This is a genomic window from Marinobacter sp., assembly GCF_048259445.1.
Lineage (GTDB): Bacteria > Pseudomonadota > Gammaproteobacteria > Pseudomonadales > Oleiphilaceae > Marinobacter.
The window spans coordinates 55,576-112,943 of record NZ_JBLXHQ010000014.1; the positions used below are offsets into that span (position 1 = coordinate 55,576).

Below are 57,368 nucleotides of genomic sequence, written 5' to 3' on the forward strand. Positions count from 1 at the left end.
CGAGTCTTCGGGCATCGCGTGGTAGATCGACCCGTTCCGGTAGGCAATATCTGATGCCGCGGTAAACAGAGTGTCAAAGGCATTACCACCAATGATCCCGCCCACCGCAAGCGTGAGTGCTCCACGGCGAACCGCAGCAACCGAAGTTACCAGCTCGGGAATCGAAGTGCTGATAGCCGTGAGCAGCACGCCGACTACTGTCTGAGTCAGATTCGTTTTGGTGGCAATCACTGTGGCGGCAGGTTCCAGCATCCAGCCAGCGATACCGAGCACGGTCATCAACACGAGGAACTCGACCCACAGGCGAGACATGGGAGGCATAGCCGTCACGTCATCGGGTTTGTCTTCACGGGTTTCCCGGGTGACAGATGGCAGCCACATGGGTGCTTCTGATGCCGCACGCACCAGATAAATGCCGTAGAAATAGACTGCGAGCAGCACCGGCGTTACAGGATGGACGCCTCCGACGGTCACGTCTGGCAAGTAGGGTGCGAACAGAATCAATGCCAACAGGCAGATCAGCAACCCATTCTGCATCATGTTTGGTACCGACGCCGCGGCATGTTCCAGGTTGGCCCGGCGATAAACCATGTCTGCAACCGCCAGGAAAAACGTCTGCACGGCAATGCCTCCCAGCGCGTTGCTGATCGCCAGTTCGGCATGGCCGTTCCATGCAGCGGTGACCGAGAGAACCGAGCCGCCCAAGGACGTTGACGCGCCCAACAGCACCGCACCTGCGGCCGCCTCGCCAATTCCGGTGCGGTCAGCCAGTTGATCGACCACCCGGGTGATGCGAGTTCCTGTAACTGCGATGATGGCCGCACACGTCAGAAATACTAAACCACCTTGTTCCAGGGTCCAGTTTTCTATCGGTGGGATTGACACGTTGAACGAGCTCCTTGCCAGGTGGGGATGAGCAGATGTTGCCCTCAGGGGGATAAAATGATCACAGTCCTGGTCGGTTTCGTCATCCGGTTAATTCTTTCTGCCCGGTCGGGTCTTCCATGGGCACGCCTGCTGCAACTTCTCCGCTCAGGATCATGCGAGCCGCAGCAATGGCCGCATCGCGATAGGGCATCAGTACAATGTCTGCCCTTGCGCGCGTGAGGGCGGCAGCGGTTTGCTCACTATGTGCTGCAACGGCGACCTTGCCATGATAACCAAAGTCCTGCACCGACTTGAGCAGCGCACGGCGCGGGTCGTCATGGGTCAGCCCGGTTTCATGTTCGGGCACGGCCAGCACCAGCCACTGGGCTGCACTCAGCGGCAGATGGGCAAGAAACTCCGGGTCCGTTGCATCGCCGAAAATGACATCGTATCCATCCATTCGGGCATGGCGAACCGCCGTGGGGCTGAAGTCTACGCCAAGCACTCTCAGTCCGGCCTCCCGAAGAACGCCTGCAATACCAAGGCCGTAGCGCCCGAGCCCGAACAGGATCACATCGTGTCCCTGTGAGTTTGATGGCGCATCTTCGCGCGGCGTCGTAGCCATGCGTCGGTCAAGGATTCTAAGAAGCGGCTCGACCCGGTCATATATCTGGTGTGAATAAGTGATCATGTAGGTTGAGGCTGCAATAGTGAGAAGGCCTACAAGTGTCACGAGGCCGAGCGCCTGGTCATTGACATGGCCGATGGTCACGCCCATTGCCATGAAAATGAGAGAAAACTCGCTAATCTGTGCCACCGTGAGGCCCGCAAGAAAGCCCGTGCGCTTGCGGTAACCCATTGTGACCATGATGATCAGCACAATCAGCGGATTCCCGATCAGCACGAAAAGCGACAGGAAAATGGCTGGCCAAACGCTGGCGCCCAGAACCGACAGATCCAGAGAAGCCCCTAGCGCAATGAAGAAAAAGAGCAGCAAGAAGTCTCGTAGCGAGGTGAGGCGCGCGGCAATTGCCTCGCGGTAAGCGGTGGAAGCCAGCGAAACACCCGCGAGAAGCCCGCCAAGTTCTTTTCCGAAGCCGAGATAATGGCCAATCGCCGCCAGCAGGGCTGCCCAGGCGATGGCAAAGGACACAAGAAGCTCTGGTGCCTGAGACAGCCGGTCGACCAGCGGGTTGGCGGCATAACGGATGAACAGCGCCACGGCGAAAAGCATGGCGAGCCCATAACCGAGAACGACCAGAACATCGGTCAGCGCTGCATCCTCACCAGCTCCAACGCCGATGGCAGACAACACGATCATCGCAACCACGACAACCACATCCTGCACAATCAGGAAGCCAAGCGCGATACGGCCATGGAGTGAGTCGATCTCGCGTTTGTCAGACAACAGCTTGACGATGATGATGGTCGACGAAAACGTCAGTGCAACGGCCACATAAATGGCCGTCAACGGATCGAGGCCAAGCATGAGGCTGATGAAGAAGCCGAAGACTGTGGTGAAAATCACCTGTCCCAATCCCGTGATCAGTGCCACGGGGCCCAGTGTGCGTACCAGGTTGAAGTCGAGCTTTAGACCGACCAGAAACAACAGAACCGCGATGCCAAGTTCGGCCAGGAGGTCTATCTGTTCGTCCGAACGAGCGATATCCAGCACAGAAGGGCCGGCGACTATACCTACCGCAATGAAGCTCACGATCAATGGCTGGCGCAGAAGGAGTCCGACGAAGCCGACGCCAGCGGCCAGCACCAGCAGCGCTGCGAACTCGTAAAACATGTAGCCCTGAAGCGCTTCGGTCACGATGCATTCCTTTTATTTTCGGCCTTGGAAGGTTGCCCCGAAGTGCCGGGGTTATGCGTCCTGTGGCGCAGAACACGCTTTTCTATTTCAAGAATCACAAGCAGTGCTGGCCCGATCGCAACGACAGCCAGTCCCTGGGTGATGCTCAGGGGACGGGTATCGAAGAAGGCCTCCATGAAGGGTGCGTAAGTAAAAAGGAACTGCAGCGCGGTGACCGCAGTAATGGCGATAAGCACAGGCTGCGTTCCGAGTGCTGCCTTGAGCGACAGCGAGGTGGTATTGAGGAAGCGCACGGAAAACAGATAGAAGATCTCCATCACTACCAGGGTGTTGACGGCGATTGTACGTGCCTCTTCGATACTTGCACCTTGCTGTTGCGCCCAGACGAACATCCCGAAGATGCCTGAACACAGGAGAATCGACACGAATGCCACGCGCCATATGACGAAGCGCGACAGAATGCCCGCTGAGGCAGGGCGGGGCGGCCGCTGCATGATGCCGGGTTCCGGCCCTTCGAAGGCCAGGGCCATGGCCAGAACGACCGAGCTGACCATGTTAACCCAGAGGATCTGCACCGGCGTGATGGGCAGCGTCAGGCCCAGAAGAAGCGCTGCAATGAGAGCCATCGCTTCACCGCCATTGACAGGCAGGAGAAAGATAACGGCTTTTCGCAGGTTGTCATAAACAGTTCGGCCGGCTCGAACGGCAGCCGCAATGGTGGCAAAATTATCGTCAGCCAACACAATCTCGGCCGCTTCCTTGGCGGCTTCGGTCCCGGTTTTGCCCATCGCGATGCCAATATCAGCACGTTTCAGCGATGGTGCATCGTTCACCCCGTCGCCGGTCATCGCCACGACGAGCCCTCCGGCCTGCAACGCCTCGACCAGGCGCAGCTTGTGCTCAGGGCTGGTGCGCGCAAACACGTCGATGCGCGCGGCGCTCTCTTGCAGTTCTGTGGCACTCAGTCCGTCAATCTCGGCACCTTCCAGAACTTCCTCGGTATTCTCGAGCCCCAGTTGTCGAGCAATTGCCAGGGCGGTGCCTCCATGGTCGCCGGTAATCATCTTGACCCGGATGCCCGCAGTCTGGCACTCGGCCACGGCGGTAATGGCTTCTTCACGCGGTGGATCTATCAGGCCGACGAGCCCCAGAATGGTCAGTCCATTTTCTACTTCATTGAAGGAGAGTGTCTGAGCCCCTTCCGGTGCGTGCTTTGTGGCGATGGCCAAAACTCGTTGGCCTTCAGCCGCAATCTCCGAGGCCGCATGCCGCCAGTACTCGACATTTAACGGTGTGGCTCCGTCTTCGTCCTCATGCTGACTGGTGCACATGGCCAGGATACGCTCGGGAGCCCCCTTCACATGGATTGTTGCCTGGCCGTTGTGATCATGATGCAGTGTCGCCATGAAGCGGTGTTGGGCGTCGAAGGGTATTGCGTCCGTTTGCGGATTGGCAGGGCGGACATCGCCTGTTACCAGGCCGGTTTTGCAGGCAAAGGCGACCAGGGCGCCCTCCATTGGGTCACCTTGAACGGTCCAGCCTGCTTCCGTTTGCTTCAGTTCTGCCTCGTTGCAAAGCATGGCGCCAAGGGCAAGATCGCTCAGGAGCGGATGGGTGCCAGACTCGACCTCCTGAGTGCCTAGCATAATGGAACCGTCGGGCGTATATCCTGTGCCAGTCACAGAAAAGCGCTGCCTGGCGGTGGCGACCCTGGTCACTGTCATTTCGTTGCGGGTTAGCGTGCCTGTCTTGTCCGTACAGATGACCGAAACGGAGCCCAAAGCCTCGATGGCGGGGAGTCGACGCACGATCGCGTTGCGCCGTGCCATAGCCTGCACGCCGATGGCGAGTGTTACGGTGAGAATCGCTGGCAGTCCCTCGGGGATCGCCGCAACTGACAGACCAACCACGGCGACAAAGACTTCAGCAAAGCCCATGCCGGCCACGCCATATCCGAAGGCGAGGATCATCGCAGCCAGCACGAGGATGACGCCGGTAATGCGGCGGGCGAAGACCTCCATCTGCTGGAGGAGAGGTGTGGTTGTTGTCTCGACGCTGGTCAGCAGTCCGCTGATTCGCCCGATTTCGGTCGAGGCTCCTGTTGCTACAATAATGCCACGCCCGGTGCCGGCGGCGACCAGGGTACCGCTGTAGGCCATTGAGCGTCGGTCGCCAATGGACGCGTCTGCGGCGACAGGATCTGTCGCCTTGTCGACCGGAACGGATTCACCGGTCAGAACCGCTTCCTGAATACGCAAGCCCTTGGCGGCAATCAATCGAAGGTCGGCGGGCACCTTGTCACCGGCGTCCAGAAGCACGATGTCGCCCGGCACCAGTTCCTCGGCAGGGACCGTGGCCCGGCGCCCGTCACGCAGAACTTCTGCCTCTGGAGCCAGCATGTCGCGGATTGCCGACAAAGCCTGCTCGGCACGGCCTTCCTGTACGAAGCCGATCACTGAGTTGACCAGCACGACCGCCAGTATTACACCGGTATCGACCAGATGCCCAAGTGCGGCTGTTACCGCTGCGGCGGCCAGCAGTACATAGATCAGGACATTGCGGAATTGTCTGAGGAAACGGCGTAGCGGGCCGTCGGGCTGAACTTCGGGTAGCCGGTTCGGGCCGGTGCTGTTGAGCCTTTCTGTTGCGTCTGTGGTGCTCAGGCCATCAAGGCCTGAGCCCACATTCCTGAAAACTTCGTCCTCCCCAAGTGCAAACCACTTGGGGGTAGATGGATCCTTGACGGGGCGACTGGTCATTGGGCCTCTCCTTAGATCAACACAGCCCCATCATACACGCCGATATAGCGCAAAAATATTTGAAGTTTATGTCAGGATGCCCCGATTTTTACTCCTCGTCTTCAGGGTTGATATAGCTCAAGATCCGAAGAGGTTGTAGATAAAAACCGCGCCCACAGCCACCGGTGTAATGTAACGCACCGTGACGTACCAGAGGCGGAACATGGGCTGTGACAGTTCCAGTTCGTCCTCCATTGCCTTGCGTGACATCACCCAGCCGGCAAACACTGCAACAAGCAGGCCGCCGAGGGGCAACAGGATGTTGGCGGTAAAGAAGTCCAGCAGATCAAAGATGGTTTTGCCTTCGAGCATGCCGATCCAGCCCAGCGGTGCAAAGTCTGACCAGAGGTTCAGGGAAAGAATCGATGCAATGCCCAGAGCCCAGCACACAAAGCCGGCGCCCAATGTACTGATGGTGCGGTTCATGCCTTTTTGCTCTTCCAGCCATTCCACAATCGGTTCCAGCAGGGAAATACCCGAGGTCCATGCGGCAAATATCAGTAACACGAAGAACAGTGTTCCGAACAGGCTGCCCATGGGCATCTGACCGAAAGCCAGTGGCAGGGTCTGAAAGATCAGCCCCGGGCCGGCGCCAGGCTCAAGGCCGTTGGCAAATACAATCGGGAAGATGGCCAGGCCGGCAAGCAGTGCAACACCCGTATCAATGACGCAGACGGCAATAGAGGTTTTGGCAATAGAAATGTTCTTCGGCAGATAAGAGCCGTAGGCCATCATCACTGCCATACCCAGGCTCAGGGTGAAAAACGCATGGCCCAGAGCAACCAGAACGCCTGCGGTGGTGAGTTTGGAAAAGTCGGGCTGGAACAGGAAGGCTGCCGCGCGGCCAAACTCACCGGTCGTCATAGCGTAGCCCACGACGATCAGAAGCAACAGAAAAAGCGCGGGCATCAGAATGCTGACGGCTCGCTCAAGCCCGGAACGAACGCCTTTAGCCACCACGAGCATTACCAGGCCCATAAACAGAGTGTGCCACATCAATAGAGTTGCAGGGTCACCCAGCAGATCAGAAAAAATGGCGCCAATAGCGTCGGCGGACTTGCCAGTCAGTTGCCCGCTTGCTGCTGTGCCAACATAGGACACAGCCCAGCCACCTATTACCGAATAAAACGACAGGATCAGGAAACCGGCGATGACACCGACTGCACCGACCATCCACCAGGCCGGGTTCAATTTGTCGTGCCTGGCGATGGCTTTCAGGCTGTTAACCGGGCTATGCCCGCCGCGGCGGCCAATCAGCACCTCGGCCATCATGATGGGCAGGCCGATTGCCGCGATACACAAAAGGTATACCAGTACAAAGGCACCACCGCCGTTTTCACCGGTGACGTAGGGGAACTTCCAGATATTGCCAAGACCGACCGCAGAGCCTGTGGCCGCAAGAATAAAGGCCAAGCGGGAAGACCAGAGCCCCCGCGTGGCGTTCGAGCCTTCCATAATCCCGGAGTAGGGCGTGTTTGATTCAGACATGACTGTCTCCTGACAGATACTTGTTTTTGTTTGTAAGAGCGGAAGCCGCGAATTGATCACGGCCTCCGAATATCGGATGCCGTTGGTTATCTTGTGCCGGTACGCCGCTCAAGCGCGGGCTCAGCTACGCCGGAGTGTTTCCGAAAGCGCTCTTCGGCGAGAGTGTTAGCAACCGCACCGGTGGGAATACCGCTTTGATCCGAGCGCTTGAAAATTTCTGAAAGCGTTCGGCCAATGCCTTCCACATGGGCCCGCACGACGTCCGGGGAGGCCCCTGTGCGCTCGTAAAACACATCAATGATGCCACCGGCGTTGATGGCGAAGTCCGGAGCATAAAGAATGCCGCGGTCTTTCAGTGCCTGATCGTGGTCCGGGCGTTGCAGAAGATTGTTGGCGGCACCCGCAACGACGGTCGCCTTCAGGCGGGGGATGCTGTCGTCATTCAGCACGGCGCCCATGGCGCAGGGTGCGATCACATCCACCGGCAGGAACAGAATGTCGTCAGCCGATGCGGCATGCGCGCCCAATTCGTCGATCGCACGCTGCATGTTCTCCTGGTGGATGTCGTACACCCAGAGCTCGGCGCCGGCGTCTTTCAGGTGGCGGGCCAGGCGGTAGCCCACGTTACCCACGCCCTGGATAGCAACCTTCAAACCGGTCAGGTCATCGCGGCCTAGCTTGTGTTTTACCGCCGCCTTCAGGCCGACGAACGTACCATAGGCCGTGGTAGGGGATGGGTCGCCGTTGCTGGGCTGGCCATCAAAAGCGGTGCGCTCGACAACACCGGCAACGTGCCTGGTATGCCGCCCCATGACTTTCAGGTCCGGCACGCTGGTGCCGGAATCTTCGGCCGCAATGTACTGGCCGCCAAGCCCTTCCAGGTGCTTGCCCATGGATTCCAGCAAAGCTTCACTTTTGAGCTTTCTTGGATCGCCGATGATGACCGATTTGCCGCCGCCCAGATCCAGGTTGGCAAGCGCGGACTTGTACGTCATGCCTCGTGACAGGCGCAGTACATCGCGCAAGGCTTCCTCATCGCTGGCATAGGCAAACATCCTGCAGCCGCCCAGAGCAGGCCCGCGCGAGGTGTTGTGTATGGCAACAATGGCTTTGAGCCCGGTTTCGGGATCGCAGAAAAAGGATAGATGTTCGTGGTTATCAAATTCGGGATGGCTGAATACGTTCATGCGGATTCCCCCTCTTTCCTGGGTGTGATGGACTCAGACCTGTGGAAATGAAAGGCGATGTTCTTGGCAGACGGGCGTAATTGTGCAATGCACAATACGTCCTGAAGACGTGTTGCTATATACATTTTGAAATCCTCTCCACCTGGCCGGATCGCGGCGGCAGTGGCGGTGTTGTTTTTGTCGTCCGGCTTGTGGCCGGCGTTTTGATTTCAGGTGCCCGAATTTGCCGAAGGGGATTGCCCTTGCGGTGTCGGACTGCCCGTAAGCTAAACGCTGTAAACGGGCAGGTCAATTGTAAATTTGTTTTTACTCGCAGTCGTTCGCGTTTGGGTATTAGTTGCATCTGAAAACTCATTGGTAGATCAATGACTCACGCCTGCGGAAACTACTTATACGCGCGACGGGAAAATTTCCTTAGCTTGCGTAGATGATAAACACCCGATATTCCTACCAGCTCCAGACCGCGAAGGTTCGATCCGAACTTATCCGGATGTTTCCTATTTCCCTCTTTGTGGTGGCGTTCGGCGCTGCATTTGGTCTGGCGGCTGTGCAGGAAGGGCTGGGCCCTCTTGAGTCCATATTGATGAGCACCCTGGTTTTCGCCGGTGCCTCGCAGTTTGCGGCAATAGATATGTGGGGGGCGGAAGTTTCGGTTATTCCCGTTATGGTGGTTGTTTTCGCGATCAACTCCCGGCACCTGCTGATGGGCGCGTCCCTGTTCCCTATGCTGAAAGATGTTTCGCCGGCTAAGCGCTACGGTCTGATGTTGCTTCTTACAGACGCCAACTGGGCGGTTGCCGCACAGGAGTACCAGGGTGGTCGGCGTAACCTTGAGGTGATTCTGGGGGGCGGGCTTGTGCTCTGGCTGGCCTGGATTGTGGGCACCTGGCTGGGTGTCTATTTCGGTGGGCTTCTGCAGAACCCGAAAAGTCTGGGGATGGATATGGTGCTGGGCTGCTTTTTGCTCGCGATGGCACTGGGTGGCAAGAAAAATCCTCGTGTTCTGGTCGCCTGGGCGGTTGCAGCCCTCGCTTCGCTGGCCGCCTGGAAGTGGTTACCCGCTAACACGCACGTGGTGGCCGGGGCTCTTGCGGGCGGACTGGTCGGTCTTTTCTGGCTCGAAAAAAGGCCAGTGGATGGAAGCAGGGAGGAGCCGGCATGACCATTGAAACCACGACAACCGGTGTTCTGGCGCTGATTCTGATCATGACTCTGGTTACCCTGGTAACCCGGTTCGGTGGCGTATTTATCATGTCCTATGTGCGGATAAACCCACGCATTGAAAGCTTTATTAATACCATGGCCAGCTCGGTGCTCATCGCGATCATCGTGCCCATGGCGTTTGGTGGTGATGCGGGCGCGCTTGCGGCTCTCTCGGTCACTGCCGTTGCCATGCTTGTCATCAAGAAGCCACTGCCAGCCATTGCGGCGGGTATCCTTGCAGCTGCGCTTGTTCGGTATCTTGTATAACCCCTCTCAAGTTCGCTTTGTCTCAGCCGATAACTGGCTATAGAGTCAAGGAACTGAGAGGTAAACCCGCGCCATGATCGTGTCCAGTCAAATCTCCTTTCTTCAGGGGAACTCCCGTGAGGAAACGGCATTCAGCCAGAGCCAACTTCGGATTAACCAGCAACCGCTATCCGGCGCAGGTTCGGACGGACAGGTTATTGGTTCGCAGTTAAATGTAACGCGTGATGCGGCCTATCGTTACAGCAGCCAGGAGCGGTTGGGGTACACCAGTTCCAGCGCGGTCAGCGGCGGCGATCGAAAAGCGGTGTTTACGAGCGCGGAGTTGGCCGAGAAGACCACAGAGCTGTTCCTTCGTGGCCAGCAGGCCATCAGCGTAGGTCGTGCCGCTCTGAGTGGTGATTCCGGTATTCAGGCGCAAGGCAGTATCTCCGTTGAGGCAAGCCGCTACATGTTCTATTCCGAGAGCGAAACCCGTTCGTTTGCGTCTACGGGAAGCATCTCGCTGGAGAATGGCGAAACCATTGATTTCACCTTGTCGCTTCGCCAGTCGCAGTCCAGAACTTATGAATACTCAGAAAGCCTGCGCATTGAAGAGCGCCCCATGACCGATCCGCTGGTGATCAATTTCGGCAGCGCTACGGCTCAGCTTACCGACACACTGTTTGAGTTCGATCTCGAAGGAAACGGAGAGACGGCACAATTTGCTACCCTGGGCAGCGGCAGTGGTTACCTGGTTTTTGATCGCAACGGTAACGGCGAGGTGGATGACGGTACTGAACTGTTTGGGCCCAAGAGCGGTTCAGGCTTCAGCGAGTTGGCAAAGTTTGATGATGACGGCAATCAGTGGATTGACGCCAGCGACGAGGTGTTTTCATCGCTTTCGGTCTGGGTTCAGACTGCGGATGGGTCCCAGGCTTTGAAGTCGCTGGACGAGGTTGGGGTGCAGGCGCTTTACGTGGGCAGCACTGAGGATAGCTTTACCCTCACGAATCGCCAGGGCATTCCACTTGGGCAGATTCAGGCTTCAGGTATTTACCTGACCACCGACGGCGAAGTTCGCACACTCGAAGAAATCACGTTGGCCGAGCAAAATACGGCATCGTTATCCTCAGAAGCGCAGAGTGTCGACGGCAATGGCGGCACCAATGATGGAGAGGGCAGCGAAGTCGGAGGGCTTTTGGGTGCCCGGATCGAGGCCATTCGCGGAGCGCTGGAAAAGCTCACTGAAATCCGGGAAAAGCAAAAGGCGTTCATTGAGGAGACCAGGGATTTCGGGAAATCTGAGTCACCCCTGGATGAATACATGAGCATTATCGACCGGCTTCGGATGGAATTGCTGAACAGCCAGGACGAGAAGAGGCAGGCTGCCAGCCGGTACCTGGAGTTTGCCAAGGCCTGATCCTCGCCTTTGGGCCAGGGGGCAGATCTGTTTTTCAGAGCTCGACCAACAGGGTTATGCTATAACTCTCAGGCTTCTCTCTGAATTCAGGTCGCATGGAGGTAGTTGTGTCGCAACTATTGATTCGTTATTCCCGAATTCTTGAAATTGTCGGCGATATTGTCAAAGTACATGTACCTGCCACTGAATCCGGAGTATCGCAGGTCAGCTTTGGGGATTTGGCACTCATTGAAAGCAAGGATGATAGCCAGGACATTCTGCCCCGAACCGCTCAAGTGATTCTGCTTCAGGGCGAAAATGTCTCCTTACAAGTGCTTTCCGGCACCAAAGGCCTTTCTACTCACTCGGTAGTGCGCTTTTTAGGCCGTCCGATGGAAGTGACTTTCTCGCCTAACATTTTAGGTCGTATCTTTTCCGGTACGGGCCAACCAATTGACGGGGGCCCTGCGTTAACAGACGAGCCCAGGATTGAGATTGATGGCCCGACTGTGAACCCTGCACGCCGCATTTTGGCTTCGCGCATGATTCGTACCGATGTGCCGATGATCGATGTTTTTAACTGCTTGGTTGAAAGCCAGAAGATCCCCATTTTCTCTGTTGCCGGTGAGCCATACAACGAATTGCTCGCCCGAATTGGCTCACAGGCCGATGCCGATATTATTGTCTTTGGTGGTATTGGCCTGATCTTCGATGACTATCACTTTTTCCGCCGCACCTTTGAAGAAGCCGGCGCCTCTGCCCGTACCGTAATGTTTGTTCACCAGGGCTCTGACCCAACCGTTGAAGCTCTTCTGGTTCCGGATATGGCGCTGGCTGTGGCCGAACGCTATGCCGTCAACGAAGGCAAACGGGTACTGGTGCTATTAACTGACATGACATCTTATGCCGATGCCCTCAAAGAAGTGGGTATCTCCATGGAGCACGTACCGTCCAACCGGGGCTACATTGGTGATCTGTATTCTCAGCTGGCCCGCCGTTATGAAAAGGCCTGTGACTATAAAGGCGCGGGTTCCGTGACTATTTTGTCGGTGACCACTATGCCGGGCGATGACGTTACCCACCCGGTACCCGATAACACAGGTTACATTACCGAAGGTCAGCTCTATCTGCACAACGGCGTTATCGACCCGTTTGGTTCTCTGTCACGCCTTAAACAGCATGTAATCGGTAAGGTGACCCGGGAAGATCACAGCCAGATTATGAACACTTTGATTCGTTTCTATGCCGCCGCCAAAGATGCAGAGCAAAAGCAGGCGATGTCTTTTGAGCTGAATGAGTTTGACGACCGTGTACTTAAGTTTGGTCGTCTGTTTCAAGAAAATTTTATGGATATCGACGTCGCGATGCCGCTTGAACAAGCACTGGATACCGGCTGGGCGATTATGGCGGAATGCTTCCGCGAGGAAGAGTTGTTGATGAAGCAGAGTTTGATTGACAAGTACTTTTTAAAAGGTAAATCAGGGTCGAGAGAAAGTTCACCAGAAAGCGCCTGACAGGAATCATATCTATCGTGGGTAAGCTGGCACTGAATAAAAGCACCCTCAACAAGGAAGGGCGAAAGGTCAAGGCCTACAGGAGATTTGTCCCGGCACTTGATCTCAAGCGTAAGCAGCTTCTGGCCGAACGTGCGCACTCAAAGCAAGCGCTCGCCGATCTTGATCAGAGTCTTGAGGGCGTGCGTCAGCGCGTTAAAGAGCAGTTGCCTATGCTGTGTAACTATAAAGGTAGCGTCGATCGGCTGGTTGAGATCGACGCTTTCAGTCTCACGCAGGTCAATCTTGTAGGTATTCGCTTGCCTGTGCTGGAAAGTCTGTCGCTAAAAGTTCACCCGTACTCGGCTCTGGCCACCGAGCATTGGCAAGACCCCTTGGTGGTGTTGCTCAAACAGACCGTTGAATTACAGCTCAAACAGCGAGTGTTGAATAAGCGCCTTGAGCTGCTGGAAACAGGCCTGAGAAAGACAACCCAGCGTTTGAACCTGTTTGATAAGGTTTTAATCCCGCAGGCCGAGCAAAATATTCGCAAAATCCGTATCGCCCTCTCCGACAGCGAGCGTGCCGGCGTTGTCATTTCTAAAATTGCCAAGAAAAAGCGGCTGAAGGCAGGCATGACATGAGTATCCTCCGGCTTAAAAAAGCCTCTGTCATCGGGCTGAGTCAAGATAAAGCCGACACCCTGAAGGCTCTTCAGGCCTTGGGTCTATTGCACGTTATCCCCCTTCGGGATGTGAGTAGCCGTCGTGTAAAAGACACCGAAGACACCAGTCCCGAGCTACTGAAGCGCTCCCTGCAGTATCTGTTAAGCAGCCCGCAAAAACGGCGGCAGGTAACCCGCGAGCAGCAACTTGATCTCGGTAAGGTGCTGCATAGCGTCGATCACAACCGTCAGTACCGTATTCGCTTAAGTGAAAAACGCGATTTTCTGGACAAGCGGATCAAGGACCTGGAGCCGTGGGGCGAGTTTACCCTGCCAGATCTGGCAGATTTGAACCAGGAAAGGCTGTGGTTCTATCTTGTGCCTAACTACAAAATGCAGGATGTGGAGCAATCGCATTTGCCGTGGATAGTAGTGCACCGCGATAACCGGCACACCTATATCGTCGCCATTGCGGAGCAAGAGCCTCAGGCGAGCATTATGCCAGTGCAGCGCACCCACACAGGCTATATCCCGTTAAGCCAGTTAAAAGAGCAGCTTGACGATACAATAATCGAGCTGGAAGCGGTCGAGGCAGAGCGGGAAGCCCTGACTCGCTGGATTTTTCTGCTGCAGCAAAGCGTTGCCAGTACAGAAGATAAAGCGCTACTGGATGATATTTCGGAACAAACCCAAAGCTATAACGAGCTGTTTGCACTTCAAGGCTGGGTTCCTGTAAGAGATATCGCCCAACTGGAAGAGTTTGCCGAGCAGAAAAGCCTGGTACTGCTGTTAGATGACCCTGCAGATTCTGAGAATCCTCCCACATTGCTGGAAAACTCCATAGCAGTGGGTGGCGGTCAAGAAGTGGTGACTTTCTTCCAAACGCCTAACTATCGTAGCTGGGACCCGTCCCGGGTGGTATTTTTCTCCTTTGTCAGCTTCTTTGCCATCATCATGTCTGATGTCGGCTACTCACTGTTGTTTGGTGCGATTCTAGCCTGGAACTGGAAACGAATGGCGCGCTCAGAAAGCGGTCGGCGCCTGCGAGCCATGGGCGCAGCACTTACAGGTGCCGGAGTCTTCTGGGGCGTTTTAGTTGGCAGTTACTTTGGTGCCTCTGCGCCCATCTCCGCCTTAGGCAAATTAAAAGTGTTCGATCTGAACGATTTCGACACCATGATGGCCCTGTCGGTGTGTATCGGTGCACTGCATTTGATTCTTGCGAACCTGGTGATGGCCTGGGTGCGAAGAGGTTCAAACCAGGCACTCTCCTCCGTGGGTTGGGCGGTCTCGGTTGGGTCTGCCCTCCTGGGCTGGCTTGCCGGCTTTACCATTGCGCATTGGGTCGTTTTTGGTCTGGGCCTGGTCCTGGTGCTGCTGTTTTCAACGCCAGTCAAGGGCTTTGGAGTGGCTCGGCTTATTTCAGGCGTGCTGGCATTAACCAATGTCACCAAGATTTTCGGCGATGTTTTAAGCTATTTACGCCTGTTCGCTTTAGGCCTGGCCAGCGCATCACTGGCCATCACTTTTAACCAACTGGCAGCGGATGTTGGCAATGCGCTGCCGGGTATCGGCTTTTTGCTGCATATTCTGATTTTGCTGGCAGGACACCTGCTGAATTTTGTTTTAACCGTCGTCAGCGGTGTTATTCACGGTTTACGTTTAAATCTGATCGAGTTCTATAACTGGAGCCTGGCTGACGAAGGCTACCCCTTCCAGCCGTTTGCAAAACAGGAGATAACACCTTGGATAACCTGATCTTGGCTCTGGGATGGGCCGGTTTGTATGGCCCTATGGCACTGGGTGCAATCGGCAGCATGATTGGCTGCTCGTTAGCCGGTCAGGCCGCTGCAGGAGCATTACTGGAAACTGAAACGGGCCACGGTCGTTATATTGGTATTTCAGCTATGCCTTCCTCGCAGTCCATTTACGGCATCGTGGTGATGTTTGCGCTGAACCGTGATATCACGCTGGGCAACGCGCCAGGTTTGGCCGCCATTGGTCTGCTGTGTGGCCTGGCACTTATGTTCAGTGCTATCTACCAGGGCCGAAGCTGCGCTTCCGCGATTAACGTGTCGAAAATTCGCCCTGAGATCTTTGGTATGTCGCTGGCCCCCGCCGCTATTGTTGAGGGTTTTGCCGTGTTTGCTTTTATATTTGCGTTGGTCATCAGCGCTGGCGTACCGGCCTGACCACCGCGCGACCTGGAGAGAAGCACGTTATGACAGCTACTGAGAAAAACCATGTTTCCTCGGGCATCGAAGCACTTATCGAAAAGCTGCGCCAAGAGGGCGTTGAGAAGGGGCGCGCAGAGGCGGACCAAATTCTGAGTGATGCGGAAAAACAGGCTGGCCTTCTGTTACGCCAGGCCCGTGAAGAAGCGGATGCCATGTTGATTAAGGCAAAGCGTGAGGTAGCCCGGAAACAGCAAGCCGGTGAAGACGCGTTAAAAATGTCGGCCCGTGATCTTTTGCTCGACGTTAAAGAGAACCTTGCCCACAGTTTTAACGATCAGGTGGAGCGCCTGATCGAACAGCAAATGGATAACCAGGAGTTCATGCAGCTTATGATCCTGGAGCTTGTCGGTCGCGCCAGTAAAGAAGCTGGCCTTGAGCAGACGGAAAAAATTGACGTGCTACTTCCGGAAAGCTTTATCGGGCTCGATGAGTTGCGTAGAAATGCCGACGAATACAAAACCGGCCGCTTAAGCCAGTTTGTGCAGTCTTTATCCGTTGAGCTGCTGCGCGAAGGCGTTAGCTTTAACGTCCATAGCGGATCCGGCATACGTGTTCGTCTTGTGGGCAAAGAGGTGGAAGTGGATCTCACCGATACTGCAGTGGCGAGATTGTTGCTGCGACACCTTCAACCCCGTTTTCGAGCACTATTGGAAGGGGTCATCCGCTAGTGAGCTATTACACGCTGGTGGCCGCGCTGCCAGACCTGCCTCCTCTTGCGAGGTGCAAACAGTTACCCATCTCCAGAATTGCTCTGGAGCGCCGGTTAACCATGCTTGAAGAGGAAGACCTCAAACAATTGCGACTGGCGGAAAGCCTCTATCATTTTTCCGCGAGTCCGGAGCAGGCTGTCTCTGATCAGAAGTTGGTTTATCAGTGGCAGTCGCAGCTTGAGCAGATCCACTCCCCGATTATCCGCGAATGCATTCAACTCCGGCTTGAGTGGCAAAGCCTGATTGCAGCGATTCGTCAACGCCAAGCGGGCGCTAAAGGCCCGGAACAGTTTTTTGGGTTGGGCCGGTGGACAACCCGCATCCGCCAGCACTGGCAAGAGCCCACTCTTGGCCTCGAAGATGCCATGCCCCTCCTGATCCAACTACAGCCTCAGATGCTGAAGGGCGCCGCCGGTGAGGTTGAAGCGCAGATGAATGCCTGGCTGTGGCAAAACCTGTTTCAGGTGGAACGCAGCCATGCCTTTTCATTAGAAACCGTAATCTGCTTTGTATTACGTTGGGGTATTGCTGAAAAACAGATCGAGAATGACGCTGATCAGGCACTGAAAGCCTTTGAAGCTATGGCGGAGGCGCTTATATCAGCGCCTGGTATCAAGGCGAACATAGAATCAGCCTTTGAGGAACTTTCCTGATGAAGGGACTTTGTTAATGGAAGAGCTACGGGTTACAGCACGCGTAACCGGTGTGCGGGATGACATCGTTTCCCTGCGGCTGGAAAGGGATGAACACGATGATTTTTACCCAATGATTAAAAACGAAGTGGTTTATATCTGTCCATCCCGTATCCCCGAGGATAACCGCCAGGAATACCTTCAAGCCGAAGTACTGCGGGTGCGTCACGGTGAGGCCGATGTGCAGGTGTTTGAAAATACCCGCGGTGTCGCCATCGGTGACCCAGTGCGCCAATCCGGTCAGATGCTTTCGGTAACCCTGGGTCCTGGCCTGCTGGGCCAGGTGTATGACGGCCTGCAAAAGCCGCTTGAAATGATTGCCGGTCAGCACGGTTTCTTCCTGCCGCGCGGCCTGCAAGCAGAAAGCCTCGACAGCCAGAAACAGTGGGCCTTTCAGCCAACGGTTAAAACAGGCGCGCGGCTGAAAGCCGGTGATCCTCTGGGTCACGTGCAGGAAGGCCGCTTCAGGCACAAAATTATGGTGCCCTTTAACCATGTTGGTGAGGTCGAAGTCACGTGGATTCAGGAAGGCACCTTCTCCACCACAACGCCCATCGCCCGCATCAAAGACCACAAGGGTAAAGAGCGCGCGCTAACCATGCAGCAGAACTGGCCCGTGCGTATTCCTTTGTCTCAGCCGCTATTGGCTCAGCGCTATAGCGAGCGTGAATACCCGGAACAGCCGCTGTTAACCTCGATTCGCCTGATCGACACCTTCTTTCCGATTGCCAAAGGCGGCACAGCCTGCATACCGGGGCCTTTTGGTGCCGGTAAAACCGTGCTGCAGGGGCTGATTTCACGCTTCTCGGATGTGGATATCGTCGTTATCGTGGCCTGCGGTGAGCGTGCAGGTGAAGTGGTTGAGACTATTACCGAGTTTCCGGCCCTTCCTGACCCCAAAGGCGGCACCTTGATGGACCGCACCATCATTATCTGTAATACCTCATCCATGCCCGTTGCTGCCCGTGAAGCCTCTATCTATACCGGTATCACATTGAGTGAGTATTACCGCCAGATGGGTTACAACGTTCTCCTGATTGCCGACTCGACCTCCCGTTGGGCACAGGCGATGCGTGAAACCTCCGGTCGTCTGGAAGAGATTCCGGGGGAAGAGGCTTTCCCGGCCTATCTGGATTCCTCCATCAAGAGTCTTTATGAGCTCGCGGGTCTGATCCGTAACAATGAAGGCGAACAAGGCAGCTTAACGCTCATCGGCACCGTATCCCCGGCCGGAGGTAACTTTGAAGAGCCGGTTACCCAGTCCACCCTGCGTACCGTGAAAACCTTCCTGGGCCTGAGCGCAGACCGTGCCTACAAGCGCGCTTATCCAGCGGTTGACCCGCTCATTTCATGGTCACGCTATCTGGAGCAACTCAGTGCCTGGTACAGCGAGCACCTCGATACACAATGGGTTGACGATGTTAAACAGATGCACAGTCTTCTCACCCAAGGCGAAGATATTCAGCAGATGATGCAGGTAACGGGTGAAGAAGGCGTCACCCTGAATGACTTCCTGACCTTCAGCCGTTCGCAATGCCTCGATCAGGTGTACCTGCAACAAGACGCGTTTGATGATGTTGATGCCTCAACGCCAATGGGGCGCCAGGTGCGTATTTTCCGCTTGCTGAAGCGCTGCCTGTTTGAGCATCCTGATATGCGGGATAAAGACGCCATCCGCGAACACTTCACCAAACTGGCCGGATTTTTCCGTAACCTGAACTACAGCCATGAAAATGGCCCGGACTTTAAGCGTTATCTGGAAGAGATCTACACCTTGAATCACTTTGATGTGGATGAATGAATGCAGTCACGCAACCAGCGGGAACAGCTCAATGAGATCCGGGAAAAGCAAAAGGCGATCATTGAGGGACCAAGGGCTTCGGTAAATCGGAGTCGCCCCTATCTGGAGTTTGCCGAGGCGTGATGTTTTATTCTGCGGGATTGTCTTTCGGCCATTGTTTTATGTACAAATCCTGCTTGGCGTAAGGGATTTCCACGCCATGTTCATTAAACAAGCTGTAGATGGTCATGTGCAGTTCGTGTGCAATCCGGCCGCGGTCTTCCGGTTTGGTTATCCAACACATTAAATTGAAGTCCAGGCTTGATGCGCCAAAACCACGTAACCTGACTCTGGGCTCCGGTAGTTTGCACACCTCGCTATGCTCTGTTCCTGCTTTCAATAATAGTTGGACTACCTGATCAGCGTCAGAGCCGTAAGCTACTCCAACCACGATACGAATTCTCAGGCTTAGTGGGCCGCCGCTTTCATTAATAATCTTGGCGTTGGCGATAACCCCGTTGGGGATGGTGATCTCAACATCGTCACGGGTTAAGAGGCGTGTGCTGCGTAAACCAATTGCACAGACTTTACCGCGTTCACCAGAGTCCAGATTGATGTAATCTCCGATTTTGTAGGGTGCATCGGCAACAATAAAGAACCCCGAAAACAAATTGCCCAGCGTATCTTTGGCCGCGAACCCCAGGGCCAGGCCGACGATACCCGCTGAAGCCAGCCAGCCTACCGGGTTAACCCCCCATATAATCAAAAGTACATAGCTGCCGACCATGATGCTGAGCAGTTTGCTGGTCAGATCCAGCAGTGGCACAGTGCGCGCATCAACCAGTTGGAAACGGTTTTCCCGGCTCAGTGCTTGTAGCGCCAGTGTGGAAATTTTAATAACCGCGCCCATCCAGCTGGCGGTTATAAATGACAGGAATATTTTGATTAGTGTTACCCCACCTAAAGGCAGGTTGGCCACAACGACCGCTAGCGATAAACCCAGAAAGAAGATGGTGTTAAAAATAGGCTTGCGCAAATCTTTCATCACGGCATCTTCAACCGAAGGTCGCGTCAAACCAGTGATTCGGCCTACAAGATTTGCGAGTAATGACCTGAAAGAGATAGCAATAATGTATGAGGCAATTGCCATCAACAGAGCGCCAAAAATTGGGTGCTCCAAAATAAGCTGCCAGCTTGATTGAGCCGACTCAGGAAGCAGTTGGCTGACACCTTGTGCAATGTCCGTTAAATACGTTTCTATTTCTGATGTCTGATCATCGGTAATGGAGGAGGTGTCGGTATCGGCGGGCATGTGGTGCTCTCGTCATGGCAATTCTATTACTGGGAATTCGAGAACGAACTGGCACGAAAAATCATGTAAAAATTGGTGATTTAGCTAAGCCAACAGTTTCAATTTCAACGCTTTTGGCTTCCACGAACATCTGTCTGCAATCCTTTAAAAAAGTTTAGTCGAGCAACGGTCAAGCTGCCATGCAATATTTAGACTCCTGTCATCAAAGTGCGCCGGTTGGCCAGTGAGGTCGCGACTGGAAATACCCTCGCGTAATCTGCGGGAAATGACCGTCCACCCTGACCAGTTATTTTCCAAACAGGCTCTATTTCAGATTGCCGCTGCGGATTTTTACCGCTATTGTCGCGGCTCAATAATTAAAAACTGTTTACTCTGCGGAGCCCCTTCCGACCATGCTTGACTACGTTGCTCTCGGCATTCTGATTTTTGCAGCCATAACCGTTTTCTACGGCATCATCGTGATTCACGATATTCCTTACGACATCGCTGAAAAACGTCACCACCCCCACGCTGATGCCATTCATGTAGCGGGCTGGATCAGCCTTTTGACACTGCATGTTATCTGGCCCTTCCTGTGGATATGGGCAACGCTCTACCGAGAGGATAGAGGCTGGGGCTTTAGCAAGCATGCCGGGGTAGAACAAGCCGAATCCGGGGCAGCAGATACGACGGACCAGTCAATCGCCGAGCTCAAAGCTCAAGTAACCGAGCTAAGCGCGCAGGTTGCGCAGTTACAACAATCTGCTAATAAGCCGGCGGGGGATACTATCTAATGGATCTATTATTGATTCTTACTTACACCGCGCTGTGCATTGCCATTTTCAAGATTTTTAAAATCCCATTGAATAAATGGTCGGTTCCTACTGCGGTTTTGGGTGGTGTTGTTTTGATCGGCGGTCTGATATTCGCCATGAATTATAACCACCCGTTTTCTGAGTCAAGTCGCGATTATTTCGTTACCACACCCATTGTGCCAACGGTCAGTGGTCGGGTGATTGAGGTCAAAGTCGAGGGTGGCGTTAAAGTAAAGAAAGACGATGTGCTTTTCGTGATCGATCCGGAGCCCTTTCAATTTAAAATTGACTCGATACGCGCGCAATTAAAATCCGCCAGGATTGACCAAAAGCGTGCCCTGGAATTGGTAAAACGCGGTGCTGGCAGCCAGCGTGCAGCGGATCTGAGTACAGCGCAGGCTGATACCCTGCAGGCTCAACTTGCCGAGGCGGAATTCAATCTTAGCGAAACCATCGTCAGAGCACCGACCGACGGTTACGTCGCACAACTGGCGTTGCGCCCAGGCATGATGGCGGTCTCGCTGCCGCTAAGGCCTGTAATGGTATTTGTACACGCCGAAGATCTGTATTTTGTCGGCTGGTACCGCCAGAACAGCTTGTTGCGTTTGGAAGTAGGTAGTGAAGCAGAAGTTGCTCTAAACGGCCTGCCAGGTCAGGTATTCAGCGGTAAGGTCAAAAGTGTTCTACCGGCACTGGCCGAGGGACAAATTCAGGCCAGTGGTAACCTGATCAACCCGCTGGCGGCCCCGTTTCCCGGGCGCATACCGGTATTGATCGAGATTACCGATCCGGAATTCAGGCAGTACGTCGGCACGGTGCCTGGGGGTGCCTTTGGGCAAAGTGCGATTTACAGCGAGCATTTTCATCACGTAGCGATTATGCGAAAAATTTTATTACGTATGTCTTCGTGGGTTAATTACCTGTTTCCCTTTCATTAAAAGCTATATAGCTTTTAATGCTGTCGCTTGAGATGACGATTTGCTGGACAGCTGCTTGTCTTATAGGCTTTGGTTGAAAGCCACCGAGTACAAGGAGCTCTGGTATGTCTGATAACCACGTGTACAAGAAAGTCGAAATTGTCGGTTCTTCAGAAACAAGCATTGAGGGCGCGATTGAAAATGCCCTCGCGGAATCTGCGAAGAGTATCCACAACATGGAATGGTTTGAGGTAACGGAAACTCGCGGTCATATTGTTGATGGCAAGGTTGGCCACTATCAGGTGTCGCTGAAAATAGGTTTCCGGATCAAGGAAAGCTGACGTGAATGCGGGGCAGGGCGGCGCCCGAAAGGTCGCCTCTCAGGCTCCGTCGTTTTGCCGGAACGGAAGTGCCGTTCTGGCATCTTCATAGTAGCTCATAACCTGAACTGCCTCTTCCCGGGTAAAAGCTTCTATGGCCTCATGGAAGCCGGGATGGGCGATACCGTGCCACGAATGTGTCAGCACCGGCTCAAAACCACGCACCAGCTTGTGCTCGCCTTGCGCACCCGCGTCGAAGGTGTGAAGACCCAGCTCAATGGCCAACTCAATGCCCTGGTAATAACAGGTCTCGAAGTGCAGGTGGTTGTACTCTTCCAGGCAGCCCCAGTAACGGCCGTAGAGTGTGTTTTTCCCGCTGAGAAACAGCGCGCCGGCAATCATCTCCCCATTCTTGACAGCCATGATCACATGCAGGTGCTCGGGCATCGTCTGCAGTATCTGCTCAAAGAACTGTCGGCTCAGGTAGGGGTGTTGTCCGCGCTTCAGGTACGTGGCCTGGTAGAACACATAGAAAGCTGCAAGAACGTGATCGGGAATGTCACGGCCGTGGAACCGGTTGAAGGTAATTTCCTGTTCAGCTACCTGGCGGCGCTCCTTGCGTATGGACTTGCGCTTGCGCGACGTCAGCTCGCTCAGAAAATCATCGAAGCATTCATAGCCGCGGCTATGCCAATGGAACTGACAACCCAGGCGATGTAGGTGTTCCTCATGGTGAAGCAGTTTCTGATCCTCTGCGTCAGGAAACAGGAGGTGCCACGAGTGAGCGCCAAGACGTGCGATAAGTGTGTCCAGCAGGTCGTGAATCCCTCTGGCGTCAAGCGCATCGCGTAGCTTTGGATCGAGTAGTAACCTTGGTCCTTGCGAAGGTGTAAAAGGAACTGCCATCAGAAGCTTCGGATAATAGGGTTGGCCATAACGCTGGTAGGCTTCGGCCCAGGCAAAATCGAAAACGTATTCGCCGCGGGAATGGTTTTTCAGGAAGGCGGGCGCGATGCCGGCAATCTCGCCTTCCATGCGGAATACAAGGTGGCAGGGCTTCCAGCCGGTTTCCTGGCTGGTGCAGCGGGTAGTTTCCAGCGCCTCGAAAAATTCGTATCTGAGAAATGGGTTGTCGGAGCCTGCCAGCCGCTCCCACGATTTCCTGGGGATATCGGAAAGGGAATGGCAGGCCTCAAGTGTTATCGTTGATACTGCGGGTTGTGACATGGCTGGGGCGTACTCCTTGATCGCTCCAGATACCTTACGTCAAAACCCGGCTTGTGATCACTTCTTCGGCTTGTCGCAGCGCTTTTTCATCTTTTCCTGCATCTTTTCCATACGCTTCTCGTGCTGTTCGCGCCTTTCTTCATGAATCTCGTTCCAGATTTCGCGCTGCTCATCGTTCAGCTTCAGGCGCTGTGCCATGGCCTCTCGACGCTCAGCCATTTCTTCCTGACGCTCTTCTTTGTTAAAGCGTCCTTTACCGTCGCGCATGTTTTCGCACATTTCTGTCATGTCCCGCTTGTTGCTGCGCTCGCCGTCACCATAGTTTCCGGATGAGTTGCCTGCCATCAGCGCCGGACTGGCTGCAAACAAGACGGAGGCCAGAAGGCCAGCGGTGATGATGGATGATTTGCGTTTGTTCATGATATTTCCTCGCATTGTTAGCCGGAGTTCGGCAGAAGCATGATTCACGACTATGGTACTGCGGCTCTTGGTAAACGAGCGTCAACTCCATGTAAAGGTTCTGCAAAGGAACCCGGGCCAGAGCAAGCAGGTTCCGGGGCTCGTGTTAGACTTCAGCCAACACATCTTGCACATATCGGTCGGGTAAAGCCGGTCAGTGAGTAACGGGTAGAGAGAATCGATGCAAAACAGAGTCCTGCTGGTAGAAGATGACGACGAGCTCCGTGAATTACTTGCCCGCTACCTGAGCGGCCAGGGATTCACAGTACGCGAGGCTGCCAATGGTAGAGACGGGCTCGCGCTGGCACTTGGAGGGAACTGCGATATTGTCGTGCTGGATATCATGTTGCCCGATATAAATGGCCTCGAGGTGCTCCGTGAATTGCGCAGGGCGACGCACCTTCCGGTGGTGTTGCTGACCGCCCGGGGAGATGAAACCGATCGCATTGTAGGGTTTGAAGTAGGCGCGGATGACTACATCCCCAAGCCCTGCAACCCCCGCGAGCTGGTAGCCCGGCTTCAGGCGATTCTGCGCCGCGTTGCCTGGGATCAGAAAACAGAAATGAAGGCGGAGCGGCGCTATGGGGATTTGCGCGTCGAACCGGATCACCGCCGTATATATCAGCATGATCAGCCTCTGGAATTGACGGCTACCGAATACGAAATTCTGCAGGTGTTGCTCGCTCATGCGGGCAGTGTGGTTCGTAAGACGGACCTTATGCAGTGGGCTCTGGGGCGTCGCCTCGAAGCTTTTGACAGGACACTGGATATGCATATGAGTAATCTTCGCAAGAAGCTGGGCGGCGATGACTCGCCCCGGATCGAGACGGTGCGTGGTCTCGGGTACAGCTACCGGGTGCCGGAATGAAGCGCAGGCTTATGGTGCCGCTGTTCTGGCGGATCTTCCTGCTGATCTGGCTGGCCATGGCAGTAACGGTCATTGTGAGCAGCCTGGCTTCCCGTGTACTACTGGATCGCGAGCGTGCGGCGATTGAGCGGCAGCTTGAGCTGCGGGATCTTGGTTTAGAGGTGGCCGCTATTCGTGATAGCAGTGGGCGCAGGGACGCTCAAAAGTTTCTGAAATCACAGGGAGACGAGCTGGGGCTGCACCTTATGATGCTGGATGCCGATGATAACAGCCGCTTACCGGCAGCCATACGCTCCCGTATGGAATCCGGGTGGTATCGGCAAAAGCCAGCGATTGTAGATGTTGGTGATGGGTATCGATTGGTCGCCTGGCCGAAAATGCACGGAGAGGGATGGCTGGAACCCCGGGTGTTCCGGTTTATGGAAATGGGGCTGGCGTTTGTCTTGATCACGCTGGCCTGTTGGTTGATTGCGCGCTTTGTGTCGCGGCCGATGCGGCATATGGAATCCACAGCGCAGGCAATCGCCGGCGGCAACACAGAGTTGCGAGTCGATGAGCGTATAGCGGCACGCCGGGATGAGGTGGGGCAGCTCGCTACAGCATTTAATGCGATGACCGATCAACTTTGTGCGCTGCTGGACAGGCAGAAACATCTGTTGCGGGACATATCTCATGACCTGCGGACCCCGCTGGCACGTCAGCGCATTGCCATTGAGCTGGCCAGCGAGGGTGATGTGGAAGACGAACTGATGGCCAGTATTCTGCGCCAGAATGAGCGTCTTGACACCATGACTGGTCAGATATTGACTCTGTACCGGGTTACCGAGCAGGGGAGAGACATAGCCAGGGAGCCTTTGCGCCCAGTAGATTTGCTGAATAATGTGTTACGGGATGCAGCAGAGTATGCCGAGCACCATGGTGTAGATTGCAAACTGGTATCGATGGCTGAAAGCACCGGCGTATCTGTACTGGGGGATGCCGGCCTGCTGCAGCGGGCTTTTGATAACATTCTGCAGAATGCTCTGGATCATACTCCGCCCGGTAAGGTCGTTCATGTTGCGTTGGCCCTGTCTGCCGGCTGGATAAGCCTTACCATCACGGATGAAGGGCTTGGTGTCGCTGATGAAATTCTGGAACACCTCTTTGAGCCGTTTTTTCGCGCTGATAAATCCCGGGGCGGCAAAGGCTGGGGGCTGGGGCTGGCGATCGCCAAAGATATTATCCTGGCCCACGATGGGGAGGTCGTAGCAACCAACAGCGCGCGCGGTGGTTTGGAAGTTGTGGCCCGGCTGCCGGTGTTTGCTGTTGATTGATCATTGACCACGAGCGAGTTCATGAAAAAAGACTATCCGGTACCCGCAGGTTATCTTGAGCGCGAAACGGAAGTGAAAAAAAGCCGCTTTATTGCCCGAATAGCAGCTGTGGCTTCCCGTGATGAGGTGAAAGGCTGGCTGGAAAAGGCGCATAAGGATCATCCCGATGCACGCCACATTTGCTGGGCTTATCAGATCGGACGCCCCGGCTCGGCAGCGGAAGCCGCCATGAATGATGATGGCGAGCCTTCCGGTACCGCAGGTAAGCCGATTCTGAACGTGATTCAGCACAAGGATATGGGTGATGTCCTGGTGATGGTCATCCGTTATTTCGGCGGCATCAAGCTTGGCGCAGGAGGTCTTGTAAGAGCCTATGCCGGCGCGGCTGAGAGCGTGCTTTCAGAAGTGGGCAGGGTATTCCACAAGCCAGTCAGTGCTGCAAACATCATTATGGGCTTTGCGGATGAGCAGCCACTACGACACTGGTGCGATATCAATGCCGCAGAGCTGGATGCAATCACTTACGGCACTTCAGTAACTGCGCGCATTCTCGTTGCGGAAGATCAGGCTGACGCTTTTAAAGCTTTCTGTGAGGCTCACAAACTGGATTACAGTTTTGAAACCTGATCGCTCAAAAACGCATCGGATCAGTGTCTTGTGCGTATACTGGTGGCAGGGTTTCAGGAAATTAAGGAGTAGGCAATGGCTCGTCTTCTGATAGCAGCGTTGGTAACACTGGCAATGACCGGGTGCGCCAGCAATGTGGTGACTGATTACAACTCAACCGCGGCTTTTAGCGACTACTCATCCTGGGCTTTTGCGCCCAGTGACGGTGATTCCTCGTTCATTTCGCTGGATGGAAGCCGTGTCCAGAGCGCCGTTGAGCGGGAACTCAACCTTAAATCCTTACGCAAGGTCGAGGAGTCTGAGGCAGACCTTCTTGTGAGCTGGCGGATTGTGGAAGAGGAGCGCCTTGAGCAAACAGGGGTCGGGGTCGGCTTGGGTTTTGGTACCGGAAACTTTGGTTGGGGGCTCTCTGCGCCGCCTCCTGTGCGTGAAGTTAAAGAAGGAAAACTGGTAGTCGAGCTGGCAAGCAAAAGCTCGAAGGAGGTCGTTTGGCGCGCAGCCAGTCGTCGTTACCTCAATGAAAACCAGTCTCCCGAAAAACGCGGAAAGCTGATTGACGAAGTGGTTACGGAGATGTTCACCAAGTATCCTCCCGATCTGGATTGAAAAAAACGGGGCCTTTTTGAGGGTGTAGAGCCAGAGGCCCGGCATTCGGAGGAGAAATGACGAAGCGATCTACAGGCGGGTTAGTGTTTTCAACCGAGCAGGGACGGATGTGCCCGGAGTGCCGTAACCCGGTTGCCCACTGCACCTGTCGGCAGGCGACACGCCCGGAAGGCGACGGCATCGTACGTGTAAGCCGCGAGACCAAAGGGCGCAAGGGCAAAGGTGTTACGCTGGTTACCGGCATACCCATGGATGAGAAAGAACTCAAAGCCTACGCCAAAGAGCTTAAAGCCAAATGCGGCACGGGCGGCACCGTAAAAGCCGGTGTGGTTGAAATTCAGGGTGACCAGAGAGACCTGCTTGTTCCACTTCTGGAGCAGAAAGGCTGGGTTGTAAAACGCTCAGGTGGCTGATTACGCAGGGGACTTAACGTTTCTTCCTGACGTAAAGCACCTTGTTAACCCGGGCAACCAGTTCGCCCTTCTCATCTATAATATCCACATCCCACTGGGGCAGCATTTTATCGCCGCCCGCGGTGGCTGTGCGAATTTCCTCAAGCTTTTCTTCGGTTAGCTCAAAGTGCGCCGTAACAAGGCCTTTGCCGGGCCTGATGAAATCGATACAGGCCGATTTGTCCCACACTATATAGTCCTTACCCAGAGTGTTCATGAGTAGCAGCATGTACATAGGATCAACCATGCTGTAGAGCGAACCGCCAAAGTGAGTGCCCACGTAGTTGGTGTTATACCAGTGCAGGTTCATTTCTACCGACGCCGAACGGTAGTTGTCCGCGATATGGGTCACTTTTACACCCGCGCCTGCGTAAGGGCCGTAAACATTCATTATTTTACGAACGCCGTTCGGGCTGGAGATCCAGTTGCGGAGTTTCGACATCATGTTAGTCAGGCTCTTTTGTAGCAGTAAGTTGAGAAAGGTTTGAGGCGGGCGTATCCCCCGGCCAGGAATATACGGTGAAAAACAAAAATGGCCCGCAGGAAAACCTGGCGGGCCATTGTGGTATCAGATCTGTTTACTGCAACTGGTCACGAATCAGTTTTTTGTTGATCTTGCCGACACTTGTTTTCGGAATGTCTTCAACGAAGTCAATCTGGCCAGGGATCGCCCATTTGTTGATCTCGCCATTATCAACGTATTGCTGAAGATGGTTTTGGATATCTTCCAGATTCGCCTGCTCGCCCGGCTTCAGGGTGACCAGTGCATAGGGCCGCTCGCCCCACTTCTCATCGGGAACGCCCACAACCGCTGCGCCGGCGACGGCAGGGTGCTGGCTGATCAGGTTTTCCAGATCCAGGGATGACAGCCATTCGCCGCCTGTTTTTATTACATCCTTGATCCGATCCTTGATGGTAAGGGTGTTATTTGGCTCCATGGAGGCAACATCCCCCGTGTGCAGCCAGCCGCCCTCCCAGAGCTCTTCACCTTTAGCGGGTTCTTTGAAATAGCTTTGTGTGAGCCAGGGTGCCCGGGCAACGACTTCGCCTTTTGCTTCGCCATCGTGGGCTACCGGGTTGCCCGAGGTATCAACAATCTCCACTTCCACCATTGGCACCGCAATGCCGGTTTTGATCCGCTTGGCTGTCTGCTGCTCCAGCGGTAGTTCAAGGTCTTCGGGCTTGAGATGTGTTGCGCTGAGCAAGGGGCAGGTTTCGGACATGCCGTAGCCTGTATACATGCGGATGCCGAGCTTCGCGCCAGCATCACACAGGCCCTTCGTCAGTGCGCTGCCGCCAATCAATACCTGCCAGTTGCTCAGGTCCGCTGTTTTTATCGACTCTGTGCCCATCATCATCTGCATGACGGTCGGAACACAGTGCGAGAACGACACCTTGTGTTCCTTGATCAGATCAACCAGCAATTCTGGCTCGTAGCGGCCAGGATAGACCTGTTTTATGCCCATCATGGTGGCGGCGTAAGGAACGCCCCAGGCATGAACGTGAAACATGGGCGTTACCGGCATATACACCGAAGACGAGCGTAGCAGTGGCATTTCATCGTAGGCGGAAAGCGAGCCGGTCATCGCCAGTGTGTGCAGGACCAGTTGGCGATGGCTGAAGAAAACGCCCTTCGGGTTTCCGGTAGTACCGGTGGTGTAGAAGGTAGTTGCAACGCTGTTTTCGTCGAAATCCGGGAAGTCGAACTCTGCGGCTGCAGCGGCCAGGAGTGTTTCGTACTCGCCGGCAGTTTTGAGTTGTGTATCCTTGGCGGTTTTTTCATCGCTGAGCTGGATATAGGTTTTGACGGTTTTGATGTCGTCCTGAACGCCTTCCAGAATAGGGATAAAGTCGTCGTGCACCAGTACCACATCGTCTTCGGCGTGGTTCATGGTGTAAACGATCTGGTCAGGAGACAAGCGCACGTTCACGGTGTGCAATATTGCTCCCATCATGGGGATCGCAAAAAAGCATTCCAGATAACGAGGCGTGTCCCAGTCCATAACCGCAACTGTATCGCCCGGTTTAACGCCGGCATCGGTGAGGGCGTTGGCAAGGCGGTGAATACGTTCTACCAGATCGGTGTATGTATACTTGCTGCGATTGGCGTATACGATCTCCTGATCCGGAGAATACCTTGGCCCCGAAAGCAGCAGCTGTTTGATCAGAAGAGGGTACTGGTGGGCATTTTCAGCCGCAGGTAAAATTCGTGTCTGGATCATGTCCGGATTCCTCTTTCCCGTTTGTTAGTGTTGTCTGAGAAGGTTGGTTCAATCTGACATAAATTGATTAAAATCGGAAGCTTGCAAAGGAGTTCCTTTGGCGCTTCTACCGTTTGCAAGATTGTGGCTACTGTTCCCAAGGGCTGCCTTCGGTTCCCTCCATGGTTTTTACCCGTAAATGCATGGCTGCTTTTGCCAACATATTAGCGCTCACCGGAGCGGTTAGAACCAGAAAGACGGTGATCAGTATCTCGGAAATATGGAATGTTCCATCCAGAATGCTGAAATAGATAATTGAGCTGAGCATGATGGCGCCTACACCTACTGTGGTTGCCTTGGTTGGACCGTGCAACCGGGTGTAGAAGTCTGGCAGGCGGGCGAGGCCGAGAGCTCCTACCAGCGTAAAAGCACCGCCAAGAAGGAGCAGGGCCGAGATGACGTATTCAGCGAACAGGCTCATAAGCTTTATTCTCCGCGAGTGAGCAGGTCTGGGTGGTGGTGCATTAAAAAATTATTACTCAATTACGCTACCCCGCTTCAGATACTTGGCCATGGCAACGGTCCCTACAAAACCCATGACTGCAATCAGCAGAGCTGACTCAAGGTACATACGAGTGCCCAGAGTAATACCCAGCAGGATGATCAGCGCAATGGCATTGACATAGAGTGTATCGAGCGCCAGCACCCTGTCTGGTGCATCCGGCCCCATAATCAAGCGGTAAACGTTAAGTAGTGCAGCCAATGTGACCATGGCGATAGTGGCATACAGCGCAATGGTGATCATCCAAACATCTCCATCAGTGGCTTTTCATAGCGATTAAAGATGGCATCAATGACCTCTTGATCGCTGGCCGTATTCAGCGCATGAATCAGCAGGATTTTATTGTCATCGCTTATATCGGCGCTGACCGTTCCTGGCGTCAAGGAAATGGTGCTCGCCAGAATGGATATGGCCAGAGGATGCTCAAGGCTTAGAGGATAAGTGATGAAGGCAGGGCGTGGCTGGCGAGGATTTATAATGAGCCAGGCAACCGAAAAGCTTGCCACTACAATATCCACAAGCACTCTCAGCAGGTATGCGGGCATACGCCAGGCTTTTACGAAAGCGGGGCGTTCGGGCCAGAATCCATGGGTCAGTTGCGGTACGCCCCAGGCAAGTATAATGCCCAGAACGATACTGCCGCCGGACACACCATCGCTGAGTATCTGCCAGGAGAGGAACAGAACGAAGCTCAGCCAGGGCTGTGGGAAACTCAGGCGATCAAACATCAATTAATCTCCCCGACCAGTGGGTTCTGCGGAATATGCATGGGCGTCTGCAGAATATTAATATAACCCTGATTGTCGTAGATCTGCTCAGCGGTGGCGCGGGTGTAGTCACTCAGAGGCCCTGCCAAAACTACGATCAACAGGGTGAGACAGGTGAGTATGCCGGTAGAAACCGACACCCGGTTATTCAAGGGTTCCGGCGTTTCACGGTGGCCATCGATGGTCCACCAGAAGACGATGCTACCAGCGCGGCTGTAGGCAACAAGCGTCAGGAAACCTCCCACCAGTAAAACGCCCCATAGCCAGGCCATCCGGGTTCCTGGTTCAACAGACTGAAGAATCAGAAGCTTGCCGAAAAAGCCGCTCAAGGGAGGCAAGCCAGCTGCAGAGACCGCGCCAATCAAAAACAGCACGCTCAGAAATGTCCTGTAGTACATTTTCGGTGCTGTAACAATGCTGTCAGCAGCCTGCCCTCTCTGGCTTGCAACCAGTTCGGAAACCAGAAACAGGGCTGCTGCTGTCCAGGTGGTGCTGACAAGATAAAACAGAGCCGCAGACAGACCCGCCTCAGAACCAAGCGCAATAGGCGCCAGTAAGGTGCCAACGGATATGATGACCTGCCAGGCGACCAGTGTTTTCAGGCTGTCTGCTCCCAGCGCTCCGATAACGCCCATGCTCAGGGTTATCAGGGCCAGGGGGAAGAGCCAGTCCATGCCCAGATTTGCAAGCTCCCCAGCGTTGTCTCCGAAAATCAGCGGGTAAATTCTCACAATGGCGTAAATGCCTACCTTGGTCATAACCGCGAAGAGTGCAGCAACCGGAGCAGTTGCCTTTGCATAAGCTTTTGGCAGCCAGAAACACAGGGGGAGAATTGCGGCTTTCAGACCAAAAACCACCAGAAGCATCATGCCGCCGGCTTTCACAAGATTCTGGCCGCTGCCAGAAACCTGGGGGATTTTCACCGCAAGATCTGCCATGTTCAAGGTGCCGGTGACGCTGTAAATCATACCAACACCAATCAGGAACAGTGCAGAGCCAACCAGGTTCAGCGCCACATAGTGCAGCCCTGGAACCGTCCTTGCTGTTCCGCCGCCATGTAATAGCAATCCGTAAGAGGCAATCAGCAATACTTCAAAGGCAACGAACAGGTTGAACAGGTCACCAGTCAGGAACGCAATGTTGAGGCCCATCAGCTGGAACAGAAACAACGCATGGAACTGTCGGTTACCCTCATCGGCACCACCACTGGCGTAAATGTGGCAGAAGAGCCCGAGGATAGCTGTCAGCACAAGCATGAGTGCTGCCAGTCGGTCGAGAACCAGAACAATGCCGAAGGGCGGCTGCCAGTTGCCGAACGCATAGATGCGGTAGCTGTCATCGTTGGCAAGCATCAGCAGTACAACGGCAGATACCAGCATTAGCACTGTGGTGGAGAGCGCTAGAGTGCGGCGCAGGCTGATAGGGGCATAGCCCATAAACACCTGCAAAATGCCGCCAAGAAGTGGTATCAGAATCGGAGCGATAAGCCAGTGAGTCATTTACCGGCTACCTCCTTTTCCAGTTTTGACGGCGGTGTTTTGCTGCGCCGGCCATCCACATGATCATTTTCGTTATCTGCGAGGTTGCGCAGCGACAGAACGACCAGAAACGCGGTCATGGCAAAGCCAATAACGATGGCCGTCAGTACCAACGCCTGCGGCAGAGGGTCAGAATAGCTGGCGGCTGTGCCAATGACTGGCTGCTGGCCTGTGGCGAGGCGCCCGGTGGCAAACAGGAACAGGTTTACTCCGTAAGAGAGCAGTGTCAGCCCCATGATGACGGGGAAAGTTCGGGCACGGAGCAGCAGGTATACGCCGGATGCCGTCAAGGCACCAATAACCAGTGCAAATAACAATTCCATTACACGCCCTCCGTTTTGCTCTTGATGGCCGAGTGCGGCGATAGCCTGCCGATACTGACGAGTGCCAGCAGTGTGGCGCCAATTACGGCAAGGTAAACACCCAGGTCGAAGATCATCGCCGAGGCAACCTCAAATTTGCCCACAACCGGCCAGGTGATGTAGCCAAATGAACTTGTCAGGAACGGGTAACCAAACGCCAGGCTGCCGGCGCCGGCAATAATAGCGAACAGCAGCCCAAGGGCAATTACTGTGTGATAGCGGAATGGAATACGATCCTCGGTCTTGACCATGCCGCTGCCGATGTACTGAAGGATCAGAGCCACAGAGGTAATCAGGCCGGCAATAAAGCCACCGCCGGGCAGGTTGTGGCCGCGCAGGAAAATATACGCAGACACCATCAGTGCCAATGGCAGCATTGGCCGGGCAATCTGTCTTAGCATCAGCGGATAACTATCCCGGGTCCAGGGATGGCCCAGGCCGTCTCCTGGAGGAGGAGTGAGCGCGGTGTTCTTCAGCATGGCATAGATGCCAAGCGCGGCAATCGCCAGTACTGTGATCTCGCCCAGGGTATCGAAGCCACGGAAGTCGACGAGGATCACGTTGACTACGTTGGTTCCGCCACCTCCCGGTTTACTGTTTTCCAGGAAGAATTCGGAAATGGAACTGAAAGGCTGAGTCAGCATTGCCAGTGTAACCAGAGTCATTCCGGTACCTGCCGCCAGAGAGATCAAAACGTCGCGGATACGCTGTATTTTTGAGCTCTCGATGGGTGTCCATGAAGGCATGTAATAAAGTGCCAGCATTAGCAGAACAATGGTGACAACTTCCACAGAGAGTTGAGTCATGGCCAGATCGGGCGCGGAGAACCGAGCGAATGCCAGCGCCACAACCAGGCCAACGACGCTCAGGAGTACCAGCGCGTAAAAGCGCTCGCGATGCCAGAGTGCAGTTGCCAGCGCAGAAACAATCAGCACGCCGGCGGCAATCGCCGTGGGCCAGTCAACCGGGCTCAGCCCGCTCTCACCGATGAAGAAACCATTGTTTGCAAGGGGCAGTGCGACTACTGCAATCACGCTAACCACCAGAAGCATGGCATAACGCTGAAGCGAACCGTTTTCGACCCATCCCGTGAAGCGATGAGCCAGATCTACGAACTCTGAAACCACTTCTTCAAATACAGCCTTCCCGTCAATTTCCCGGAAGCGGGCATGGAAGTCGTAAAAGCGCCGACGCTGGCTGTACATGAGCAGACCACCGAAGAAGGCGAAAAAGCTCATTAATAATGGCAAGTTAAAGCCGTGGAGTACGGCCAGTTGATAATCGGGTACATCGCCGCCGAGGGTGGCAGATGCTGCAGAGAATAGCAGCGGCCCCACGGAAATGGTCGGAAACACACCCACCATGATGCAGGCAAATACAAGAATCTCCACCGGAAATTTCATGTAGCGGGGCGGTTCATGGGGCGGGAACTTGGGTAGGTCCACGGGCTTTCCGTTGAAGAACACGTCGTGAACGAAACGAGCCGAGTAGGCAACTGCGAAGATACCCGCCAGGGTGGCAATAATCGGAGGTAGCCAGGCCCAGAGGCCGGGCAGGTTGAGCTGCAGGGACTCGGCGAAGAACATTTCCTTACTGAGAAATCCGTTCAGCAAAGGAACGCCAGCCATGGATGAGGCCGCAACCATGGCCAGCGTGGCGGTATGGGGCATGTAACGCCAGAGCCCGTTGATCCGGCGCATATCGCGAGTGCCGGTTTCGTGGTCAATAATACCGGCGGCCATGAACAGAGACGCTTTGAAGGTGGCATGGTTGATTACGTGGAAGATTGCGGCAACGGCGGACAACTGAGTGCCCATGCCCAGCAGCAGAGTGATCAGGCCCAGGTGGCTTACGGTTGAATAAGCAAGCAGGCCTTTCAGGTCGTGTTTGAACATGGCGATATAGGCGCCAAGAAGCAGCGTCGCCATGCCGGTGAAGCTGACCATATAGAACCATTGTTCTGTTCCCGCCAAAGCCGGGTATAGGCGCGCCATCAAAAATATACCCGCTTTTACCATAGTTGCGGAGTGCAGGTAGGCAGAGATCGGAGTGGGTGCCTGCATGGCATGGGGCAGCCAGAAATGAAACGGGAACTGGGCTGATTTGGTAAAGGCGCCAAGTAAAATCAGGGTCAGTGCCACAGGATACATTGCATGTGCTTTGATCTGGTCGCCTGCCGCGAGCACATCATCCAGCTCAAAACTGCCAACAATATTGCCAATAATCAGAATGCCGGCCATAAGGGCCAGACCGCCGCCTCCGGTTACCGCCAGAGCCATCCGGGCGCCACGCCTTGCGTCCTGTTTGTGTGTCCAGAAGCTGATCAGCAGGAAGGATGTCAGGCTGGTGAGTTCCCAGAAAATGAGCATCAGTAACAGGTTGCCGGAAAGCACGATGCCCAGCATCGAGCCTTTGAAACACAGAAGCAGGGAGTAGAACTTGGCTACATTTTCGCTGGCTTTGAGGTAGTAGTGGGAATAGATAATCACCAGAAGGCCGATGACCAGTATCAACAGCGCGAACAGAAGCGCCAGGCCATCAAGGCGGAAACTGAAAGAGAGCCCCAGAGCCGGAAGCCACTCGTAACTGTGCAAAACGGTGCCGCCCGCCGAAAGAACAGACCAGTGTGGAAACAGCGCAGCCAGTGCGATCAGTGCAGGGACGGATGATGCTATTGCGATAGCCGTCCGCCCGCCCTGGGCAAACAGAGGTGCGGCTATGGCCCCCAGAAACGGCAGTAGTACAACCAGCGGTAGCGACATCGCAGCCTCGTTAACGATTTTCTTTTATTATGAATGGAGGTGGCTCATGAGCCTGAGTCTAGTCTCCGGTCAGCCACCTTGCATAAGCCGCGTCAAGGCGATGATGCGGGCGCCCGGAGTTGGTTCAGCGTAAGCCTGGTGGGTCTGGGGAGTACGGTAAACGCCCGCGATGCCGCGCGATGTCAGCGGTAATTGGGGGACGATTGCTCTGCATGCAGCCGACGGACCTTGCGGTCATGGTTGCTCCGTTAGTAAAACCTGAAAACCGATGATACGTGCCCGGGCTCGCAGGTCAAGTCAACTTGTGATGGGTCAAGTGCAGATGTTGTATTTGAAAGTGACGTGGAGGGGCACTATCCGGCCGTTTTCTGCCAGCCCCTCTCTGTCACTGGAGTATCACCGGGCTGATTTGAGAGCGTTAAAAATGGCCTCGGCTTCGGCCTCCAGCACTTGATTGCGCAGGCTGTTGCCTTGCCGGCTGGCCTGCTCGATTTGTTCAAGCTTCAATGTGTACAGCCGGCTAAGAACTTCAACCCGGGTTTTTCGAACGGGTGCGTTCATGGCATTTTCTCCCACATAACACCTGTCAGTATTGTTTACAGATAGATCCGGCCAGTGGCCGTTAAGGCATTTGGATGCATAACCCGGGCCAGATACCAGCCGCTCTTGTTAACGGCCAAATCGCAAACGATAAGCTCCGGGAGAGAGCCCGGTATGCTTGCGAAAAAGACGACTGAAAGAACTGACGTCTTCATAGCCTACCAAGCGGGTTACATCTTCGACCGGAAAGCGGGAGCTTTCCAGATGCACGCGGGCCGCTTCTACTCGAATGGCCTGAAGGTAGCCTGTTGGCGTATCGCCCGTGGCCAACTTGAATCGTCGCATCAGCGAACGCGAGGTGAGGCCACTTAAAGTGGCAAGAGAATCAAGGTTAACGGCCTGGCTGTAATGCTCCTCCAGCCAGTCCTGCAGTTTCAGGATCACCGGGTCTGAATGATACCGCTTGCTCTGAAGTGCGCTGTATGGTGCCTGGCTGTTACGCCCGGCGTCGATAACAAACGCCTTCGCTAATTCCCTCGCAACCTTTGGGCCTGCATGTCGTTCGATCAGATTTATGCCCAAATCCCACCAGGCCATGCCGCCGCCGGCACAAGCGATGTCCCCATCTACTGTTACCAGCTTCTCCGGGTGCAGGTTTACCCCGGGGTAGCGCTGATGAAAAGCGTTGCTGAACCCCCAGTGGGTTGTTGCTTCCTTACCGCTGAGCAACCCCGCCTCTGCCAGAAGGAAGGCTCCGGTGCAGTTACTGGCTACCCGAACCTGTCCCGAAGAGCTGCTGTTCGGACAATTGAACTGGCCCAGCCAGGCAACCAGATCTGCATTAGATGCGAGCACCTGATCAATCGGCGCACCAATAGTCGGTACGATCACCAGGTCAGCGTTATCTGCATCCAGCTCCTCCCAGCTGCCATCTGATAGCAGGGTGATGCCGTTAATGCACCGGCAGGGATCGCCGTTGCGCGTGAGCAGCCGCGTCGTAAAGTGCGGCTCAGGCTGCTCACCATGAATGCGCGCCCAGGTCACACCGGCCAAACGGAACAAATCGATCACACCCGTGATAGCGCTCGCCAATGCACCGTCAAACCCAATAATAGAAACTGTCTGCATAAAGTCTCCGGACTGTAGCTCTGAGGTAGGGTGATGCTGGTGCCGCTGCTCAGGACTGTCGGCAGCATGGATGCTGCCGTCAAGCTTACAGGGATGTATTCACAGCGTGTCCTGAGCAGCGGCACCAGCATCACCCGGGCGTCAGTTCACACTGTGGCGAATATAACCATGATTATGTCATAAACGCCGGTTCCCACGAAAACCCTGTTATGAGAGCCTGTAGGCAACCAAAAGATGGCTCCAGCCAATCATCAGGAATTTGCCTAAATGACCGATACCTTGATAGACCGCCGCGATCTGGCGTTTCAACTCTACGAAGTGCTTGATACAGAAAGCTTGCTCAGCCGTGACCGCTTTAACGAGCACAATCGCGATACTTTCGACGCTGTTATCGAAACCGCAGACAAAATGGCCCGGGAAAAGTTTGCGAGCCACAACAGCGCGGCTGATAAAGATGAGCCCAGGTTTGTTAACGGTCAGGTGGAAATGCTGCCTGAAGTGAAAGAAGCTTTTGATGCCTACGCCGAAGCCGGCTTTATCGCAGGGCGTTATGACTATGAGCTGGGAGGCATGCAACTTCCCGAATCTGTGATGGCTGCCTGCAACGGTTTCTTTACCGCAGCCAATCCGGGCACGGCGGGCTATCCATTTCTGACCACGGCGGCCGCAAACCTAATTCGCGTGTTCGGTAACGAATCACAGAAAACCAGCTTTCTTCCTAACATGCTCAGTGGCCGATATAGCGGCACCATGGCACTCACTGAGCCCCACGCTGGCTCATCGCTGGCAGATATCCGCACTTCCGCTACGCCAACCGATGATGGCCATTACCTGATCAAAGGTGCAAAGATTTACATCTCTGGTGGTGAACAGAGCATCACTGAAAACATCGTTCACATGGTGCTCGCCAAGATAAAAGGCGCTCCGGCAGGGGTAAAAGGCATTTCCTTGTTCATCGTTCCCAAATTCCGGGTAGATAGCGACGGCAATCCAACGGATCGTAACGGCGTAAGCCTGGCCGGCTTGATCCATAAACTTGGATACCGCGGCACTACCTCCACGGCGCTCAGTTTCGGTGACGATGCGCCTTGCCACGGCTATCTCGTGGGTGAGCCGCATCAGGGCCTGAAGTACATGTTCCAGATGATGAACGAAGCCAGGGTGGGTGTGGGCTTTGGTGCGGCGGTGATTGGTTATCGTGGATACATGCACAGCCTGGAATACGCCAAAGATCGTTTGCAGGGGCGTAAGGCCTCCGAAAAGAATCCGGAAAGCCCCCAGGTTCCGATTATTGATCACGCTGATGTACGCCGTATGCTGCTGGCACAGAAAGCCTACAGCGAAGGCGGATTGGCGCTTTGCCTTTATGGCGCACGCCTGATGGACGACCAACACACCCATCCGGATGAACAGAAGCGCGCGGAAGCTGGCAAATTGCTCGACCTGCTTACGCCTGTCATCAAGACCTGGCCTTCAGAGCATGGTCCGAAAGCCAATGACCTGGCCATTCAGGTATACGGCGGTGCCGGCTACACCCGAGAGTACCCGGTGGAACAGTGCTGGCGGGATAACCGTTTGAATCCGATCCACGAAGGCACTACCGGCATCCAGGGCCTCGATTTGTTGGGCCGCAAAATCTGGCAGGATCAAAGCCTTGGCTTACAGCTGCTGATGAAGGAAATGCAGGTGGACCTGGAAGCTGCGACCACCGATCGCTGCCAGCAATGGGCTTTGTCCCTGAGCGAGACCTTGCAGCAAGCCGTTAAAGTGACCCAGAACCTGGGTAAATCCCTGATGAGCGGCGAGGTGGACAAAACCCTCGCCAATGCCTCCTGCTATTTACACCTGTTCGGCCACATTATTGTAGCCTGGATGTGGCTGCGCCAAGCCAACGCCGCCGCCCAGGCGCTGGCTTCGGCTAATAGCGACGAAGAGCGCAATTTCTACCAGGGCAAGCTGCAGGCTGCCCAATACTTCTTCCACTGGGAGTTGCCGACGGTGGCGCAGGATTTGGTGCTATTGCGGAATATGGATGACACCTGCCTCAATATGAAGGCGGAGTGGTTCTGATGGCATTGGTTAACGTTGAAAAGAAAGGTCATATCCTGCTCATCGGACTGAACCGCCCGGAAAAAATGAACGCCATGAACCGGGCCATGTACCACGAAATCGCTGCAGCCTACTACCAGCTGGAACACGATAATGACCTGAGAGTGGGCCTGATGTATGCGGAGGGCGACCACTTCACCAGCGGATTGCAATTGGATGACTGGGCTGGTGTGTTCGCTAACGGTCAGGGCATAGAGCCGGGTGAAGGTGAGCTGGATCCGTTTCATATAACCGGTGACGGCCTCAGCAAACCGGTGGTCTTTGCCACGCAAGGTATCTGTTTTACCTGCGGTGTCGAAATGATGTTGAACACAGACATCCGCGTAGCGGCAAAAGGTACGCGCTTCGCACAGCTGGAAGTCAAACGCGGCATTTTTGCTTGCGGTGGTGCCACTATCCGGCTGCAACGGGAAATCGGTTGGGGCAACGCCCAGCGTTACCTGCTGACCGGTGATGAGTGGACCGCGGAACAGGCGTACGAATGGGGCCTGATACAGGAACTCGTTGAGCCGGGTGAGCAATTCAACGTAGCACTGGAAATCGCCGAGAAAATAGCCAGTGCCGCACCCCTGGGTGTGCGCGGCAGTCTGAAATCCTCGAAAATTGCGGTAAGCGAAGGTCAGGAAGTGGCGAAGCAGCGCTTGTTTCCGGATTTGCAGCCCGTTATGGCCAGCGAAGACGTTAAGGAAGGCATTCAGTCTTTTCTCGAAAGGCGAAGTGCAGTTTTTAAAGGAAGGTAAGGCGGGCAACTCACGTTTGAAGCTGCCGGTGGGCCTTACCAAACTCAAAGCTTCCGGTGGAACTAAGTTCCCGAAACTGTCGGCAGCAAGGACGCTGCCGTCAAGCGTACAGGGATGTATTCACAGCGTGTTTCGGGAACTTAGTTCCACCGGAAGCCTGCACTATTGGTCGGAAGCCAGTCGTTCTGGGATTCGAGATGGTCAGGCAGCCTTCTCCGAAGCCGAACCAGCCTCTTCCTCCCGACGAGTCTCAGCCCTGGCAGCCACTTCAGCAGCATAATCCGCATACTTGGCCACCAGCTCCGCCTTGCGGTCCGGATCCCAGTTGATCTTGCTCAGATCCCCTTCGTAGTGGTCAATTACCCGTTTATCCATGGTTTCATACCACCACTGTGGCACATACGCCGGTGCAAGCATGGATGCATAACCGCCAGGCAGTTGGGGCGCTTTCTCGAAGTGACGCAAAGCCTGGTAGCTGCGCTGTGGATGGGCATGATGGTCTGAGTGACGCTGCAACTGATACAGAAACAGATTCGTCACAATATGATTACTGTTCCAGCTGTGTTCCGGCTGGGTGCGCACATACTTTCCGTTATCGTCTTTCTGCCGCAGCAGCCCGTAGTGCTCAATATAGTTAACGCTCTCCAGCAAGCTGGCACCATAAACCGCTTGTGCCGCGAGGAAAGGCACAGCCCGTGGCCCGCAGGCCAGCGTTGTCGCCCCGAAAAAGCCCGCACTCATCGCCCAGCCCTGCAGCAACTCGTTTTCAAGACTCCAGAAGCTTTTCCCCTTCCGTGCCAGGCGAGCCCGCTCGATCTTCACGGCGGATTTCATGCCACCGAACACGGTGCGGGGTAAAAATTTCCAGAAACTCTCACCCATGCGACTGCTCGCCGGATCCTCCGGAGTCGCTACCCGCTTGTGGTGGCCAAAATTGTGCTCAACAACAAAGTGGGTGTAGCCCGTTGGCGCTAGCGCTGCCATCGCCATTAATTTATTGAGCTTGTTGGATTTGTGCCCCAGTTCATGAGCCGTGTTGATGCCAACGCCATTGATGGCACCGACGGTCAGCGTCAGACCGATTTTGTCCTCGATCGGCGTACCCTTTCGGCTGGCCAGCCATGCGCCTAAAACCGTCATCGCATATTGGGAAGGTATAAACGCTTTTACGATACGGCCGTAATACTTGTCTTGTTCCAGTGGGCCAACCGCCGATTCGGGCGGGTTGCTTTTGTCCTCACCAATAGCGCGGTCCAGTGCCGGAATGATGCCATGCACCAGTGCCGGACCTGTCCAGGCCAGGGCTTTCAGTTTTTTCGGTGCTACCGCATAGCCTGCCAGCGCAGCCAGGCCAATGCCCGGAAGGGCAGGCCCCAGTAGCCAGAGATAACGCTTGGGGTCTTTCCATTTTTCAATATGGCCGGCAGTTGTCGAAGGGTTATCAACTGCTGTTGTAGTGTGCGAATCCAGATGGTCCGGGGTTTTGGCGTTCATGGCGTCTCTCCATTGCAGTGCGCGTAACCTGAATTTATGTCGGACAATCTTGCAATGCAACAATTATAAGAAATTATTCCGGAGGCTGGCTCAAAATGACAAAAAGCAATTAATTGGCAGAGTCTGCAAATCTGGACCAGACTTTCAGCACAAAAAAGACAAAAACAGGGATGGACAGGTTATGACAGCTTCCAGTGCTTCGCCTTCTGCCGCGTCTGGCGAGGTTCTCAACAGGCTTCGGGAATACGCATCCAGTGCTCGGCTTGTTGAGGTTGTATACCGCGATAGCGCAGGGCAAATCTGCATTGTTCATGACGTCGTGCGGGATATTTTCAGCCGTGCGGGGCAGGATTTTATTCTTCTCGGTCGAGGCACCATGCTGCCGTTCGAGCGTGTACTGATGCTCAACGGTCAGCAAATCTCTGGTACGGCTGGTTAAACAAAGAGTAACCGGCAGGTAATTGTATGGTGCCTGACATGGCCGTACGCTGTGCACGGTTATAAACGTTTACCGACAGAGGGACATGTTATGAATAAATTTACTCTCGGCGCACTTCTTATGTTTTTGACTTTGGGTCTTGCTGCTTGCAGCTCCGAGGATAATGAGGGAGCTGATTTTGATCAGGCCGCTGACAACGCTGAAGAAATGGTGGATGACGCAGGCAACTCGATTGAAGAGACCTACGAGGAAGCCACTGGCCAGGACGAAGGCGTAATGGGCGAAATGAAGGAAGGCGCTGAAAACGCTGGCGAAGAAATCGGTGACGCCGCCGAAGACGCAGGCGACGCTATGGAAGAAGGTTATGACGAAGTAACCCAATAAGGGTACCTCGTTTTTTTCCTTTCGGAAGAGGGCGGCCTTGAATTTTCAGGCCGCCCTTTTTGTTTTCAGGAACGGCTGAGCGAGGGAAAAAATGGAATACATCAGCCCGATAAGCAACCTTGGAATGGTTGTGATATGGATCATTTATCTTCAGCTCTTTTTCATCCAGTACCGTCGTGGCAGCAGGCCCTATCTCGTGATTCATCACGGGCAGAACGAGAGCGCAGATTCCATGTGTCTGCTTGTCAACATGGGTAAGGAGCCAGTACACGTTCAATGCGTGCAGGCACTGGTGAAAACTTGTGATGATCGGGAGGATCTGTTGACAGTCACTCGTTACGAACAAGTAAATACCGATGACAATAATATGCGCCAAAGCCTTCTTCAGGGCCCGCTGGAGCCTGGTGGTTTTCTGGTTTTAGGGAGTTTTCGCGACATTGTTCTGGGTTCTCGCAGCAACAACGATGATGCTGGGGAGCGGCTGGAAAACGTTAGCACGTTTACCATTCGAGCCGCTGTACTTCATGGCCCCACTTCCCATCCCGTGGGAGCACGCCGGAGGTTCTATCTGCGTCACGGCAGCAGCAGTTGTGTCTATCCGGAAAATATATATACCGAGCAGTTGAGCCAGCGCAGAAAGAAGCGCGAGGTGAGCCATTGGATTGAGGCGGAACTGAATCCAAGGAACGAGGGTCGCTCAATTAATGAAAACACGGATCAGTCAGCATAGGAGGCAGCCAGAATTTCTGTGCCAGCATAAATATTAACCGTCATGTCTTTTTAGTGTCGCCGCATTGTCATGTCTTTCCTCAACACTGTCGTCTCGTTAATACCCGTTGATCAAGTATCGAGAGACAAGGAGAGACAGAAAATGGCCAAGCATGATTTTGATTCCAATTATCTGGACCCCAACTACGAGCCCGTAGTCAATCATTCTGAGAATACGCCTTTCCACGAAGTTCTGGCTGCCCGCATGCAGCGACGCACGGTTATGAAAGGTGGCGTTGGTGCTGCGCTGGCCAGCATCATGGGCGTTAGCCTTGCCGGTTGTGGCAGTGATAGTGATAGCAGCAGCTCCGGAACGACCACTGGCAGCGGCTCACAGTCACCTGAGCTGGGCTTCAAGGCAGTTCCGGTTTCCACCGCAAATGCTGTAGTTGTCCCAGAGGGGTACAGTTCCGAGACATTCCTGCCTTGGGGAACCCCAATCACAGGCTCCTATCCCGAATACCGTGCTGATGGCACCAATACCGGCGCTGAGCAAGAGCAGCAGGTGGGTATGCACCATGATGGGATGCACTTCTACCCGATCGATCAGAGGAGTGGTGGAGCCTCTTCTGCTGAAGGGCTCCTGGTGATGAACCATGAGTACATCAACCAGGGTGCGCTGCACGCCAATGGCCCGACTCGTTCAGCAGATAATGGCGGTGTCCGACCGGCTGATGAAGTACGCAAAGAAATTGCAGCCCACGGCGTTTCGGTAGTTCACATCAAGAAGGATAGCGAAGGCAAGTGGGACGTTGTTTTCGGCAGCCCTTACAACCGGCGTGTTACCGGCGGCACAGCCATGGATATTCGGGGGCCAGCTCGCGGATACAGCAAACTGGTAACGCCATACAGCCTGAGCGCCACGGAAACCCGCGGCACCCTGAATAACTGCGCCATGGGCCCAACTCCCTGGGGCACTTACCTGACCGCTGAAGAAAACTGGCATGGCTATTTCGCTACCAGTGCGGCAGAGCGTCCTCGCGAATACGTTCGCCACGGTGTGGGAAGCAGCTCACGCTATGATTGGGACCTGGCGGATAGCGGGCTGGACCAGTATATGCGCTTCAACGTCACACCTCAGGACGGCGGCTCTGCCGAGACTGACTACCGGAACGAAGCCAATACATTCGGCTACATGGTTGAGATCGACCCGTTTGCGCCAGAGAGCAAGCCCCAGAAACGCACAGCTCTTGGTCGCTTTGGCCACGAAGGTGTAATTTTCGCGCCCGTTACGGAAGGTCAACCAATTGTCTGTTACTCAGGCGATGATTCCCGGTACGAATACATCTACAAGTTTGTGTCTGCCAAACCATACAGTGCCGCTACTGCGAGTGGTGCGCTATTGGACGAGGGAACTCTGTATGTTGCCCGATTCAATGATGACGGGTCTGGAGAATGGTTGGCTTTGTCTCTTGATGATGCTGACTTTGCCGCAAAGATCGCCGCTGCTGAAGGTAATGAAGTGGGCCGCAGCGGAATCCTGTTCAACGGTTTTGAAAGTCAGGCTGACATTATCGTCAACACACGTCTTGCAGCGGACGTTGCGGGCGCAACTCCGATGGACCGCCCTGAGTGGGGCGCTGTCGACCCTAACTCCGGCGAGGTGTACTTTACCCTGACGAATAACAGCCAGCGGACTGAGGCGGAAACTGACGCGGCAAACCCGATTGTAGAGAACCGCAACGGGCATATCATCCGCTGGATGGAAGCGGGTAACGATTACACAGCTACCGCATTCAACTGGGATATTTTTGTCTTCGCCGGCGAGCAGGGCACGGAAACTGCTGTCGATGGTGAGGTAATCGTTTCCCTGACCGATGACAACATCTTTAACAGCCCGGATGGCCTCTGGTTTGACTACAATGGTGTCCTCTGGATCCAGACCGACGGATACAGTAACGAAACCTACGGCAACCAGATGATGCTTGCGGCGAACCCGGAGACTCGCGAAATTCGTAGATTTTTTGTGGGACCGGTCGGGTGCGAGGTTACCGGCGTTGTAACCACTCCGGACAGCAAAACCATGTTCGTGAATATCCAGCATCCTCGGGGCAACTGGCCGAATGCCAGTGAAGATCGCCCTCGTGATGCCACCGTGATTGTCACCCGTGACGACAATGGTGTAGTTGGAGTCTGATTCTTAGCTTTCTGACTGCCTGAAAACCGTAAACCCGGCTCGCATGGTAATTGTGTGAGTCGGGTTTGCGGTTTTTTTGTTTCAGAAACACCTTTCTCTGCCGATAAGCAAACCAACTAACCTAAAGTATGGGTTATTAATTCATATCCATTCTTTAGACTTCTCTAGTTCATCGTGGCCTTGAATAACAAAATGATTGCGGAAGCAACGATAAAGCAGGGGTTTTTATGGCGTTACTGGACCGAACTTCAATTCTATGGGGGGTGGCGGTTGCCGTCATTTCTGCGGTCGCCTGTGCAGTGGTGGCGCCAGTGCTAGGTTTGGAGCCTGCATCAATACTGATCGGGCTTTTGGTCGGCCTCGTGACCGCAAGCGGGTTTATGATCGCTCGGGTGCTGGAACCCGCGGAGCGCGGACTCAAGGCTTTGAACGATGGCTCCTTGGCGGATGATCATCCGTTCCGGGCGCAATGCCAACAACTGCTATCCGATGCCAAAGCCGGGCGCTCACTGATAGAAACCCTCTCCGGAAGCGCCGACAGGAACGCAATTTCCGCAGCTCAGGTATCTTATGCTGCCGACCAACTGAAGCTGCGTCTGGACCTTCAGGTGCAGGAAACCGCTCAGATGGCAGATTATGCCGGCCAGATTACTGAAACCGTCAGGGAGTCTTCACAGCAGGCGACGGATGCGGCCACCATGGCCTTACAAAATAGCCAGGCCAGCACAGAAGGGCGGCAGGCACTCACTTCAGCCATTGACAGCATTCGGGTGGTGCACCAGCAATCCGGTGAAAACCTTCGCCTGATTCAGGAGCTTAATGAAAAATCCAACAAGATTCAGGGCGTAACCACCACCATTCAGGGCATTGCAGAGCAGACGAACCTGCTGGCGCTTAATGCGGCCATTGAAGCCGCCCGTGCCGGAGATCAGGGCCGCGGTTTCGCGGTTGTTGCGGATGAAGTTCGCCAACTGGCAGGCCGCACCGCCCAGGCCACTGGCGAGGTGGCTGAAACGCTGCAGGAGATTCGGTCAGATACCGCGCTGATCGTCACCCGCATTGAAGACCTTGCCCGCAGTGTCGAGAACGGGCTTACATCCGTGGAAACCGTTGGTGAACGGCTCGACCTGATACGTGAACAGTCTGACCGGGTTCAGCAGCAGGTGGCGCGTATTGCCGAGATTGATCAGAACAACGAGCTCAGCCTGAATCACGTGTTCTCGGCTATTGAAACCGTCAGGGATCAGATCTCCGAAAGTGATAACAGTGTTGCGTCACTGGCAGAGCAGGCAGCCACGCTGATGGAACTCGCGGAGGTAGCTAACGCAGCATTTGCACTCAATAGCGGATCCAGCTACCACCGGTTTTTCTATGACCAGGCCCGCGCGGGCGCGGAGCAAATCGGCCAAATCTTTGAACAGGCTGTCCGCGAAGGCAAGCTGACTGAGAGCAAGCTGTTTGATAGAACGAGAACGCCGATCCACGGTACCAGCCCGGCAAAGTATTCAAGCAGCTTTGATTCGTTTACCGACAATAGCTTGCCTGTTGTCCAGGAACAGGTGAAGAGCTCGCACCCGGCCCTGGTGTTTGCGATTGTTGCTGCTCCTGACGGTTACATACCCACCCATAATCGTGACTTTGCTCATGCACCAACCGGCGATCCCTCGATTGATCTCGTGCGCAGCCGAAGCAAGCGCCTGTTTAACGATCGCACCGGCATACGGTGTGGCAGCCATAAAGAGAATATGTTGCTACAAACCTATCGTCGGGACACCGGCGAAGTGATGCACGATCTGTCTGTTCCGATTTATGTGAATGGCCGGCATTGGGGCGGTTTCCGGCTGGGGTATCGTCCGGATAAACACTGACTGCATAAGCCTGAAAGCCCCTTCAGAGCCTGTGTTAGACTGTTTGTCCATGCACAAAGAGGAGATACCACTTGGCTGATTCGGAATTCATTCCTGCCAACGCACAGGCGGACGAGCTGTCCCGTCGGTCAGACCCCGCGCGTAACCTGGCGGTTGTGGTCTATATCCTTCAGGGCCTGTCTTTTTTCATGGGAGGCATCACCGGGCTGGTTGGCGTAATCATCAATTACGTAAAGCAGGACGATGTTCGTGGAACATGGGTGGAGCCGCATTTCCGCTGGCAGATCCGCACATTCTGGATAGGGCTGTTGTGGACAGTCATCGGGGTCGTGACCACTTTCCTGATTATCGGATGGTTCATACTGTTGGGGATTTCGATCTGGGTTATCTATCGCATTGTGAAAGGCGCCCTGGCACTGAATGATGGCAAGGCGCCCATCTGAAACACTTGGCCGGCGACTGAAGATTCAGTCGTCGGTGACCTCTTTTAATCGAATTGCGCTGAAGGTTCCTGCCAGCCCCATCAATCCGAGTACGACAATCACAGCAGCGTTGGATATCAGTGAGAGCAAAGCGGTCAATCCACCGGTCGCAAGTAACAAAAAGCCGATGACTGTGTTGCTGACGGCCGTATAGTCTGTGCGTTTGTTGCCTCCCGCCATGTCCACCAGATAGGTTTTCCGGCCCAGTCTCACACCTGCATGGGCGATGCTCAACACGAAGAATGCCAGTGGGTAGAACCAGCCGTTGCCGACACCTGTGCCTGCATACATGGCAGTTAGCCCAACACCCAAACACACTGCACTGGCTATAGCCGCGCCGCGAATCATCACTCGCCGACTGGAAGTATCCGCCATCCAGCCCCAGAAGCTTGCGGATACGGAGCTGGCCAGGCTACTTGCCAAAAGAAACACGCCAAGCATCAAGCCCGTATCCGATTCTTTCTGAGCCAGCACCACAAAATAGGGTGAGGCCAGAGCAGAGCAAAGCAACAATGCGCGGGTGATAACAAAGTTACGAAAAAGCGTGTCATCACGAAGAAGCGACAGGCTTTTGAAGGCTTCGGTGAGAGCGTTGCCACCGCCGCCGGTTTCACCCTCGTGTTCTTCTACGCCAGCAAACAGGAGCCCTGCAATGATCCATAGTGCAGCTGCCAGCAGAAGTAGCAGGCTGTAAAAAGCCAGTGTCGGGTCGCCGCGATCCCAGAAAAGCAAGGCTGTCAGGATAACGGTTGCGGTGCCGCCAATGGTGGCTGCAAGGCCCGAGAGCCTGCCCCGACGAGTTTTCGGAATGCATTTGCCCTGAACGTCTTTCATGGCGACGGAGCAAAATCCCCGCGACAGGGAAAACACAATCAGCGCGGCGATGATGCCACCACCGGCGGTATAACCCTCCAGAAACCAGACACAAGCCGCCATAGCCGCAACACTGACTGCCTGGCCAAAACTGCCAATTGTCCAGAACCATTTGCGCACAGGTTTGCGGCGAACCCAGGCTGCGATCATCATCTGGGGCACCATGGATCCGGATTCCCGGATAGGGACAAGCCAGGCTACCAGTGCCGGTGCTCCGATGGCACTCATCAGCCACGCCAGAACTGTTTTGGGACTGATCAGAAGGTCGCCCAGCTTGGTCAGTACGTTGGCTGCCAGAATCAGAAAAAAATTGCGTGGTACTACATTGCAGGCTTCCGCCGGAATGTCTTTGCAGACCCGGGCGTCTTCCTCGTTTGCGATCAGGCCGTATAGACGGTCAACAGATCGCTCGAGTGAGCCGGTTGTTGCCTGGGTGCGCTCTTGTGAAGAGGTGTTTTTCTGTATGGGTGTCTGTTGCTGGGACAATCCGCAGTCCTCCGGGAAATAGATAGCCAAGGATACCAGCCGGGCCGGCAGCCCTGAACCCCGGAATGCAGATCAGCGTTTCGTTTACACCAGATGATGATCCCACTGAACCGGCATACTGGCAATTTCTCTTGCCGGCGTGCCCGCGCCCATGCGAACCAGCATGCCACGACCTGAAGATATCAGAAAGTCGCCCCCTGCCAGCGCTTCAACGCCGGCGCAATCTGCGATGGCCGCCTTCTCAATTACCGCGCCTGTTCGGCTGTTAAAGATCAGTGCTGTCCCTCCAATCGGTGAGGCAATGGCAACAAGATCGTTTTCCGGGTGTGCGACTATGCTGGCGATGTAGTTACCGAGCTCCCGATGAATAGACGCACCAAAGGTGATCTCTTCATAGCGTCCGTTACGGTATCTGGCTATCAGCGGCGGTAGTTCGTGGGCCGGCCCCTGGTATTGATAGGCGGCATAAATGGTGCCATCTGGCGCCACATCTACATGCCGGGTGCTCAGCTGATGATGGGTTGGCTGGAATCTGGCACGAATCTCACCTGAGTGCCTGTCCATCAAGATCAGTGCTGGCTCCATGGTGTCAAGATTGAGCTTGATGCGGTCGTAATCAGGGTGGGTGAGAATGCCACCCAGCCCGACGATCAGCGTTTGGCCGTCTGGATGCAGCGTAATCTGGTGTGGGCCTATGCCGTTCAGCTCAAAGGTGTTCACCCGTTGATAACCCTGGTGACTGTCATACACCGCGATAATGCCTTCTCCGGGCTCGTAGCGGTTAGTTGGAGCGTACAGGAATCGACCGTCTGGCGAGAATACACCGTGGCCCACAAAGTGTTCGCCTTCGGCCGCTTCAATGCGATGCCGCTGCTCGCCCGTTTTACTGTTGAGAACGTAGAATGCCCAGCCAGGCCTGCGCTCAAAGAACAGCACTTCGGCGTTATCCGGGCGGTTGCAACCACTGTGGCAGCGGGTTTGTACCGGAGTTTGCCAGAGCATGCCCCCATCCGGCTCTATAGCACTCACAGCAAAACTGCCATCGGCCAGGCCGATGGCACCCGTGTACTGGTGCGGACTACTGTTCCCGGATTTTCGGGGCAGCAGGTTGCAACCGGTGAGCGCGAGCGCGGCGCTGCCGGTGAGAGCTGTTTTAAGGAGGCTTCTGCGTGTCAGTTCAGGCATGGGCCTTTCCTCAATCTCCGTCGCTGGAATTAAAACCGCGTACGACGCCGAGCTTAATGGCCGCCCGGTCGTTCACCATTGCGGTTAGCTGAGTCACGTCAATGTAAAGGCTTTGCAGGGATCTGAACGCGTTGTCGTCAGCCAGTAGTGGCGCCATGGGGCGGTCAAGCTCCGGAAAGTTGGCCAGTACTTCGTCAAACTGCTGCCCGATCTCTTCAGCCAGTTCGGCTTGTTTCCGATCCTTCAGAAGTTCAGAGAAGGCGGGAAGAAAGTAATGCTTGAGCCCTCGAACACTTGCGTCTGCTGCAATCAAACTGGCCCCGCTGCGCCAGGCATCGGCGCTGTAGACCGAACGTTTGCCGTTGCCGCGCAATCCCATGGGCGTGGCCAAACGGCGCTCTTCCAGGATCTCCAGCCCGGCCATTGCTGCCCGGATGGTTGTATCTGTGTACTGTTCATTGCCAACGTAGCTGCTTTGGAAGCTGTTCCAGTCGTTAGCCAATGCTTCGCCATTGGCGGCGATGTGATGGGTTACGGCAACCAACAGTTTGCAGGTGTGATCTGCAGGCAGTGCGCTTTCGCCCTCGCTGAATGCCTGGTCGTACAGAAGGTATTCAGCTATCGGGAAGCCTTGCACGGCAACGCCGGACTCGTTGATTTTCTCAGGCGTTACCGGTGCATCGTCTTTGAGCAGGTAGGAAGCCTTTCGGGCGACCAGGTTTTTGGGGTCCGGCCAGAACTGGAATTGCCATGCTCGGTTTCCCTGTTCTACGGGGCCAAAATCCACGAAACGCACGCGCTGCCAAGCGAGAAATGCTTCCAGCCAGGCCTGTTTGGTCTGCTCAAGCCCTTCGGGCGAGGGGGCCTGGCAATAGGTCTCCGCCTGCTGTGCCAAGGTTTGGCTTTGTGTCGCGAGGCTCTGGTAGCCTTTGAAAATATCGCCGTGCCATTGTTGCCGATAGTCTGCACTCGGGTCGTCTGAACTCTTGGCGCTAGCTGCCATCAGCGGACTTGAGACAAGGGCGGAGGTTAGGCATATCGTAAGTGTCAGTCGCTTCACATCGGGCTCCGTTAAAGTGAGTTCAGGAAGTCGAGTAACGCGCGACGATCATCGGCGCTGAACTGGCTGTAGCGTGCGACGGCAGGATCGGCTTCGCCGCCGTGCCAGAGAATGGCTTCTTCCAGTGTCCGTGCCCGCCCATCGTGCAGGAATCCCGCTTGCGGATTGACGGTCTGCGCCAGGCCAATGCCCCAGAGTGGCTGTGTACGCCATTCATTGCCATTGGCCAAAAACTCATCGCGGCCATCGGCCAGGGCGGGGCCCATGTCGTGCAACAGCATGTCGGTATAGGGCCAGATGGTCTGATTGCTCAAGTCCGGGCGCTCCGGATCTGTCCCTGTGATGTGCCGGGGCGTGTGACACCCGGCGCATCCGGTCTCGTTAAACAGCTGCGCGCCTTTCTGCACGGAGGGATCTTCCATGCCACGTCGTGCCGGCACGGCCAGACTCTTGGCATAGAAGGTGACAAAGTTTGCGATCTTGTCGCTGACTTCCGGTTGGCCACCGTCGGGAAAGCGATCACACGCCTGCTCTGATGTGCAGTCTGTCGCGGGTTTCAGGCTTGATGTCAGCCCCATATCGCCGGCGAACGCACCCATACTCTGTTGATGCACATTGGGTTCTGCGGCTTTCCAGCCAAACCGGCCGGGTGTTGTCTGGTTGGTAGCCAGATCCCAAACCTGATTCAGTTTGCCGGAAATACCATCGCCGTCGGCATCCTGTGGGTCAGCAAGGGCCTCAATAGTGGCGATGGGAATGGCTTCCAGAAGCCCCATCCCTATCATGGGTGGTGCGACCCGGGGAGAGATCAGAAGATCGTCGGGCACCGGGCCATAGTTCGGATTTTCGATTGTGTAGATGGGCTCCCGCAGTTCCACCTCGGTGCCGTCAGCCAGAGTTTTGGTGACCTTGTTCCAGGTCAGCACCATGTCGGCTTCCGGTTTGGCCCCGGGCAGGGCGGCGGTCTGTAGCTGGCTACCATACGCCGGCGCAGGTTTGAATCCGTTGGTGCGCAGAATATCTGCATCTATGGCCGGGTCTGCCGGAACGGCCAGGCGCAAGAACAGCGATACGGGTGGTTCATCGATTCCCGGAGGGTGCCCACGGCCGTCTTTGATATGGCAGCCCTGGCAGGAGTTTGTGTTGAACAATGGGCCCAAGCCGTCTCGCGCTGTGGTGCTGGCCGGGGCTTCTACCCAGGGGTTGCGAAAAAAACTGTTACCCACGCTGAAATCCAGGCGTTTGGTCATTGAGAGGTTGCCCTGGGGCAGGGAGTAAGCGTTGGTATCGAACTGTTTGACCGTGCCGTCGCCTCCGGTAGTCGGAGACTCCTGCAACGGAAAACCTGCGTAGCTGCCGGCGTGAGCCGGCAGGGTGATACAGGCCAGAAACGCCAGCAATGCGGTTGTTAGTCGTTTTTCGATCATTGTTTCAACTTGGTATCAGAAAGAGTGGCCGGCGTCGTCTGGCGACAGGGCTTCAAGGCCCAGCTGGCGAGCCGCCTGTTCAATGGAGCCGGTCTGCTCAACCAATGCCATGATCGCGCCGTTGACAACGCTGGCACCCTTGGCATTGCCTGGTGCAATCATCATGTCAAACGGCATGGGGTTCCGGCTTGATTCGGCCTTGGCCTTCATCAAGCCCAGAGCCTTCATTGAGGCATCCAGTTGCGCGTTCAGGCGGGCGTCCAGCTCAGGGTTGCTCTGTGCGACCAGATCAGACAGAGAAGGGCCGGATACCAGGCTGCCGTCTACGCGGCGATAGGTGCCGGTATATACGTTCTGGATGCCCTGGCCGTTGTAATAGTGGGAATTATGGGTGTTATCACTGAAGCAGTCATGCTCGTCTTCGTAGGAGTTGGCTTCAAGGGCCACCTTCATGCGCTCGCCAGCCAGCTCGCCCAGCGACAGCGAACCCATGCCGAACAGCATTTTCTGAACGCCTTCGTCGGCGTTGGCATTCACAAGCTGGCTGCGGTAGTTGCCAGAGGCACCCGGTGCCCACTGTGCAACCATCCACTCGAGATCAGAAATCAGGAGATCGGTTACCGCATCGAGGTATTCGCCCCTCCGATTGCAGTTGCCGTTGGTGCAGTCGGTACCCGTTGCATAGTCGGTGGCCGGGCGCTCGCCGTTACCCGGCTCAAAGCCCTGCAGATCCTGACCCCAAAGCAAAAATTCAATAGCGTGGTAGCCGGTCGCAACGTTTGCCTCCGAGCCTCCAATTTCATTCAGGCCAGAGAGGAGCTCGGGTGTAAGGTTGATTACATCGAGGGTCTCGCCGCCCACATTGACGCTTTTGCTCCCAATGATATTGGCGGTTGCACCAGCATTACCCAGTTCATACTGGTAGTCATCCGCCTGCACATAATCGATCAGTCCTTCGTCCAGAGGCCAGGCGTTCAGCTGTCCCTCCCAGTCATCCACAACCGCATTGCCGAAGCGGAAAACTTCTGTTTGCTGGTAGGGCACTCGGGCCGCAAGCCAGGCTTCCTTGGCGGCTTTCATGTTGGCTTCTGTCGGGTTAGCAATTAACCGGTCGGTTGCCTTGTCTAGCACCCTGGCCGTTATCAGGGCGTCTTCATACCCGGCATGTGCCAGATCGGCATAATGTTCAACAACCGATATTTTCGTGGCGGGTTGCGATGATGAATAATGCGATGGGCCGGTATTTGCACAGCCAGCGGTCACTACTGCGGCAATCGTGAGTGCGAGAGAGGCTGGTCGAAATAGTGACTTCATTAAAAGCTCCGGGTTTGGAAACGATTATGTTAATGTTAGTTATTATCGTTCGCAATTATGATTATTAAAGCTATACAACGCAAGGGTGTTTCTGCACGTATTTATCTGCGGCAATCAAAACTGCTCGATATCAAATTTTAATGATAATCATTTGCAAATGCAATTTGTGGTGCTAGATTCTGATTTCAACGTGCTCTTAATTCGGGGAAAAAAGCATGAGCGGATCAGTGGTTCGGCTAGCCGGTTCTTCAAAAAGTGTGTTCTCTGCGTGGCAATCGCTCCGCAAATCAGTTGATAAAGATAATGTTGTGCAGAGCCGGCCCGAGTGCTGTAGTTCGGGTAAGCCATCCTCAGGTGTTTGCCGTTCTGACTGACACTCTGCAGAGGCTTGATGCTCTGCTCGCTTTGCAGGTCTTTTTCAGGTGCTCCCTTGCACTGCTGGCATGCGCTCGGGCTTAATGACTCCTGTTAACAGGGAGCCGATTTATGCTGAGTTACCTTCACGCCTTTCACTCCGGGAACTTTGCGGATGTTCAAAAGCATGGGGCTTTGGCGCTTGCCATATCCATGATGCAGGCAAAGCCCTCGGCCATTGCCTGCTTCGATACCCACGCGGGAAGCGCCATTTACGACCTTAAGAGCGAGCGGGCCAGAAAAACGGCAGAAGCGGACTCGGGTGTGCAGAGGCTCTGGGCCAGCCGGAACGATTTAACCTCTGCGGACTGGCAGCCAGTTGTGAACCTGCTGTCGCATTTCAATGCCGGCGAGGGTCCGCTGACAGTTTATCCGGGCTCCCCGGCCTGGCTTCGTCATTTCCTGCGCCCGGGTGATTCGTTGACGGCGTTTGAGCTTCACCCTTCGGAAAGCGGCCAGCTTGCGGGCTGGGCTGCGGATCAGGGTCAGAGTGTACGGGTTATGCATGAAGACGGCTTGAAAGGCCTGTTGCGAAAACTGCCGCCCGCTCAACCCAGGCTGATCACATTGATTGACCCTTCTTACGAGATCAAATCCGAGTATCTTGATGTTGCCACTACTTTGCAGAAAGCATGGCAAAAATGCCGTCATGGAGTCTATCTTGTCTGGTATCCGATTCTTACCAGTGGTTTGCAAACTGTATTGAAGCAAGCATTGAAAAACAGCCCCATGCGAAAAGTGTGGTGCAGCGAAGTTCATCTTGAAAAACCTCCGGAGCGTGGCATGACCGGTTCCGGCATGCTGGTGGTCAATCCGCCCTGGGGGTTTGAAGATCGATTTTCTGCCATGATTGAGGATATTGCCGGAGAGTCTGTGTTGGGCTTTTCCCACGAACACGGCTGGTTGCTATCTGAGTAGACAGGTTAGCCGCGGGCCATGAAGGAGCTGTTTTTTGAAGGAAAAAACCAACGAGAACAATGCTGATCCCTGTCTCCCCGGCGGTTTGATGTCCGCGGAGCAGTGGACGCTTCCCGAGACATCTGTACGGCGTTCGCTCAAGGACGCTATCGGGTATGCACTCACACGGTTGCGGGCCGGGGTGTCTCAGGCAGAAGAGCCTTTTGAAAGCATGGATGAACTGCCCGAGCTATCCGCTGCCCAGCAGAAACGACTGGCCCCGGAGCCGGATTATGCCCGTCAGGCCGTTGCTATTGCATCCAGTCTTGAGCAGGCGCACTCCGAGGGCGCGCTGAGTCGCGAGGTTGTCTGCATGGTGGCGCCGCCTTTTTCTGGAGTGCAGCAATCGCTCGCCTGTTTTTCAGAACCCGGGCCGTCAGGCTTTATTCCTGGGAGTGCGGGCGAATGGACAGTTATTGCGCCACCTGATGCCCTGGCGTTTAGCGATCAGGAAGCCAGTGAATGGTGGGATAAGCAGGATTTGTCGCGTCCCTGGGTGATCCCCGAGCTTGCGGAATTCTGGTTAAGGCGCCTCTCAGGTCTGGCTTTGGTCAAGGAGCTATTTCGCCGGATCGCAAATGGCGATACGGGTGCGGGCGTTGTGGGGTGTTCAAGCTGGTGCTGGAGATATTGGGGGCATTACCTAGAAAACGCCCAGATGTCACCATGGACGCTTGCGCCTATGAACTCTGAGCGATTGGGCTCCTGGTTTACCTATCTGGCCTCGGGGGCCAAAAAATCATCGGTGATCGCAAGAATGACGGGTGATGGCCACTATGTGCTACCCCAGTCTGAAGCGGATGAAATTGAAAAGAAGAACAGTAAAAAACGCAAACACAGCAATTTTTTGCGTGATCTGGCCGCCACATCTCGCGGTAACCCAGGCGTTGCCCTGGCCATCTGGCAGAGATCACTGCGGGCCCAGCCAGATGATGACGCCAAGCTGGAAGATGATGAGAATTCGGAAAATCACAGCCGGGCGGCGGATTGCTGGGTAGTGCCGTTGGAGCGCCTGAGCCTTCCGACCATGCCTCAAAGCAAAGAGAGTGTCACCGGCTTTGTGTTGCATGGTTTGTTGTTACACAACGGCCTTGATACGGCCTCTTTGGAGGTGATCACGGGTGTTTCTGCCTACGAACTGAGCCTGGTGCTGTCACGGTTAAAGCGCGCTGAGCTTGTGACCTGTGAACAACCTCACGAACGGTGGCGAGTCACAGCTATCGGATATCCCACTGTCAGGCGCCACCTGCAGAGCTGGGGATTTCCGCTTGATCAGTTTTAGGAGCGATTATGATCGATGATCTTGGAATCAAGGATGCCTTCGCCTCTATAACCGGGCAGGCGCTGCTGCAGGCTGTGCTAGTGATTGCGCTCGCCTCGCTGATAACCGTGGCGATTCAGAAAGTGCTTCCCCGGTTTGCGGAAAAGCTGGGTGGCAAAACGAGACTTTACCTGCTGGCGTCTGTGCCTCTGCTTCGGCTGTTAATCATTCTGGCCACGATTGTGATCGTGGTTCCGATTCTGGTCGAGCCATCGTTCGAAAATATGGTGGCCATTTTCGGCGCCCTGGCCCTGGCTCTGGGCTTTGCCTTCAAGGATTACGCGAACAGCTTGATTGCCGGCATTGTTACCCTCTACGAGATGCCATACCGCCCGGGTGACTGGATTGAAGTGGACGGGCAATACGGTGAAGTGCGGGCCATAGGCACGCGCGCGGCGGAGATTGTCACTCCGGATGACACGGTTGTGATTATCCCCCATAACAAATTGTGGAACTCCTTGATTGCCAACGGTAACGATGGCACCGACAACCTGATGTGCGTGGCAGACTTTCATCTTGAGGCGAACCATGATGTCAGCCGGGTACGTGAGTTGCTCAGGGATGTAGCTTTT

The 57,368-nt window shown here is 54.9% G+C and carries 54 protein-coding genes (2 of these 54 only partly in view); 30 read left to right on the forward strand and 24 right to left on the reverse strand.

The genetic code is table 11. The features are described from left to right. The 5 genes from ACN0RL_RS11495 to ACN0RL_RS11515 form a co-directional block, all read right to left on the reverse strand. On the reverse strand, positions 1–885 hold the 5' portion of the coding sequence (locus ACN0RL_RS11495) for a sodium:calcium antiporter (protein ID WP_417516843.1). The gene continues 156 nt to the left of window position 1, outside the view; 885 of the gene's 1,041 nt are visible here — the first part of the coding sequence; its start codon is at positions 883–885; the stop codon falls past the left edge of the window. An 82-nt stretch (positions 886–967) separates the two neighbouring features. After that, on the reverse strand, positions 968–2,686 hold the full coding sequence (locus ACN0RL_RS11500) for a cation:proton antiporter (protein ID WP_417516845.1): 1,719 nt from the start codon (positions 2,684–2,686) through the stop codon (positions 968–970). Continuing rightward, positions 2,683–5,445, reverse strand: a complete 2,763-nt coding sequence (locus ACN0RL_RS11505) for a cation-transporting P-type ATPase (RefSeq protein WP_417516847.1) — start codon at positions 5,443–5,445, stop codon at positions 2,683–2,685. The genes ACN0RL_RS11500 and ACN0RL_RS11505 overlap by 4 nt, the downstream gene beginning before the upstream one ends. A 117-nt stretch (positions 5,446–5,562) precedes the next feature. After that, a complete protein-coding gene (locus tag ACN0RL_RS11510) occupies positions 5,563–6,972 on the reverse strand; it encodes a sodium-dependent transporter (protein ID WP_417516849.1) in 1,410 nt (469 codons plus the stop codon). Positions 6,973–7,058: 86 nt separating this feature from the next. Continuing rightward, a complete protein-coding gene (locus tag ACN0RL_RS11515) occupies positions 7,059–8,159 on the reverse strand; it encodes a Leu/Phe/Val dehydrogenase (protein ID WP_417516851.1) in 1,101 nt (366 codons plus the stop codon). Positions 8,160–8,643: 484 nt separating this feature from the next. On the opposite strand from ACN0RL_RS11515, the gene ACN0RL_RS11520 reads away from it, so the two are divergent. The 11 genes from ACN0RL_RS11520 to ACN0RL_RS11570 all read left to right on the forward strand — a co-directional run bounded on the left by ACN0RL_RS11520 (position 8,644) and on the right by ACN0RL_RS11570 (position 18,727). Further along, positions 8,644–9,321, forward strand: coding sequence for an AzlC family ABC transporter permease (locus tag ACN0RL_RS11520; protein ID WP_417516957.1), 678 nt, complete (start codon positions 8,644–8,646; stop codon positions 9,319–9,321). Then, the gene (locus ACN0RL_RS11525) at positions 9,318–9,629 is read left to right on the forward strand and encodes an AzlD family protein (RefSeq protein ID WP_417516853.1); all 312 of its coding nucleotides are present in this window, start codon (positions 9,318–9,320) and stop codon (positions 9,627–9,629) included. The genes ACN0RL_RS11520 and ACN0RL_RS11525 overlap by 4 nt, the downstream gene beginning before the upstream one ends. A gap of 73 nt (positions 9,630–9,702) precedes the next feature. Continuing rightward, on the forward strand, positions 9,703–11,028 hold the full coding sequence (locus ACN0RL_RS11530) for a hypothetical protein (protein WP_417516855.1): 1,326 nt from the start codon (positions 9,703–9,705) through the stop codon (positions 11,026–11,028). A gap of 107 nt (positions 11,029–11,135) precedes the next feature. Next, positions 11,136–12,521 carry a V-type ATP synthase subunit B gene (locus ACN0RL_RS11535; protein WP_417516857.1) on the forward strand — a complete coding sequence of 462 codons (1,386 nt, stop codon included), beginning with the start codon at positions 11,136–11,138 and terminating at the stop codon, positions 12,519–12,521. A gap of 17 nt (positions 12,522–12,538) precedes the next feature. Then, the gene (locus ACN0RL_RS11540) at positions 12,539–13,144 is read left to right on the forward strand and encodes a V-type ATP synthase subunit D (protein ID WP_417516859.1); all 606 of its coding nucleotides are present in this window, start codon (positions 12,539–12,541) and stop codon (positions 13,142–13,144) included. After that, positions 13,141–14,922: a V-type ATP synthase subunit I gene (locus tag ACN0RL_RS11545; protein WP_417516861.1), complete on the forward strand. Its 1,782-nt coding sequence runs from the start codon at positions 13,141–13,143 to the stop codon at positions 14,920–14,922. The genes ACN0RL_RS11540 and ACN0RL_RS11545 overlap by 4 nt, the downstream gene beginning before the upstream one ends. Next, positions 14,910–15,356, forward strand: a complete 447-nt coding sequence (locus tag ACN0RL_RS11550; RefSeq protein ID WP_417516863.1) for an ATP synthase subunit C — start codon at positions 14,910–14,912, stop codon at positions 15,354–15,356. The genes ACN0RL_RS11545 and ACN0RL_RS11550 overlap by 13 nt, the downstream gene beginning before the upstream one ends. A gap of 29 nt (positions 15,357–15,385) precedes the next feature. Continuing rightward, the gene (locus ACN0RL_RS11555) at positions 15,386–16,069 is read left to right on the forward strand and encodes a hypothetical protein (protein WP_417516865.1); all 684 of its coding nucleotides are present in this window, start codon (positions 15,386–15,388) and stop codon (positions 16,067–16,069) included. Further along, entirely contained in the window at positions 16,069–16,764 is a 696-nt protein-coding gene (locus ACN0RL_RS11560) for a hypothetical protein (protein ID WP_417516867.1), read from the forward strand. The genes ACN0RL_RS11555 and ACN0RL_RS11560 overlap by 1 nt, the downstream gene beginning before the upstream one ends. Before the next feature lie 16 nt (positions 16,765–16,780). Continuing rightward, positions 16,781–18,604 (forward strand): V-type ATP synthase subunit A, encoded by a 1,824-nt coding sequence (locus tag ACN0RL_RS11565; RefSeq protein WP_417516869.1) that lies wholly within the window; start codon positions 16,781–16,783, stop codon positions 18,602–18,604. Then, positions 18,605–18,727, forward strand: a complete 123-nt coding sequence (locus tag ACN0RL_RS11570; protein ID WP_417516871.1) for a hypothetical protein — start codon at positions 18,605–18,607, stop codon at positions 18,725–18,727. Positions 18,728–18,731: 4 nt separating this feature from the next. Here ACN0RL_RS11570 and ACN0RL_RS11575 read toward each other — a convergent pair whose 3' ends face one another. Further along, positions 18,732–19,895 carry a mechanosensitive ion channel family protein gene (locus tag ACN0RL_RS11575; protein WP_417516873.1) on the reverse strand — a complete coding sequence of 388 codons (1,164 nt, stop codon included), beginning with the start codon at positions 19,893–19,895 and terminating at the stop codon, positions 18,732–18,734. Between the two features lie 392 nt (positions 19,896–20,287). Here ACN0RL_RS11575 and ACN0RL_RS11580 point away from each other — a divergent pair, with 392 nt between their 5' ends. From ACN0RL_RS11580 to ACN0RL_RS11590, 3 genes are all read left to right on the forward strand, one after another. Further along, positions 20,288–20,668: a DUF3302 domain-containing protein gene (locus ACN0RL_RS11580; RefSeq protein ID WP_417516875.1), complete on the forward strand. Its 381-nt coding sequence runs from the start codon at positions 20,288–20,290 to the stop codon at positions 20,666–20,668. Continuing rightward, entirely contained in the window at positions 20,668–21,627 is a 960-nt protein-coding gene (locus ACN0RL_RS11585; protein ID WP_417516877.1) for an HlyD family secretion protein, read from the forward strand. The genes ACN0RL_RS11580 and ACN0RL_RS11585 overlap by 1 nt, the downstream gene beginning before the upstream one ends. A gap of 104 nt (positions 21,628–21,731) precedes the next feature. Next, the gene (locus ACN0RL_RS11590; RefSeq protein ID WP_417516879.1) at positions 21,732–21,947 is read left to right on the forward strand and encodes a dodecin; all 216 of its coding nucleotides are present in this window, start codon (positions 21,732–21,734) and stop codon (positions 21,945–21,947) included. Positions 21,948–21,986: 39 nt separating this feature from the next. Here ACN0RL_RS11590 and ACN0RL_RS11595 read toward each other — a convergent pair whose 3' ends face one another. Both ACN0RL_RS11595 and ACN0RL_RS11600 read right to left on the reverse strand, forming a co-directional pair. Then, positions 21,987–23,153 (reverse strand): GNAT family N-acetyltransferase, encoded by a 1,167-nt coding sequence (locus ACN0RL_RS11595; protein ID WP_417516881.1) that lies wholly within the window; start codon positions 23,151–23,153, stop codon positions 21,987–21,989. A 57-nt stretch (positions 23,154–23,210) separates the two neighbouring features. After that, on the reverse strand, positions 23,211–23,573 hold the full coding sequence (locus ACN0RL_RS11600) for a hypothetical protein (RefSeq protein WP_417516883.1): 363 nt from the start codon (positions 23,571–23,573) through the stop codon (positions 23,211–23,213). A gap of 220 nt (positions 23,574–23,793) precedes the next feature. On the opposite strand from ACN0RL_RS11600, the gene ACN0RL_RS11605 reads away from it, so the two are divergent. The 5 genes from ACN0RL_RS11605 (at position 23,794) to ACN0RL_RS11625 (ending at position 27,439) form a co-directional block, all read left to right on the forward strand. Next, entirely contained in the window at positions 23,794–24,480 is a 687-nt protein-coding gene (locus ACN0RL_RS11605; protein ID WP_417516885.1) for a response regulator transcription factor, read from the forward strand. Then, positions 24,477–25,793 (forward strand): sensor histidine kinase, encoded by a 1,317-nt coding sequence (locus ACN0RL_RS11610; protein ID WP_417516887.1) that lies wholly within the window; start codon positions 24,477–24,479, stop codon positions 25,791–25,793. The genes ACN0RL_RS11605 and ACN0RL_RS11610 overlap by 4 nt, the downstream gene beginning before the upstream one ends. Before the next feature lie 21 nt (positions 25,794–25,814). Next, entirely contained in the window at positions 25,815–26,420 is a 606-nt protein-coding gene (locus tag ACN0RL_RS11615; protein WP_417516889.1) for an IMPACT family protein, read from the forward strand. Between the two features lie 75 nt (positions 26,421–26,495). After that, positions 26,496–27,026 (forward strand): DUF4136 domain-containing protein, encoded by a 531-nt coding sequence (locus ACN0RL_RS11620; RefSeq protein ID WP_417516891.1) that lies wholly within the window; start codon positions 26,496–26,498, stop codon positions 27,024–27,026. A 56-nt stretch (positions 27,027–27,082) separates the two neighbouring features. After that, positions 27,083–27,439 (forward strand): translation initiation factor Sui1, encoded by a 357-nt coding sequence (locus ACN0RL_RS11625; RefSeq protein ID WP_417516893.1) that lies wholly within the window; start codon positions 27,083–27,085, stop codon positions 27,437–27,439. Positions 27,440–27,452: 13 nt separating this feature from the next. Here ACN0RL_RS11625 and ACN0RL_RS11630 read toward each other — a convergent pair whose 3' ends face one another. From ACN0RL_RS11630 to ACN0RL_RS11675, 10 genes are all read right to left on the reverse strand, one after another. Then, complete coding sequence (locus ACN0RL_RS11630; protein WP_417516895.1) at positions 27,453–27,923, reverse strand: DUF4442 domain-containing protein; 471 nt, start codon at positions 27,921–27,923, stop codon at positions 27,453–27,455. 133 nt (positions 27,924–28,056) lie between these two features. Further along, entirely contained in the window at positions 28,057–29,700 is a 1,644-nt protein-coding gene (locus ACN0RL_RS11635; protein ID WP_417516897.1) for a fatty acid--CoA ligase, read from the reverse strand. A 127-nt stretch (positions 29,701–29,827) separates the two neighbouring features. Beyond that, complete coding sequence (locus ACN0RL_RS11640; protein ID WP_417516899.1) at positions 29,828–30,160, reverse strand: Na+/H+ antiporter subunit G; 333 nt, start codon at positions 30,158–30,160, stop codon at positions 29,828–29,830. A gap of 54 nt (positions 30,161–30,214) precedes the next feature. Then, on the reverse strand, positions 30,215–30,484 hold the full coding sequence (locus ACN0RL_RS11645; protein WP_417516901.1) for a K+/H+ antiporter subunit F: 270 nt from the start codon (positions 30,482–30,484) through the stop codon (positions 30,215–30,217). Continuing rightward, on the reverse strand, positions 30,481–30,969 hold the full coding sequence (locus ACN0RL_RS11650; protein WP_417516903.1) for a Na+/H+ antiporter subunit E: 489 nt from the start codon (positions 30,967–30,969) through the stop codon (positions 30,481–30,483). The genes ACN0RL_RS11645 and ACN0RL_RS11650 overlap by 4 nt, the downstream gene beginning before the upstream one ends. Then, complete coding sequence (locus tag ACN0RL_RS11655) at positions 30,969–32,507, reverse strand: monovalent cation/H+ antiporter subunit D (RefSeq protein WP_417516905.1); 1,539 nt, start codon at positions 32,505–32,507, stop codon at positions 30,969–30,971. Before ACN0RL_RS11655 ends, ACN0RL_RS11650 begins: the two co-directional genes overlap by 1 nt. Continuing rightward, positions 32,504–32,869: a Na+/H+ antiporter subunit C gene (locus ACN0RL_RS11660; RefSeq protein ID WP_417516907.1), complete on the reverse strand. Its 366-nt coding sequence runs from the start codon at positions 32,867–32,869 to the stop codon at positions 32,504–32,506. The genes ACN0RL_RS11655 and ACN0RL_RS11660 overlap by 4 nt, the downstream gene beginning before the upstream one ends. After that, positions 32,869–35,670: a monovalent cation/H+ antiporter subunit A gene (locus ACN0RL_RS11665; RefSeq protein ID WP_417516909.1), complete on the reverse strand. Its 2,802-nt coding sequence runs from the start codon at positions 35,668–35,670 to the stop codon at positions 32,869–32,871. The genes ACN0RL_RS11660 and ACN0RL_RS11665 overlap by 1 nt, the downstream gene beginning before the upstream one ends. Positions 35,671–36,066: 396 nt before the next feature. After that, positions 36,067–36,231, reverse strand: coding sequence for a hypothetical protein (locus ACN0RL_RS11670; protein ID WP_417516911.1), 165 nt, complete (start codon positions 36,229–36,231; stop codon positions 36,067–36,069). Positions 36,232–36,339: 108 nt separating this feature from the next. Further along, positions 36,340–37,338, reverse strand: coding sequence for a GlxA family transcriptional regulator (locus tag ACN0RL_RS11675; protein ID WP_417516913.1), 999 nt, complete (start codon positions 37,336–37,338; stop codon positions 36,340–36,342). Positions 37,339–37,605: 267 nt separating this feature from the next. Between ACN0RL_RS11675 and ACN0RL_RS11680 the strand changes: the two genes are divergently transcribed. Continuing rightward, a complete protein-coding gene (locus tag ACN0RL_RS11680; protein WP_417516915.1) occupies positions 37,606–39,408 on the forward strand; it encodes an acyl-CoA dehydrogenase in 1,803 nt (600 codons plus the stop codon). Beyond that, on the forward strand, positions 39,408–40,187 hold the full coding sequence (locus tag ACN0RL_RS11685) for a crotonase/enoyl-CoA hydratase family protein (protein ID WP_417516917.1): 780 nt from the start codon (positions 39,408–39,410) through the stop codon (positions 40,185–40,187). The genes ACN0RL_RS11680 and ACN0RL_RS11685 overlap by 1 nt, the downstream gene beginning before the upstream one ends. A 201-nt stretch (positions 40,188–40,388) precedes the next feature. On the opposite strand, the gene ACN0RL_RS11690 is transcribed toward ACN0RL_RS11685, so the two are convergent. Further along, on the reverse strand, positions 40,389–41,681 hold the full coding sequence (locus tag ACN0RL_RS11690; protein WP_417516919.1) for an alkane 1-monooxygenase: 1,293 nt from the start codon (positions 41,679–41,681) through the stop codon (positions 40,389–40,391). A gap of 181 nt (positions 41,682–41,862) precedes the next feature. Here ACN0RL_RS11690 and ACN0RL_RS11695 point away from each other — a divergent pair, with 181 nt between their 5' ends. From ACN0RL_RS11695 to ACN0RL_RS11720, 6 genes are all read left to right on the forward strand, one after another. After that, the gene (locus ACN0RL_RS11695) at positions 41,863–42,120 is read left to right on the forward strand and encodes a hypothetical protein (RefSeq protein WP_417516921.1); all 258 of its coding nucleotides are present in this window, start codon (positions 41,863–41,865) and stop codon (positions 42,118–42,120) included. 90 nt (positions 42,121–42,210) lie between these two features. Next, positions 42,211–42,504, forward strand: a complete 294-nt coding sequence (locus ACN0RL_RS11700; RefSeq protein ID WP_417516923.1) for a hypothetical protein — start codon at positions 42,211–42,213, stop codon at positions 42,502–42,504. 91 nt (positions 42,505–42,595) lie between these two features. Continuing rightward, complete coding sequence (locus ACN0RL_RS11705; RefSeq protein ID WP_417516925.1) at positions 42,596–43,234, forward strand: hypothetical protein; 639 nt, start codon at positions 42,596–42,598, stop codon at positions 43,232–43,234. 141 nt (positions 43,235–43,375) lie between these two features. After that, entirely contained in the window at positions 43,376–45,409 is a 2,034-nt protein-coding gene (locus ACN0RL_RS11710; protein WP_417516927.1) for a PhoX family protein, read from the forward strand. 227 nt (positions 45,410–45,636) lie between these two features. Next, on the forward strand, positions 45,637–47,277 hold the full coding sequence (locus ACN0RL_RS11715) for a methyl-accepting chemotaxis protein (RefSeq protein ID WP_417516929.1): 1,641 nt from the start codon (positions 45,637–45,639) through the stop codon (positions 47,275–47,277). Between the two features lie 71 nt (positions 47,278–47,348). Next, positions 47,349–47,720, forward strand: coding sequence for a DUF4870 family protein (locus ACN0RL_RS11720; RefSeq protein WP_417516931.1), 372 nt, complete (start codon positions 47,349–47,351; stop codon positions 47,718–47,720). Between the two features lie 24 nt (positions 47,721–47,744). Here ACN0RL_RS11720 and ACN0RL_RS11725 read toward each other — a convergent pair whose 3' ends face one another. The 5 genes from ACN0RL_RS11725 to ACN0RL_RS11745 form a co-directional block, all read right to left on the reverse strand. Continuing rightward, positions 47,745–49,016: an MFS transporter gene (locus ACN0RL_RS11725; RefSeq protein WP_417516959.1), complete on the reverse strand. Its 1,272-nt coding sequence runs from the start codon at positions 49,014–49,016 to the stop codon at positions 47,745–47,747. Between the two features lie 186 nt (positions 49,017–49,202). Then, on the reverse strand, positions 49,203–50,303 hold the full coding sequence (locus tag ACN0RL_RS11730) for a DUF1513 domain-containing protein (protein WP_417516933.1): 1,101 nt from the start codon (positions 50,301–50,303) through the stop codon (positions 49,203–49,205). A 10-nt stretch (positions 50,304–50,313) separates the two neighbouring features. Continuing rightward, positions 50,314–51,363, reverse strand: a complete 1,050-nt coding sequence (locus ACN0RL_RS11735) for an imelysin family protein (RefSeq protein WP_417516935.1) — start codon at positions 51,361–51,363, stop codon at positions 50,314–50,316. An 11-nt stretch (positions 51,364–51,374) separates the two neighbouring features. After that, a complete protein-coding gene (locus ACN0RL_RS11740; protein WP_417516937.1) occupies positions 51,375–52,790 on the reverse strand; it encodes a di-heme oxidoredictase family protein in 1,416 nt (471 codons plus the stop codon). Positions 52,791–52,805: 15 nt separating this feature from the next. Then, positions 52,806–54,104, reverse strand: coding sequence for an imelysin family protein (locus ACN0RL_RS11745; RefSeq protein WP_417516939.1), 1,299 nt, complete (start codon positions 54,102–54,104; stop codon positions 52,806–52,808). A 486-nt stretch (positions 54,105–54,590) separates the two neighbouring features. Between ACN0RL_RS11745 and ACN0RL_RS11750 the strand changes: the two genes are divergently transcribed. The 3 genes in view from ACN0RL_RS11750 to ACN0RL_RS11760 are tightly spaced (at most 34 nt apart) and all read left to right on the forward strand, a layout consistent with a single transcriptional unit that may run on beyond the window. Then, on the forward strand, positions 54,591–55,436 hold the full coding sequence (locus ACN0RL_RS11750) for a 23S rRNA (adenine(2030)-N(6))-methyltransferase RlmJ (protein ID WP_417516941.1): 846 nt from the start codon (positions 54,591–54,593) through the stop codon (positions 55,434–55,436). A 34-nt stretch (positions 55,437–55,470) separates the two neighbouring features. Beyond that, positions 55,471–56,757 carry a hypothetical protein gene (locus ACN0RL_RS11755; protein ID WP_417516943.1) on the forward strand — a complete coding sequence of 429 codons (1,287 nt, stop codon included), beginning with the start codon at positions 55,471–55,473 and terminating at the stop codon, positions 56,755–56,757. Positions 56,758–56,765: 8 nt separating this feature from the next. Continuing rightward, positions 56,766–57,368, forward strand: partial view of a mechanosensitive ion channel family protein gene (locus ACN0RL_RS11760; protein WP_417516945.1) — the 5' portion only. The gene runs 201 nt beyond the window's last position; 603 of the gene's 804 nt are visible here — the first part of the coding sequence; its start codon is at positions 56,766–56,768; the stop codon falls past the right edge of the window.

Excerpts from the sequence above, each read along its gene's own strand:
- ACN0RL_RS11685 (WP_417516917.1), top strand. The coding sequence starts at position 39,408 with ATGGCATTGGTTAACGTTGAAAAGAAAGGTCATATCCTGCTCATCGGA.
- ACN0RL_RS11635 (WP_417516897.1), bottom strand. The coding sequence starts at position 29,700 with ATGATCCAGACACGAATTTTACCTGCGGCTGAAAATGCCCACCAGTAC.
- ACN0RL_RS11595 (WP_417516881.1), bottom strand. The coding sequence starts at position 23,153 with ATGTCACAACCCGCAGTATCAACGATAACACTTGAGGCCTGCCATTCC.
- ACN0RL_RS11640 (WP_417516899.1), bottom strand. The coding sequence starts at position 30,160 with ATGAGCCTGTTCGCTGAATACGTCATCTCGGCCCTGCTCCTTCTTGGC.
- ACN0RL_RS11670 (WP_417516911.1), bottom strand. The coding sequence starts at position 36,231 with ATGAACGCACCCGTTCGAAAAACCCGGGTTGAAGTTCTTAGCCGGCTG.
- ACN0RL_RS11580 (WP_417516875.1), top strand. The coding sequence starts at position 20,288 with ATGCTTGACTACGTTGCTCTCGGCATTCTGATTTTTGCAGCCATAACC.
- ACN0RL_RS11680 (WP_417516915.1), top strand. The coding sequence starts at position 37,606 with ATGACCGATACCTTGATAGACCGCCGCGATCTGGCGTTTCAACTCTAC.
- ACN0RL_RS11715 (WP_417516929.1), top strand. The coding sequence starts at position 45,637 with ATGGCGTTACTGGACCGAACTTCAATTCTATGGGGGGTGGCGGTTGCC.
- ACN0RL_RS11545 (WP_417516861.1), top strand. The coding sequence starts at position 13,141 with ATGAGTATCCTCCGGCTTAAAAAAGCCTCTGTCATCGGGCTGAGTCAA.
- ACN0RL_RS11655 (WP_417516905.1), bottom strand. The coding sequence starts at position 32,507 with ATGACTCACTGGCTTATCGCTCCGATTCTGATACCACTTCTTGGCGGC.
- ACN0RL_RS11710 (WP_417516927.1), top strand. The coding sequence starts at position 43,376 with ATGGCCAAGCATGATTTTGATTCCAATTATCTGGACCCCAACTACGAG.
- ACN0RL_RS11570 (WP_417516871.1), top strand. The coding sequence starts at position 18,605 with ATGCAGTCACGCAACCAGCGGGAACAGCTCAATGAGATCCGGGAAAAG.
- ACN0RL_RS11605 (WP_417516885.1), top strand. The coding sequence starts at position 23,794 with ATGCAAAACAGAGTCCTGCTGGTAGAAGATGACGACGAGCTCCGTGAA.
- ACN0RL_RS11555 (WP_417516865.1), top strand. The coding sequence starts at position 15,386 with ATGACAGCTACTGAGAAAAACCATGTTTCCTCGGGCATCGAAGCACTT.
- ACN0RL_RS11645 (WP_417516901.1), bottom strand. The coding sequence starts at position 30,484 with ATGATCACCATTGCGCTGTATGCCACTATCGCCATGGTCACATTGGCT.
- ACN0RL_RS11585 (WP_417516877.1), top strand. The coding sequence starts at position 20,668 with ATGGATCTATTATTGATTCTTACTTACACCGCGCTGTGCATTGCCATT.
- ACN0RL_RS11700 (WP_417516923.1), top strand. The coding sequence starts at position 42,211 with ATGAATAAATTTACTCTCGGCGCACTTCTTATGTTTTTGACTTTGGGT.
- ACN0RL_RS11630 (WP_417516895.1), bottom strand. The coding sequence starts at position 27,923 with ATGATGTCGAAACTCCGCAACTGGATCTCCAGCCCGAACGGCGTTCGT.
- ACN0RL_RS11705 (WP_417516925.1), top strand. The coding sequence starts at position 42,596 with ATGGAATACATCAGCCCGATAAGCAACCTTGGAATGGTTGTGATATGG.
- ACN0RL_RS11740 (WP_417516937.1), bottom strand. The coding sequence starts at position 52,790 with ATGATCGAAAAACGACTAACAACCGCATTGCTGGCGTTTCTGGCCTGT.
- ACN0RL_RS11660 (WP_417516907.1), bottom strand. The coding sequence starts at position 32,869 with ATGGAATTGTTATTTGCACTGGTTATTGGTGCCTTGACGGCATCCGGC.
- ACN0RL_RS11665 (WP_417516909.1), bottom strand. The coding sequence starts at position 35,670 with ATGTCGCTACCGCTGGTTGTACTACTGCCGTTTCTGGGGGCCATAGCC.
- ACN0RL_RS11625 (WP_417516893.1), top strand. The coding sequence starts at position 27,083 with ATGACGAAGCGATCTACAGGCGGGTTAGTGTTTTCAACCGAGCAGGGA.
- ACN0RL_RS11675 (WP_417516913.1), bottom strand. The coding sequence starts at position 37,338 with ATGCAGACAGTTTCTATTATTGGGTTTGACGGTGCATTGGCGAGCGCT.
- ACN0RL_RS11510 (WP_417516849.1), bottom strand. The coding sequence starts at position 6,972 with ATGTCTGAATCAAACACGCCCTACTCCGGGATTATGGAAGGCTCGAAC.
- ACN0RL_RS11610 (WP_417516887.1), top strand. The coding sequence starts at position 24,477 with ATGAAGCGCAGGCTTATGGTGCCGCTGTTCTGGCGGATCTTCCTGCTG.
- ACN0RL_RS11530 (WP_417516855.1), top strand. The coding sequence starts at position 9,703 with ATGATCGTGTCCAGTCAAATCTCCTTTCTTCAGGGGAACTCCCGTGAG.
- ACN0RL_RS11525 (WP_417516853.1), top strand. The coding sequence starts at position 9,318 with ATGACCATTGAAACCACGACAACCGGTGTTCTGGCGCTGATTCTGATC.
- ACN0RL_RS11695 (WP_417516921.1), top strand. The coding sequence starts at position 41,863 with ATGACAGCTTCCAGTGCTTCGCCTTCTGCCGCGTCTGGCGAGGTTCTC.
- ACN0RL_RS11575 (WP_417516873.1), bottom strand. The coding sequence starts at position 19,895 with ATGCCCGCCGATACCGACACCTCCTCCATTACCGATGATCAGACATCA.
- ACN0RL_RS11590 (WP_417516879.1), top strand. The coding sequence starts at position 21,732 with ATGTCTGATAACCACGTGTACAAGAAAGTCGAAATTGTCGGTTCTTCA.
- ACN0RL_RS11750 (WP_417516941.1), top strand. The coding sequence starts at position 54,591 with ATGCTGAGTTACCTTCACGCCTTTCACTCCGGGAACTTTGCGGATGTT.
- ACN0RL_RS11745 (WP_417516939.1), bottom strand. The coding sequence starts at position 54,104 with ATGAAGTCACTATTTCGACCAGCCTCTCTCGCACTCACGATTGCCGCA.
- ACN0RL_RS11730 (WP_417516933.1), bottom strand. The coding sequence starts at position 50,303 with ATGCCTGAACTGACACGCAGAAGCCTCCTTAAAACAGCTCTCACCGGC.
- ACN0RL_RS11615 (WP_417516889.1), top strand. The coding sequence starts at position 25,815 with ATGAAAAAAGACTATCCGGTACCCGCAGGTTATCTTGAGCGCGAAACG.
- ACN0RL_RS11565 (WP_417516869.1), top strand. The coding sequence starts at position 16,781 with ATGGAAGAGCTACGGGTTACAGCACGCGTAACCGGTGTGCGGGATGAC.
- ACN0RL_RS11620 (WP_417516891.1), top strand. The coding sequence starts at position 26,496 with ATGGCTCGTCTTCTGATAGCAGCGTTGGTAACACTGGCAATGACCGGG.
- ACN0RL_RS11515 (WP_417516851.1), bottom strand. The coding sequence starts at position 8,159 with ATGAACGTATTCAGCCATCCCGAATTTGATAACCACGAACATCTATCC.
- ACN0RL_RS11650 (WP_417516903.1), bottom strand. The coding sequence starts at position 30,969 with ATGTTTGATCGCCTGAGTTTCCCACAGCCCTGGCTGAGCTTCGTTCTG.
- ACN0RL_RS11505 (WP_417516847.1), bottom strand. The coding sequence starts at position 5,445 with ATGACCAGTCGCCCCGTCAAGGATCCATCTACCCCCAAGTGGTTTGCA.
- ACN0RL_RS11690 (WP_417516919.1), bottom strand. The coding sequence starts at position 41,681 with ATGAACGCCAAAACCCCGGACCATCTGGATTCGCACACTACAACAGCA.
- ACN0RL_RS11600 (WP_417516883.1), bottom strand. The coding sequence starts at position 23,573 with ATGAACAAACGCAAATCATCCATCATCACCGCTGGCCTTCTGGCCTCC.